Annotated in this window: 53 protein-coding genes (1 of these 53 running past the window's edge); 24 read left to right on the top strand and 29 right to left on the bottom strand. The window is 70.3% G+C overall.

Annotated elements, in window-relative coordinates:
- On the top strand, nt 1-164 hold the final stretch of the coding sequence (locus ACFWM2_RS15835) for a CGNR zinc finger domain-containing protein (protein ID WP_383278955.1). 370 nt of this gene lie to the left of the window's left edge; only the last 164 of its 534 coding nucleotides appear in the window; its start codon lies beyond the left edge, outside the window; the stop codon is at nt 162-164.
- 86 nt (nt 165-250) lie between these two features.
- Here the strand turns inward: ACFWM2_RS15835 and ACFWM2_RS15830 are convergent, their stop codons facing one another.
- Nucleotides 251-1672, bottom strand: coding sequence for a hypothetical protein (locus ACFWM2_RS15830; RefSeq protein ID WP_383278952.1), 1422 nt, complete (start codon nt 1670-1672; stop codon nt 251-253).
- Between the two features lie 207 nt (nt 1673-1879).
- Here ACFWM2_RS15830 and ACFWM2_RS15825 point away from each other — a divergent pair, with 207 nt between their 5' ends.
- Nucleotides 1880-2095, top strand: coding sequence for an integrase (locus ACFWM2_RS15825; RefSeq protein ID WP_383278949.1), 216 nt, complete (start codon nt 1880-1882; stop codon nt 2093-2095).
- Nucleotides 2096-2386: 291 nt separating this feature from the next.
- A complete protein-coding gene (locus ACFWM2_RS15820; protein ID WP_383278946.1) occupies nt 2387-2968 on the top strand; it encodes a Uma2 family endonuclease in 582 nt (193 codons plus the stop codon).
- Between the two features lie 108 nt (nt 2969-3076).
- Here the strand turns inward: ACFWM2_RS15820 and ychF are convergent, their stop codons facing one another.
- On the bottom strand, nt 3077-4165 hold the full coding sequence (ychF, locus tag ACFWM2_RS15815) for a redox-regulated ATPase YchF (protein ID WP_383278943.1): 1089 nt from the start codon (nt 4163-4165) through the stop codon (nt 3077-3079).
- 176 nt (nt 4166-4341) lie between these two features.
- On the opposite strand from ychF, the gene ACFWM2_RS15810 reads away from it, so the two are divergent.
- Nucleotides 4342-5004 (top strand): DUF6542 domain-containing protein, encoded by a 663-nt coding sequence (locus ACFWM2_RS15810; RefSeq protein ID WP_383278940.1) that lies wholly within the window; start codon nt 4342-4344, stop codon nt 5002-5004.
- Nucleotides 5005-5273: 269 nt separating this feature from the next.
- On the opposite strand, the gene ppgK is transcribed toward ACFWM2_RS15810, so the two are convergent.
- Nucleotides 5274-6020 carry a polyphosphate--glucose phosphotransferase gene (ppgK, locus tag ACFWM2_RS15805; protein ID WP_383278937.1) on the bottom strand — a complete coding sequence of 249 codons (747 nt, stop codon included), beginning with the start codon at nt 6018-6020 and terminating at the stop codon, nt 5274-5276.
- Between the two features lie 61 nt (nt 6021-6081).
- Nucleotides 6082-7086: a 4-hydroxy-3-methylbut-2-enyl diphosphate reductase gene (locus tag ACFWM2_RS15800; protein ID WP_383278934.1), complete on the bottom strand. Its 1005-nt coding sequence runs from the start codon at nt 7084-7086 to the stop codon at nt 6082-6084.
- A 97-nt stretch (nt 7087-7183) separates the two neighbouring features.
- Here ACFWM2_RS15800 and ACFWM2_RS15795 point away from each other — a divergent pair, with 97 nt between their 5' ends.
- From ACFWM2_RS15795 to ACFWM2_RS15780, 4 genes are all read left to right on the top strand, one after another.
- Nucleotides 7184-8566: an APC family permease gene (locus ACFWM2_RS15795; protein WP_383278931.1), complete on the top strand. Its 1383-nt coding sequence runs from the start codon at nt 7184-7186 to the stop codon at nt 8564-8566.
- Nucleotides 8567-8684: 118 nt separating this feature from the next.
- Nucleotides 8685-9893 (top strand): exodeoxyribonuclease VII large subunit, encoded by a 1209-nt coding sequence (gene xseA / locus ACFWM2_RS15790; RefSeq protein ID WP_383278928.1) that lies wholly within the window; start codon nt 8685-8687, stop codon nt 9891-9893.
- 9 nt (nt 9894-9902) lie between these two features.
- Complete coding sequence (locus tag ACFWM2_RS15785) at nt 9903-10136, top strand: exodeoxyribonuclease VII small subunit (protein ID WP_383278925.1); 234 nt, start codon at nt 9903-9905, stop codon at nt 10134-10136.
- A 133-nt stretch (nt 10137-10269) separates the two neighbouring features.
- Nucleotides 10270-10860 (top strand): malonic semialdehyde reductase, encoded by a 591-nt coding sequence (locus ACFWM2_RS15780; protein WP_383278922.1) that lies wholly within the window; start codon nt 10270-10272, stop codon nt 10858-10860.
- 141 nt (nt 10861-11001) lie between these two features.
- Here the strand turns inward: ACFWM2_RS15780 and ACFWM2_RS15775 are convergent, their stop codons facing one another.
- Nucleotides 11002-11520, bottom strand: a complete 519-nt coding sequence (locus ACFWM2_RS15775) for a DUF4245 domain-containing protein (RefSeq protein WP_383278919.1) — start codon at nt 11518-11520, stop codon at nt 11002-11004.
- A 126-nt stretch (nt 11521-11646) separates the two neighbouring features.
- Here ACFWM2_RS15775 and glpX point away from each other — a divergent pair, with 126 nt between their 5' ends.
- Entirely contained in the window at nt 11647-12678 is a 1032-nt protein-coding gene (gene glpX, locus ACFWM2_RS15770) for a class II fructose-bisphosphatase (RefSeq protein WP_383278916.1), read from the top strand.
- 123 nt (nt 12679-12801) lie between these two features.
- On the opposite strand, the gene ACFWM2_RS15765 is transcribed toward glpX, so the two are convergent.
- A complete protein-coding gene (locus ACFWM2_RS15765) occupies nt 12802-13179 on the bottom strand; it encodes a WhiB family transcriptional regulator (RefSeq protein WP_383278913.1) in 378 nt (125 codons plus the stop codon).
- A 199-nt stretch (nt 13180-13378) separates the two neighbouring features.
- On the bottom strand, nt 13379-14131 hold the full coding sequence (locus ACFWM2_RS15760) for a DUF1707 domain-containing protein (RefSeq protein WP_383278910.1): 753 nt from the start codon (nt 14129-14131) through the stop codon (nt 13379-13381).
- Between the two features lie 236 nt (nt 14132-14367).
- Between ACFWM2_RS15760 and ACFWM2_RS15755 the strand changes: the two genes are divergently transcribed.
- The 5 genes from ACFWM2_RS15755 (at nt 14368) to ACFWM2_RS15735 (ending at nt 22746) form a co-directional block, all read left to right on the top strand.
- On the top strand, nt 14368-16035 hold the full coding sequence (locus ACFWM2_RS15755) for a fumarate hydratase (RefSeq protein ID WP_383278907.1): 1668 nt from the start codon (nt 14368-14370) through the stop codon (nt 16033-16035).
- A 406-nt stretch (nt 16036-16441) separates the two neighbouring features.
- Entirely contained in the window at nt 16442-17827 is a 1386-nt protein-coding gene (locus ACFWM2_RS15750; RefSeq protein ID WP_383278904.1) for a class II fumarate hydratase, read from the top strand.
- Nucleotides 17828-17900: 73 nt separating this feature from the next.
- Nucleotides 17901-18593 carry a DUF402 domain-containing protein gene (locus ACFWM2_RS15745; RefSeq protein WP_383278901.1) on the top strand — a complete coding sequence of 231 codons (693 nt, stop codon included), beginning with the start codon at nt 17901-17903 and terminating at the stop codon, nt 18591-18593.
- Nucleotides 18594-18948: 355 nt separating this feature from the next.
- Nucleotides 18949-21111, top strand: a complete 2163-nt coding sequence (locus ACFWM2_RS15740; RefSeq protein WP_383278898.1) for a SpoIIE family protein phosphatase — start codon at nt 18949-18951, stop codon at nt 21109-21111.
- Nucleotides 21112-21282: 171 nt separating this feature from the next.
- A complete protein-coding gene (locus ACFWM2_RS15735; protein WP_383278895.1) occupies nt 21283-22746 on the top strand; it encodes a catalase in 1464 nt (487 codons plus the stop codon).
- Nucleotides 22747-22800: 54 nt separating this feature from the next.
- On the opposite strand, the gene ACFWM2_RS15730 is transcribed toward ACFWM2_RS15735, so the two are convergent.
- The gene (locus tag ACFWM2_RS15730) at nt 22801-25101 is read right to left on the bottom strand and encodes a transglycosylase domain-containing protein (protein ID WP_383278892.1); all 2301 of its coding nucleotides are present in this window, start codon (nt 25099-25101) and stop codon (nt 22801-22803) included.
- Nucleotides 25102-25369: 268 nt separating this feature from the next.
- Between ACFWM2_RS15730 and ACFWM2_RS15725 the strand changes: the two genes are divergently transcribed.
- The 5 genes from ACFWM2_RS15725 to ACFWM2_RS15705 all read left to right on the top strand — a co-directional run bounded on the left by ACFWM2_RS15725 (nt 25370) and on the right by ACFWM2_RS15705 (nt 30434).
- Nucleotides 25370-26341: an SPFH domain-containing protein gene (locus tag ACFWM2_RS15725; RefSeq protein WP_383278889.1), complete on the top strand. Its 972-nt coding sequence runs from the start codon at nt 25370-25372 to the stop codon at nt 26339-26341.
- Nucleotides 26338-26598, top strand: coding sequence for a hypothetical protein (locus ACFWM2_RS15720; protein WP_383278886.1), 261 nt, complete (start codon nt 26338-26340; stop codon nt 26596-26598). Before ACFWM2_RS15725 ends, ACFWM2_RS15720 begins: the two co-directional genes overlap by 4 nt.
- Before the next feature lie 241 nt (nt 26599-26839).
- Complete coding sequence (locus ACFWM2_RS15715) at nt 26840-27364, top strand: PadR family transcriptional regulator (protein ID WP_383278883.1); 525 nt, start codon at nt 26840-26842, stop codon at nt 27362-27364.
- Entirely contained in the window at nt 27361-28050 is a 690-nt protein-coding gene (locus ACFWM2_RS15710; protein WP_383278880.1) for an ABC transporter ATP-binding protein, read from the top strand. Before ACFWM2_RS15715 ends, ACFWM2_RS15710 begins: the two co-directional genes overlap by 4 nt.
- A gap of 83 nt (nt 28051-28133) precedes the next feature.
- Complete coding sequence (locus ACFWM2_RS15705; protein WP_383279774.1) at nt 28134-30434, top strand: ABC transporter permease; 2301 nt, start codon at nt 28134-28136, stop codon at nt 30432-30434.
- 37 nt (nt 30435-30471) lie between these two features.
- Here ACFWM2_RS15705 and ACFWM2_RS15700 read toward each other — a convergent pair whose 3' ends face one another.
- Nucleotides 30472-31422, bottom strand: coding sequence for a LysR substrate-binding domain-containing protein (locus tag ACFWM2_RS15700; RefSeq protein WP_383279771.1), 951 nt, complete (start codon nt 31420-31422; stop codon nt 30472-30474).
- Nucleotides 31423-31616: 194 nt separating this feature from the next.
- Between ACFWM2_RS15700 and ACFWM2_RS15695 the strand changes: the two genes are divergently transcribed.
- Nucleotides 31617-32171, top strand: a complete 555-nt coding sequence (locus ACFWM2_RS15695) for a peroxiredoxin (protein WP_383278877.1) — start codon at nt 31617-31619, stop codon at nt 32169-32171.
- Between the two features lie 6 nt (nt 32172-32177).
- Nucleotides 32178-32711 (top strand): alkyl hydroperoxide reductase, encoded by a 534-nt coding sequence (locus tag ACFWM2_RS15690; protein WP_383278874.1) that lies wholly within the window; start codon nt 32178-32180, stop codon nt 32709-32711.
- Between the two features lie 149 nt (nt 32712-32860).
- Here ACFWM2_RS15690 and ACFWM2_RS15685 read toward each other — a convergent pair whose 3' ends face one another.
- The 4 genes from ACFWM2_RS15685 to ACFWM2_RS15670 all read right to left on the bottom strand — a co-directional run bounded on the left by ACFWM2_RS15685 (nt 32861) and on the right by ACFWM2_RS15670 (nt 38082).
- The gene (locus ACFWM2_RS15685) at nt 32861-34261 is read right to left on the bottom strand and encodes an AI-2E family transporter (RefSeq protein ID WP_383278871.1); all 1401 of its coding nucleotides are present in this window, start codon (nt 34259-34261) and stop codon (nt 32861-32863) included.
- A gap of 174 nt (nt 34262-34435) precedes the next feature.
- Nucleotides 34436-35152 carry a lytic transglycosylase domain-containing protein gene (locus ACFWM2_RS15680; protein ID WP_383278869.1) on the bottom strand — a complete coding sequence of 239 codons (717 nt, stop codon included), beginning with the start codon at nt 35150-35152 and terminating at the stop codon, nt 34436-34438.
- A gap of 408 nt (nt 35153-35560) precedes the next feature.
- Nucleotides 35561-36886: a PhoH family protein gene (locus tag ACFWM2_RS15675; RefSeq protein ID WP_383278866.1), complete on the bottom strand. Its 1326-nt coding sequence runs from the start codon at nt 36884-36886 to the stop codon at nt 35561-35563.
- Nucleotides 36887-37308: 422 nt separating this feature from the next.
- Nucleotides 37309-38082, bottom strand: coding sequence for an isoprenyl transferase (locus tag ACFWM2_RS15670; RefSeq protein WP_383278863.1), 774 nt, complete (start codon nt 38080-38082; stop codon nt 37309-37311).
- Between the two features lie 144 nt (nt 38083-38226).
- On the opposite strand from ACFWM2_RS15670, the gene mgrA reads away from it, so the two are divergent.
- Nucleotides 38227-39267, top strand: a complete 1041-nt coding sequence (gene mgrA / locus ACFWM2_RS15665; RefSeq protein ID WP_383278860.1) for an L-glyceraldehyde 3-phosphate reductase — start codon at nt 38227-38229, stop codon at nt 39265-39267.
- A 524-nt stretch (nt 39268-39791) separates the two neighbouring features.
- Nucleotides 39792-40127 carry a DUF192 domain-containing protein gene (locus ACFWM2_RS15660; RefSeq protein ID WP_383278857.1) on the top strand — a complete coding sequence of 112 codons (336 nt, stop codon included), beginning with the start codon at nt 39792-39794 and terminating at the stop codon, nt 40125-40127.
- 213 nt (nt 40128-40340) lie between these two features.
- Here the strand turns inward: ACFWM2_RS15660 and ACFWM2_RS15655 are convergent, their stop codons facing one another.
- From ACFWM2_RS15655 to ACFWM2_RS15580, 16 genes are all read right to left on the bottom strand, one after another.
- Nucleotides 40341-41123, bottom strand: coding sequence for a class I SAM-dependent methyltransferase (locus tag ACFWM2_RS15655; RefSeq protein ID WP_383278854.1), 783 nt, complete (start codon nt 41121-41123; stop codon nt 40341-40343).
- A gap of 177 nt (nt 41124-41300) precedes the next feature.
- Nucleotides 41301-42173 carry an LLM class flavin-dependent oxidoreductase gene (locus ACFWM2_RS15650; RefSeq protein ID WP_383278852.1) on the bottom strand — a complete coding sequence of 291 codons (873 nt, stop codon included), beginning with the start codon at nt 42171-42173 and terminating at the stop codon, nt 41301-41303.
- Nucleotides 42174-42251: 78 nt separating this feature from the next.
- Nucleotides 42252-42821 (bottom strand): dihydrofolate reductase family protein, encoded by a 570-nt coding sequence (locus ACFWM2_RS15645; RefSeq protein ID WP_383278849.1) that lies wholly within the window; start codon nt 42819-42821, stop codon nt 42252-42254.
- A 34-nt stretch (nt 42822-42855) separates the two neighbouring features.
- Complete coding sequence (locus ACFWM2_RS15640; RefSeq protein ID WP_383278846.1) at nt 42856-43551, bottom strand: OmpA family protein; 696 nt, start codon at nt 43549-43551, stop codon at nt 42856-42858.
- Nucleotides 43552-43554: 3 nt separating this feature from the next.
- On the bottom strand, nt 43555-44148 hold the full coding sequence (locus ACFWM2_RS15635; protein WP_383278843.1) for a hypothetical protein: 594 nt from the start codon (nt 44146-44148) through the stop codon (nt 43555-43557).
- Nucleotides 44149-44163: 15 nt separating this feature from the next.
- Nucleotides 44164-44730, bottom strand: a complete 567-nt coding sequence (locus ACFWM2_RS15630; protein WP_383278840.1) for a pilus assembly protein TadG-related protein — start codon at nt 44728-44730, stop codon at nt 44164-44166.
- 35 nt (nt 44731-44765) lie between these two features.
- Nucleotides 44766-44957 carry a hypothetical protein gene (locus tag ACFWM2_RS15625; RefSeq protein WP_383278837.1) on the bottom strand — a complete coding sequence of 64 codons (192 nt, stop codon included), beginning with the start codon at nt 44955-44957 and terminating at the stop codon, nt 44766-44768.
- 102 nt (nt 44958-45059) lie between these two features.
- Nucleotides 45060-45794 (bottom strand): response regulator, encoded by a 735-nt coding sequence (locus tag ACFWM2_RS15620; RefSeq protein WP_383278834.1) that lies wholly within the window; start codon nt 45792-45794, stop codon nt 45060-45062.
- Nucleotides 45787-47217 (bottom strand): sensor histidine kinase, encoded by a 1431-nt coding sequence (locus ACFWM2_RS15615; protein WP_383278831.1) that lies wholly within the window; start codon nt 47215-47217, stop codon nt 45787-45789. The genes ACFWM2_RS15620 and ACFWM2_RS15615 overlap by 8 nt, the downstream gene beginning before the upstream one ends.
- Nucleotides 47217-48107: a DUF5936 domain-containing protein gene (locus tag ACFWM2_RS15610; protein ID WP_383278828.1), complete on the bottom strand. Its 891-nt coding sequence runs from the start codon at nt 48105-48107 to the stop codon at nt 47217-47219. Before ACFWM2_RS15610 ends, ACFWM2_RS15615 begins: the two co-directional genes overlap by 1 nt.
- A gap of 13 nt (nt 48108-48120) precedes the next feature.
- On the bottom strand, nt 48121-49062 hold the full coding sequence (locus ACFWM2_RS15605) for a type II secretion system F family protein (RefSeq protein WP_383278825.1): 942 nt from the start codon (nt 49060-49062) through the stop codon (nt 48121-48123).
- 172 nt (nt 49063-49234) lie between these two features.
- Nucleotides 49235-50575: a CpaF family protein gene (locus ACFWM2_RS15600; RefSeq protein ID WP_383278822.1), complete on the bottom strand. Its 1341-nt coding sequence runs from the start codon at nt 50573-50575 to the stop codon at nt 49235-49237.
- Nucleotides 50576-50593: 18 nt separating this feature from the next.
- Entirely contained in the window at nt 50594-50914 is a 321-nt protein-coding gene (locus tag ACFWM2_RS15595) for a TadE/TadG family type IV pilus assembly protein (RefSeq protein WP_383278819.1), read from the bottom strand.
- 143 nt (nt 50915-51057) lie between these two features.
- Entirely contained in the window at nt 51058-52674 is a 1617-nt protein-coding gene (locus ACFWM2_RS15590; RefSeq protein ID WP_383278816.1) for a CpaE family protein, read from the bottom strand.
- A gap of 90 nt (nt 52675-52764) precedes the next feature.
- Nucleotides 52765-53478, bottom strand: a complete 714-nt coding sequence (cpaB, locus tag ACFWM2_RS15585) for a Flp pilus assembly protein CpaB (RefSeq protein WP_383278813.1) — start codon at nt 53476-53478, stop codon at nt 52765-52767.
- A 182-nt stretch (nt 53479-53660) separates the two neighbouring features.
- Entirely contained in the window at nt 53661-54545 is an 885-nt protein-coding gene (locus tag ACFWM2_RS15580; RefSeq protein WP_383278810.1) for a hypothetical protein, read from the bottom strand.
- A 363-nt stretch (nt 54546-54908) separates the two neighbouring features.
- Here ACFWM2_RS15580 and ACFWM2_RS15575 point away from each other — a divergent pair, with 363 nt between their 5' ends.
- Nucleotides 54909-56618 carry a chitinase gene (locus tag ACFWM2_RS15575; RefSeq protein WP_383279768.1) on the top strand — a complete coding sequence of 570 codons (1710 nt, stop codon included), beginning with the start codon at nt 54909-54911 and terminating at the stop codon, nt 56616-56618.
- Nucleotides 56619-56791: the final 173 nt, after the last annotated feature.

Raw genomic sequence — 56791 nt, 5'->3', positions numbered from 1 at the left:
TCCAACTCCTGACCGAGACACCCGAGTTGGTGAAGGAGTGCGCGGCACCGCGCTGCACCCGGCTCTACGTCGACCGGTCGCACCGCGGCTCGCGCCGCTGGTGCGACATGACCCGCTGCGGCAACCGCGCCAAGGCAGCCCAGTACCGCTCCCGCCACGCCTGACCTGCGGCGATGCCCGTAACCGCCCGCACGAAAGGGGCCGACCCCCCGAGGAGTCGGCCCCTTCTGATCCGTATGCCCTCAGGCCGTCAACGTCGCGCGGCGAGTGTCGGGTTCTTCGGAGGGGTGATCGTCCCGGCGCCCTCGTCGAGCTGCTTCTCGCCGTGCACCGTGAACAGCCGAATGCTCTTGTCGATCGGCGTACTGAAGACCGACAGGTGGGCGTTGAGTGTTCCGGTCACGTCATAGCCCCCGAACACGGCCCACGCGACCACGGCACTGCCGGACCCGCCGGACTCGCCGGAGGTCCCGGTGCCCCGGCCCGTTGCCGAGACCCGCGCGTACGGTGCGACGTCGACCGTGAGGTCAACGGCTCCGTACAGGCCGACGGACGCCTCCGCTCCCAGCGTGGCCTTCACGTTCCCCGCGGCCGTCACCGACGACTTGACTGGAGTGGCCGTCATGTCGGCCTCGTTGACCGGGGTCCACCCCTTGGTCCGGCTGTAGCTGCCGCCGGCCTTGAAGTCGCCCGTCGCGCTCTGCGAGACCTTGACGCTGACCTTTCCGTCGGCATCCACCTGGTAGTACAGGACGTAGCCGAGGTTGACCACGACCGGCACCGGACCGACATAGATCACTACGTCGGTGTGCAGTTCGGCGAACGGCACTCGCGTGCCCTTCTGCGCGGCGGAGGCCTGCCCGTCCAGTTCCCACTGGGAGGTCCAGTCACCGGAGAGGCCGAGATATGCGGAGTCGGGGTTGTCACCGCTGCCGGGGGCGTCACCGTCGTAGGCGAACTCTATTTCCGGAGCAAGTTCGACGTAGCCCTTGATCGACGCCTTGGCGGACGACGAGGCGCCATCGGCGGTCTGCACCGAGTCGCTGACATCCACGCGCAGGCTCCCCAGCGGCACCTTCGCTCCGTCCGGGCCGAAGGTGGCCCCGCTGCCCTTCTTCCCGGAGACCTCGACATCCGCATTGAGTCCCTTGACCTCGATGGCGGAAGGGTCCACCGATGCCGTCTTGTTGACCTCGCCACTGCCGAGCAGTTCGTGGAGCGTGGCCGGCTCGGTGTCGACCTTGGTGCCCTTGTCCGTCGCACCCAGCACCCGGGTGACCTTGACCAGCAGGCCTTCGGGAGCCGAGGGAACCGGCGCACTGGCCACGACATCACCGACGGCCACCGCGCTACGGCTCGACGTACCGTTCGAGATGACGGCCCGCCCATTGGTGTCGTCGTACGAAGTCACCTTCAGCGACGACTTCTTCGCCGGCTCATCCCCGTCGGACGCATGGGCCACCGCCGCCGAGGTGGCCTTGGACGCGGTGACGGCGGTGGAGTTGGCGGCCTTCTTATCGGAGGGGGATGGCGACACCGTCCCCGCCACCGGCTCCACTCCGCCGCCCGCCGCGGCATCCGTCCCGGTCGCTCCCGCCGCCGAGCAGCCGGTGAGGAGCAGGGCCGTGGCCGCCAGGGCCGGTATCAGCGCATTTCTTGTGTTTTTGGGCAAGGTACATCCTCGGAAGAGTGCAGTGGGGGCCTGCCGACGTGCTGCGCACGAGCATTACATGCACACGCGTGTGCATGACAGTACCTTCCTGTTACAGGGAAGATGACCTGGCTCACACCTTCAGCCGGACCGCAGACCCGGCCGGGCGCGCCGAAGTGCTGCCGGCCGAAGCGGCGTTCGCCACCGGCCCCTGCCCCGCCGGGCACCATGGCAGCGTCCCGTGCCACGAATCGCATCTACGGGCACACCAGCACGTCGGTGAAGACCGTCTCCGAGTGCCTCGGTCCCACCAACGCGGCCATGACGCCGAACATTTACACGCACCTGCGGCCCGACTCCGAGGAGCGGACCCGGGCCGCCGTCGACAAGGCGTACGCGGACCAGTCCGCCGATGCCCAGCCACAGGTCTACGAAGCGGCGTAACCGCTCCCCCGCGTGCCGGACTCATCCAGCACGCTGCGGACCCCGCGCGAACAACAAAGGCCGCCCAACCCGCTCCGCCGCGGGTCGCACGGCCTTTCGCCAGGACGCATCAGACGTTGAAGCGGAACGTCCACGACTCCGCTCCCACCTGCGGAAACGTCATTTGGGACGGGCCAAGTCAACACAGAATCAGCACGGGCGGCAGAGGTTCGGACGGGGCGGGGACAGGAGGGTGATCCCGCCGTCGGCGATCTCGTGGCCCGGACCTCCCCGAGTCGCTACGGTTGAGCCATGACCGCACTGCCCGACTGGATGCGCCCGCCCCGCGCGGAAGGCTGGTTCGCAGACGACCTGGACCGTCTCCCGGAAGCGCCGCGCCACACCGAGCTGATCGACGGAGCCCTCGTATTCATGATGTCTCCGCAACGGTGGTGGCACGGCCATCTCGTCACGATGCTCACCGTGGCTCTCATGGAGCAGGCGCCGGCCGACGTAAGAGTCGGGCGGGAGATGACCATCAAGCTCGATCAACGCAATCGGCCCGAGCCGGATCTGCTGGTGACGACGGCTGACTTCGACGGCGACCGCACCTGGTTCGCACCGGATGAAGTACGACTCACCGTCGAGGTGGTCTCCCCCGAATCCGCCCACCGGGACCGCACGGTAAAGCTCCACAAATACGCAGAGGCCGGCATCCCGCACTACTGGCGCATCGAGGACGAGGACGGAGCACCCATCGTCCACGTCTACGAACTTGACGAGCCGACCTCCACCTACGTACCGGTTGGCATCTTCAGGGGCTCACTCCACCGCCCGGTGCCCTTCGAGATCAACCTCGACCTACAGAAGCTCGCTCCGCCCCACCGCGGCTGAGTCAGCACCAAGTCAGCACGGGAATGCGGAAGGGGTGGGGCTCACCAGCGCCCGACCCCTTCTGACCTGCATACTTGACGAATATGACTAGCTCGCAGGGCGAACCCGCTACACGTTGAAGCGGAACTCCACCACGTCCCCGTCCTGCATGACGTAGTCCTTGCCTTCCATGCGGGCCTTGCCCTTGGCGCGGGCCTCGGCGACCGAGCCCGTCTCGACGAGGGCCTCGAAGGAGATGACCTCCGCCTTGATGAAGCCCTTCTGGAAGTCGGTGTGGATGACTCCCGCGGCTTCGGGGGCGGTGGCGCCCTTCTTGATGGTCCAGGCGCGGGATTCCTTCGGGCCTGCCGTCAGGTAGGTCTGGAGGCCGAGGGTGTTGAAGCCGACGCGGGCCAGGGTCGTCATGCCGGGCTCCTCCACGCCGACCGACTCCAGGAGCTCCATCGCCTCCTCCTCGTCGAGCTCGGCGAGGTCCGCCTCCAGCTTGGCGTTGAGGAAGATGGCCTCGGCGGGAGCGACCAGGGCGCGCTGCTCGACCTTGAAGTCCTCGTCCACCAACTCGTCCTCGTCGACGTTGAAGACGTAGAGGAAGGGCTTCGTCGTCAGCAGGTGCAGGTCGTGGAGGAGTTCCTCGTTGTCGGAGCCCTGGACGATGCCCTGCGAGAAGAGGGTGTCGCCCTTCTCCAGGATCTCCTGCGCCGCCTCGACCGCCGCAACCTTCGGGCCGATGTCCTTCTTGATGCGCGACTCCCGCTGGAGGCGCGGCAGGACCTTCTCGATCGTCTGGAGGTCGGCGAGGATCAGCTCGGTGTTGATCGTCTCGATGTCGTCCTTGGGCGAGACCTTGCCGTCCACGTGCACGACGTTCTCGTCCTTGAAGGCACGGATGACCTGGCAGATCGCGTCGGACTCACGGATGTTCGCGAGGAACTTGTTGCCCAGGCCCTCGCCCTCCGAGGCGCCCTTCACGATGCCCGCGATGTCGACGAAGTCGACGGTCGCCGGCAGGACGCGCTGCGAGGAGAAGATCTCGGCCAGTTTCGTGAGGCGCGGGTCGGGGACACCGACGACACCCACGTTCGGCTCGATCGTGGCGAACGGGTAGTTGGCCGCCAGCACGTCGTTCTTGGTCAGGGCGTTGAACAGGGTCGACTTGCCGACATTCGGCAGACCGACGATTCCGATCGTGAGCGACACGTTGCGACTTCCCGTACGTGAGGATGGGCGGCAGGGCCCACGCGGTGAGCGGGCCGATCCACCAGTCTACGGCGTGCGCGCCCTCGCACCGGCGACGTATCGAACGCTTGGCCAAGGTGCGCCCAACGGCGTGTCCCAGAGGCCATTCCACACATAAACCGACCTAAGTTGGTCCAGTGGAGCAACACAGGACGCGCCCCCCTCAGCCCGGATCCCGACGTGGCACGCCCCTTCCCCCGCAGACGGGACGGGGTGGCTCCGGCATGAGCCGACCCGTCCGGGTGCCGGCCGGAGAACGGGGGCCCGCCGCAGGACGCGGTACGGCGCCCGGTCCGCGGGGCGCCGCCGCCCGGGGTGCCTCCGGTCCCCGGCGGCCCGCCCCGCCGTGGGTCGCGGCGGTACGGCGGATGCCCAATCCCCGGCTCACCGGGCTCGGCAGCGGGCTGTTCTGCGGTGCGGTGATGTTCGCGCTCGCCTGTCTCGACCAGCTGCTCCTCGGGGCGTCCCTGGCGGTGTACGGGGTGCTGTTCCTGCCGGTCTGCGCGCTGACCGCGGTCTGGGTGCGGCGCGGCGACCTCGGCACCGCGCCGGTGGTCGCGCCGATCGCCTTCGCCTTCGGGCTGCTGCCGGTCGCCGACGGCGGCGGCGGGCTCGGAGGGCGCGTGATGGGGCTGGTCACGGCGCTCGCCACCCAGGCGGGCTGGCTGTACGGCGGGACGCTGGTCGCGGGCGTCATCGTGACCGTCCGGAAGATCCGGCTCATGACCCGCCGGGCCGCCCAGCGCCGAGCCCAGGCCTCCCGGCCCGCCACCACCGCACCCCGCCGCCGCCCGGCCTGACCCCGAGCCCGGCCCGGCAAGCCCCGGCCCTCGGCCCGGCCCCGGACACCCCGGGCACGATTCGGGCCGGGGGCCAGGCTCCGGGCCCGGGGCTGGGCCACCCAGCCCGGCCAAGGACACCCGGCCCCGGACGCCCGGTCTCGGGCCCGTCCCGCCACAGCGCTGCCGGGGACTCCCCCGGCTCACGACCTCAGCCGGAGCCGTGCCGCTTCCGGCGGACCAGCGGGGCCGGCCCAGCCGGACCCGCCTTCGCCGCCCCGCCCGGAGGGCTACGGCGTCTTGGCCGCCCGCATCGCCGCTCCCACGATCCCCGCGTTGTTCTGCAGTCCGGCCGGGACGATCTCCGCCTTGATGCCCTCGATCAGGGGCAGGAACTTCTGGGACTTGCGGCTGACGCCGCCGCCGACGATGAAGAGGTCGGGCGAGAAGAGCATCTCGACATGGGCGAGGTACTTCTGGACGCGGGACGCCCAGTGCTCCCAGGTGAGGTCGTGGTCTTCCTTGGCCTTGGTGGAGGCGCGCTTCTCGGCGTCGTGGCCGTTCAGTTCGAGGTGGCCCAGCTCCGTGTTCGGGACCAGGGTGCCGTCGACGAAGAGGGCGCTGCCGATGCCCGTGCCGAAGGTGAGCAGGATGACGGTGCCCTGCCGGTCGCGGCCCTGGCCGAACTGCATCTCGGCGACGCCCGCCGCGTCCGCGTCGTTCAGGACCGTCACCGCGTGGCCGCCGAGCCGGTCGCTCAGCAGGGCGCGCGCGTCGGTGTCGATCCACGCCTTGTCGACGTTGGCCGCCGTGCGGACCGTGGAACCGCCGGTGACCACGCCGGGGAAGGTGACGCCCACGGGGCCCGTCCAGCCGAAGTGGTCCACGACCTCCTTCACGCCGTCGGCCACCGCGTCCGGCGTGGCCGGGTGCGGGGTCAGCACCTTGTAACGCTCTTGGGTCAGTTCGCCCTGATCCAGGTCCACCGGGGCACCCTTGATCCCGGATCCGCCGATGTCCACGCCGAAGATCTGCATGGCTCTACGTTAAGTCCTACGACTGACAGTCACTCCCCGGTCCAGGACCCCTGCGGAACCTTCACTTCTCGGAAGTGCGCTCCGCGATCAGTTCCGCCGCCTCCGCGCGCAGGTCGCGGCGCAGCTCCTTGGGCAGCGAGAAGGTGATGGACTCCTCGGCGGCCTTGACGAGCTCGACGTCCTCGAAGCCGCGGGTGGAGAGGTACTCCAGGACCTGCTCGACGAGGACCTCCGGGACGGAGGCACCCGAGGTGACGCCGACCGTGGTCACGCCCTCCAGCCAGGCCGCGTCGATCTCGTCGGCGAAGTCCACGAGGTACGCCTCCCGCGCGCCCGCGAGCTTGGCGACCTCGACGAGCCGTACGGAGTTGGAGGAGTTGCGCGAGCCGACCACGATGACCAGCTCGGCCTCCTCGCCCATCTCCTTCACGGCGAGCTGGCGGTTCTGCGTGGCGTAGCAGATGTCGTCGCTGGGCGGGGAGATGAGCTGCGGGAACTTCTCCTTGAGCGCGTCGACCGTCTCCATCGTCTCGTCGACCGACAGCGTGGTCTGGGAGAGCCAGACGACCCTGGAAGGGTCGCGGACCTCGACCTTGGCGACGTCCTCGGGGCCGTCGACGAGGGTGATGTGATCGGGCGCCTCACCGGACGTGCCGATGACCTCCTCGTGGCCCTCGTGGCCGATGAGGAGGATGTCGAAGTCGTCGTCGGCGAAGCGGACGGCTTCCTTGTGGACCTTGGTGACCAGCGGGCAGGTGGCGTCGATGGTGGCGAGCTTGCCGGCCGCGGCCTCGTCGTGGACGACGGGGGCGACACCGTGCGCCGAGAACATGACGATCGACCCCTCGGGGACCTCCGCAGTCCGCTCGACGAAGATGGCGCCCTTCTTCTCCAGGGTCTGCACCACGTACTTGTTGTGGACGATCTCGTGCCGGACGTAGATGGGGGCCCCGTACTGCTCCAGGGCCTTCTCGACGGCGATCACGGCGCGGTCCACGCCCGCGCAGTAGCCACGAGGGGCGGCGAGCAGGACACGGCGGCCAGACGAAGCAGTCATGGCAACCATCGTAAGGCCGCGCTCGGCGGGTCAAAGATCGCCTCCATGGGGAGACTGGTGAGGAACTGGGAGGGGCGGGGCCAGGCGCGACGCTCGGGAGGCAGGGATGTCGGACACGCGGACCACGGCCGGAGCGGCCGGTGAGGCCGGTGAGGAGCGCGGGCTGCGGCGCAGTCTCGGCTTCCGGGATCTGGTCGTCTACGGGCTGCTGTTCATCGCCCCGATGGCACCGGTCGGCGTCTTCGGGACCCTCGACGCCAAGTCGCACGGCGCGGTGGCGCTGGTCTACCTCGTCGCCACGGTCGCGATGGCGTTCACCGCGTTCAGCTATGCCCAGATGGTCCGCGTGGTCCCGCAGGCGGGCTCGGTGTTCGCCTACGCGCGCGCGGCGCTCGGAAACGAGGCCGGGTTCATCGCCGGGTGGATGGCGATGCTGGACTATCTGCTCATCCCCGCGGTCGCCTACCTGTTCTCCGGGATCGCGATGAACGCGCTGGTCCCGGAGGTCTCCCGGTGGGTGTGGACGGCCCTCGCGGTGGTCGTGACGACCCTTCTGAACCTGTGGGGCGTACGGGCGGCGGCCCGGGTGGGCATGCTGGTGCTCGCGATGGAGATCGTGGTCCTGCTCGTCTTCGCCGTGGCGGCGATCGTCGTCCTCGCGCGCGACGGGGCCGCCCGCGACTGGCTGTCACCGCTGTCCGGGGACGGCTCGCAGGGGGCGTTCGCGCTGTCGGCGGTGATCGGCGCCGTCTCGGTCGCCGTCCTGTCGTATCTGGGCTTCGACGCGATCGCCACCTTCGCGGAGGAGGTCACGGGCGGCTCGCAGAGGGTGGCCCGGGCGGTGCTGTTCTGTCTGGCGCTGGCGGGTGTGCTCTTCGTGGCGCAGGCCTATCTGGTGGCGCTTCTCGAACCGGTGTCGTCGGCCGAGCTCGCCGCCGACCCCGGCAAGCAGGGGTCGGCGTTCTACGACGCCGTGGACGTCTCCGTCGGGTCGTGGCTGCACAATCTCGTGGCCGTGAGCAAGGCGATCGGTGCCGCGTTCGCGGCGCTGGCGGGGCAGGCGGCGGCCGGGCGGCTGCTGTTCGCGATGTCCCGTGACCGGCGGCTGCCCCGGGCGCTGTCGAAGACCGACTCGGGGGTGCCGCGAGCGGCGCTGTTGTGCGCGGCCGTCATCACGCTGGTCGCCGCGGTGTGGGCGGCGCGGCGGGACGACGGCCTCGACCACCTCGTGTCGGTCGTCGACATCGGCGCGCTGACCGCGTTCACGCTGCTGCACGCGAGCGTGGTGGGCTGGTTCGCCGTACGGCGGCAGGACGGCCCGGTGGTGTGGTGGCGGCACATCCTGATCCCGGTCCTCGGTGCCGCGATCACCGTCGCCGTCATCGTCGAGGCTTCGGGTACGGCCCAGGTGGTGGGCGCGATCTGGCTGGTGATCGGGCTGGCGGTGCTGGTGGCCCAGCGGAGGCGGCCCGGCCCGTCCGGCTCGTGAGGACGAGGCCGTCCACAGAGGGGGCGGGCGCGGCGGGTCCCGCGTAGGCCCGCACCCCACGAAGGGAGCCGTCTCGGCCTGGGCGGCATTGTCACAACCGGCCGTTACGCTCGGGCGCATGGCTCTCAACACGTCCGCGGACGCCCCACTGCCCGTCGGCGAGGTGTCGCGGCTCATCGGAGGGTGGATCGACCGGCTCGGCGCGGTGTGGGTCGAGGGGCAGATCACCCAGTTGTCACGGCGTCCGGGCGCGGGGGTCGTCTTCCTGACGCTGCGCGACCCGTCGTACGACATCTCCGTGGGCGTCACCTGCTACCGGCAGGTGTTCGACGCGGTGGCGGACGTGGTGAGCGAGGGCGCGCGCGTGGTCGTCCTCGCGAAGCCCGAGTGGTACGCGCCGCGGGGGCAGCTGTCGCTGCGGGCCACCGAGATCAAGCCGGTGGGCGTGGGTGAACTGCTCGCCCGCCTGGAGCAGTTGAAGAAGTCCCTGGCGAGCGAGGGGCTCTTCGCGGCCGACCGCAAGAAGGCGCTGCCGTTCCTGCCGCAGCTCATCGGGCTGGTCTGCGGGCGCGCCTCGGCCGCCGAGCGGGACGTGCTGGAGAACGCACGGCACCGCTGGCCCGCCGTCCGTTTCGAGGTGCGCAACGTGCCCGTGCAGGGCGTGCACGCGGTGCCGCAGGTCGTCCAGGCCGTGAAGGAGCTGGACGCGCTCGACGAGGTGGACGTGATCATCGTGGCGCGGGGCGGCGGCAGCGTGGAGGACCTGCTGCCCTTCTCGGACGAGCAGCTGGTCCGCGCGGTGGCGTCCTGTCGTACGCCGGTGGTGTCGGCCATCGGACACGAGCCCGACACCCCCCTGCTCGACTACGTGGCGGACCTGCGCGCGTCCACCCCGACCGACGCCGCCAAGAAGGTCGTACCGGACGTCGGCGAGGAGTACGAGCGGGTGCAGTTCCTGCGGGACCGGGCGCGGCGCGCCGTCCAGTCCTTCATCGATCGTGAGGAGCGCGGTCTCGCGCACGCGCTGGCCCGGCCCTCGATAGAGGATCCGCACCGCATGATCGACGAGCGGGTGGACCACGTCGCCTCACTGCTGGACCGGAGCCGGCGCTGCCTCGGCCATCAGCTCGACCGCGCCGACTCCGAGCTGACGCACACCCACGCGCGCGTGGTGGCGCTCTCCCCCGCCGCCACCCTCAAGCGGGGATACGCGGTGCTGCAGAAGTCCGACGGCCACGCGGTCCGCGACCCGGGTGAGGTCACGGCCGACGAGCCGCTGCGGGCGCGGGTCGCCGAGGGCGAATTCACGGTACGAGTCGATGCATAGGGTGGGCGCATGACCAGCAAGGCGGACGAGGCGCTCGGGTACGAGCAGGCGCGGGACGAGCTGATCGAGGTCGTACGGCGCCTGGAGGCGGGCGGCACGACACTCGAGGAGTCCCTGGCGCTCTGGGAGCGGGGCGAGGAGCTGGCGAAGGTGTGCCGGCGCTGGCTGGACGGCGCACGGGCCCGGCTCGACGCGGCGCTCGCCGAGGAGGACACCGCCGAGGACGCGGCGGACGAGGAGTAGCCACCCTCTCGTGGTCTGTGAAGTGGATCACGAGGCCTCGATTTGGTTGAACCTTGAACTTTATCGACGTACGCTCGGACACGCCAGCTGATCCCCAGGGATCCGTCGCACCCCCCCCAAGAAGGTTTTCTCCATGTCTCTCGTTCTTGACCCCACCGCCCAGGACCTGCTGTTCCGCGAGGCCCGCACCGCGAACGCGTTCACCGACGAGCCGGTGACCGAGGAGCAGGTGCAGGCGATCTACGACCTGGTCAAGTACGGCCCCACGTCGATGAACCAGTCGCCGCTGCGGATCACCCTGGTCCGCTCCGCCGAGGCCCGCGAGCGCCTGGTGAGCCTCATGGCCGAGGGCAACCAGCCGAAGACGGCCGCCGCCCCGCTGGTCGCGATCCTCTCCGCGGACAACGAGTTCCACGAGGAGCTCCCCCAGCTCTTCCCGCACTTCCCCGGCGCCAAGGACATCTTCGGCGGCTCGCGCGAGGGCCGGGAGCGCTCGGCCGCGCTGAACGCCACGCTGCAGGCCGCGTACTTCATCATCGGCGTCCGCGCCGCCGGCCTGGCCGCGGGCCCGATGACCGGCTTCGACCTCCCGAGCGTCCAGAAGGAGTTCCTGGACGACGACCACACCCCGCTGATGGTCGTGAACATCGGCAAGCCGGCCGAGGACGCCTGGTTCCCGCGCTCCCCGCGCCTGGAGATCGACCAGGTCGTCACCAGCGTCTGAGCCACGTCAGTACTGGTGCCCGGTGCCGGGCGCCACGCAGAAGGGCCCCCGACCGTGAGCCGGGGGCCCTTCTCATGTCTCGTGCGCGGGGGATGCGGATGGCGCCGGGGGACGGGCACGCGGCCGGGCGCCCCGGAGGCCTCAGGAGGTCTCCAGCGCCTCCGCCATCTTCGTCAGCTGCGTGAACGACCCCGTGCCGGCCACCACCGTCGTGGACCCCTTGTCCTTGAGTACGAGGGCGTCGTACTTGCCGCCTTCGTACCGCTGCCACGTACGATCGCCGATGCGCTGGGTGGCCTTCGTCTCCTTGGCGCCCTGGCTGGCGGAGTCGATGAACGCGGACGGCTTCTGCGCGGACTGCTCGACCCCCACGTACGCGCCGTCCGGGGCGTTGAAGCCGAGGTGCCAGGCGTCGAACTTGTCGCCCCGGAAGCGCACGGACGTCGCCTTCCAGGTGTCGGGCAGGCCCTCGGGTGCGGCCACGGGATAGGTCGCCGCACGGCGGGCCGTACTGAGCTCGACCGTGTAGTCGACGCGCGGGAGATCCGGCGCCTTGTCGTCGTGCGGGACGAAGAGATAGATGAAACCCGCAACGACCCCGATGAAGCCCAGGGACAACACCATGTCCCGGACCGTCTGCTTGCCTTTCGTACCTGCCACGCCCCCTATCGTCGCAGGTGCAGTGCTCTGCTCATCCGTGGGGCCCCCTGCTCATTTTGTCTGCCTGACGATAGAGTCGGGGCACACCCTCATCCGGCCGTCGTCGTATCAGAAAGGTGCGCTCCGATGACCGAGCATCACTTGCCGTCCGAACTCGAGGTCCCCTCCGAGGCCCCCGACCGCAACCTCGCCCTGGAACTGGTCCGGGTCACCGAAGCCGCCGCGATGGCCGCGGGCCGCTGGGTCGGCCGCGGGGACAAGATCGGCGCCGACGGCGCCGCAGTGCGCGCCATGCGGACCCTCGTCTCCACCGTCTCGATGAACGGCGTCGTCGTCATCGGTGAGGGGGAGAAGGACGAGGCGCCCATGCTCTTCAACGGGGAGCACGTCGGCGACGGGACCGGCGCCGAGGTCGACATCGCCGTCGACCCGATCGACGGGACCACGCTCACCGCCAAGGGCATGACCAACGCCATCGCCGTGCTCGCCGCCGCCGACCGGGGCACCATGTTCGACCCGTCCGCGGTCTTCTACATGGACAAGCTGGTCACCGGCCCGGACGCCGCCGACTTCGTCGACATCAACGCGCCCGTGTCGGTGAACATCCGCCGGGTCGCCAAGGCGAAGAAGTCCTCGCCCGAGGACGTCACCGTCGTCATCCTCGACCGGCCGCGCCACGAGGGGATCATCACGGAGATCCGGGAGACCGGCGCCCGTATCAAGCTGATCTCCGACGGTGACGTCGCGGGCTCCATCCTGGCGCTGCGCGAGGGCACCGGCATCGACCTGCTGCTCGGCATCGGCGGCACACCCGAGGGCATCATCTCGGCCTGTGCGGTCAAGTGCCTCGGCGGCACCATCCAGGGCAAGCTGTGGCCCAAGGACGCCGAGGAGCGGCAGCGCGCGATCGACGCGGGCCACGACCTCGACCGCGTCCTGTACACCGACGACCTGGTCTCCGGCGAGAACGTCTTCTTCGTCGCCACCGGCATCACCGACGGCGAGCTGCTGCGCGGGGTGCGCTACCGCGCCGAGACGGCCACGACCGACTCGATCGTCATGCGCTCCAAGTCCGGCACGGTCCGCCAGATCACCTCGGAACACCGGCTGAGCAAGCTGCGTGCGTACAGCGCGATCGACTTCGACCGCGCGAAGTGACCCGGACGGCCGCGTGACGCGGACCGTCGAGCGGGAACGGCATACACGAGAGGGGCGCCCCCCGTGCGGGGAGGGCGCCCCTCTCGTGTGTGCGATGCCCGCGAGCGGGATGCCTGACAGGCCTCAGCCTGCCGCGGCTATCGTCCCGTTGGTGCTGGAGGCCTTCTTCAGTTCGACGTCACGGCGGCGGCGCCGGGCCAGCACGACACGGCGCTCGGCGGCGGTGAGGCCGCCCCACACCCCGTACGGCTCGGGTTGCAGCAGCGCGTGTTCACGGCACTCGACCATGACAGGGCAGCGCGCGCAGACCCGCTTCGCCGCCTCCTCACGGGACAGCCGGGCGGCGGTGGGCTCTTTGGAAGGCGCGAAGAAGAGGCCCGCCTCGTCACGCCGGCAGACGGCCTCCGTATGCCACGGAGCTTCCTGATCCCTGTCCCGCACTGGCGCCCGCTGCGCCGGAACGGCAGCTACCTGCAGGGTCTGATGCGGCGGTTGCAGCACGGTCTACTCCTGACGACGGCTTCGCGAGCGTGCCGGGCGCCGCAGACCTTCCCACAGCGCCCTCCAAGAGACGATGCAGCAAGGCCTACCCGCTGTGCGCGGGCCTATGCACTGCGTTCCGAAGCCCGGGGATTCTCGGCCGCGATCGATCTCGCACAACTGGACCAATTCGCTCCGGGCGCCGGTGAATTCGCAGCCGTCAATGCCCCAGGTGTTTGCGCAGACCGCGGTCGACCCGGTCCGACACATGGTCCGCGACCCGGTCCCTGACCCGGTCGAGAATGTCGGCAACGAGCTTGCCCCGCTTGGGCCGCGCCTCGATGTTGCCGAGGACGGCCATCCCGTCCACATAGATCACGGGGGCGTCCGGATCGGCCGAATCCAGCGTGTCCACCTCGAAGTTGCCGAGGACTCCGCCGCCGCTGCCGCGCAGCGACACGTTCTCCGGGACGCGGACCTCGACGTTGCCGAACACCGAGACGGCCTTGATCACGACCTGTTGGTACTCGAAGACCGCCTCGCTGAGGTCGATCTCGACACTGCCGAAGATCGCGTACACGTGGATACGGCGCCCGGCTCGCCAACGGCCCTTGCGGACGGCGGCACTGAAGACCGCCACCACGTTCTCATCGGCCTCCGCCGGGATCGCGCCCTCGGTGGGGCGGTTCGGCGCCGGGGTGTACGCCGGGGTCGCGCGGCGCTGGTGGGCGGCGGGCAGGTCCCGGACGAAGAGGTCGAGCTCCCCCACCGTCTTGGCGGTCAGCACCCCCTCGACCCGCTCCGAGTGCTCGTCGGGGGTGAGGCGGCCCTCGGCGAGGGCGTCGCGCAGGATGTCCGCGATGCGGTCGCGGTCGGCGTCGGAGCAGCGCAGCTCCGCCGGCGCGACGGGGCGGCCGTCGGTCGGTGTGACGAGCCGGCTGTCGGTCGGGGCGGCGCTCTTGTGAAGGTCCACGGCAGCAGCGTACCCAAACGCGATAGATCGCGACTACCCCTTCTCGACACCTGTGGAAAACCGGCCGCCGACCGGACCCGAAGTGCGTTCGGCTCTCGAACTGAGCCTTACCTCACAAGCCCGCCGCGGCCACCAGGTTCTACGCTGGTGGACGCCGCCGATGGAGACCCGGCCTCCGGCGCGCCCCGGAGGCGAACCGAGCCTCCCAAAGAGACCTTCAGTGAGGAATGGGCGAGATGCCTGAGTTCGCGTACACCGATCTGCTCCCCCAGGGAGAGGACACCACCCCGTACCGGCTGGTGACCTCCGAGGGTGTCTCCACCTTCGAGGCCGACGGGCGCACGTTCCTCAAGGTCGAGCCGGAGGCGCTGCGCAAGCTCGCCGAAGAGGCGATCCACGACATCCAGCACTACCTGCGGCCCGCCCACCTCGCTCAGCTGCGCCGCATCATCGACGACCCCGAGGCGTCGGGCAACGACAAGTTCGTCGCGCTCGACCTGCTGAAGAACGCGAACATCGCCGCCGCGGGCGTCCTGCCCATGTGCCAGGACACCGGCACCGCGATCGTCATGGGCAAACGCGGACAGAACGTACTGACCGAGGGCGGCGACGAGGCCGCGCTGAGCCGCGGCATCTACGACGCGTACCTGAACCTCAACCTGCGCTACTCGCAGATGGCTCCGCTCACCATGTGGGAGGAGAAGAACACCGGCTCGAACCTGCCCGCGCAGATCGAGCTGTACGCGGCCGACGGCGGCGCCTACAAGTTCCTCTTCATGGCCAAGGGCGGCGGCTCCGCCAACAAGTCGTTCCTCTACCAGGAGACGAAGGCGGTCCTCAACGAGGCCTCCATGATGAAGTTCCTGGAGGAGAAGATCCGCTCGCTGGGTACGGCCGCCTGCCCGCCGTACCACCTGGCGATCGTGGTCGGCGGCACGTCCGCCGAGTACGCCCTGAAGACCGCGAAGTACGCCTCCGCGCACTACCTGGACGAGATCCCGGCCGAGGGTTCCGAGCTCGGGCACGGCTTCCGGGACAAGGAGCTGGAGCAGAAGGTCTTCGAGCTGACCCAGCAGATCGGCATCGGGGCGCAGTTCGGCGGCAAGTACTTCTGCCACGACGTGCGCGTGGTGCGGCTGCCGCGGCACGGGGCGTCCTGCCCGGTCGCCATCGCCGTGTCCTGCTCCGCCGACCGGCAGGCGGTCGCGAAGATCACCACCGAGGGCGTCTTCCTGGAACAGCTGGAGACGGACCCGGCGCGCTTCCTTCCGGAGACGACGGACGATCATCTGGAGTCCGACGGGGATGCCGTCCGCATCGACCTCAACCAGCCGATGGACGACATCCTCGCCGAGCTGACGAAGTACCCCGTGAAGACCCGTCTCTCGCTGTCCGGCCCGCTCGTCGTGGCGCGCGACATCGCGCACGCCAAGATCAAGGAGCGGCTCGACGCGGGTGAGGAGATGCCGCAGTACCTCAAGGACCACCCGGTGTACTACGCCGGGCCGGCGAAGACGCCCGAGGGCTACGCGTCCGGTTCCTTCGGCCCGACGACGGCCGGGCGCATGGACTCCTACGTCGAGCAGTTCCAGGCCGCCGGCGGCTCCAAGGTGATGCTGGCCAAGGGCAACCGCAGCAAGCAGGTCACCGACGCCTGCGGCACGCACGGCGGTTTCTACCTCGGCTCCATCGGCGGGCCCGCCGCGCGCCTCGCGCAGGACTGCATCAAGAAGGTCGAGGTCGTCGAGTACGAGGAGCTCGGCATGGAGGCGGTCTGGAAGATCGAGGTCGAGGACTTCCCGGCGTTCGTCGTCGTCGACGACAAGGGCAACGACTTTTTCCAGGACCCCGCGCCCGCGCCGACGTTCACGTCGATTCCGGTGCGGGGACCGGGGCTGGCGTAACGCTTTTCGGGCGGGGGCGCCTTGACCGGGGCCGGCGTAGCGCGCCCGTCGCGGGCGGGGGCCTGTGCCGGCGTAGCGCCGCCCGTCCTGGGCGGGGGCCTGTGCCGGCGTGGCTCTCGTCCCGTGCGTGCCTGGGCCGGCACGGCTTCCGCATTCGCCTGCGGCGGGCTGATTTCGCCCCCCTCCGCCCCTACCCGTCCCGCACCTGGGGCTCCGCCCCGGACCCCGCTCCTCAATCGCCGGAGGGGCTGATTCTCAGCCCCCGCCGATTGAGGACGAGCGGGCTGGATTTTCAGCCCGTCCGGCGATTGAGGACGAGCGCGTCAGCGCGATGCGAGGGTCTGGGGGCGGCACCCGATCGGGTGCGGTGGGGAACATCCCCCGCCGCTCCCACGCTGTACGGGTCATGACCGACTACCGCACCGAGCACGACTCCATGGGAGAAATCCGCGTCCCGGCGCACGCCAAGTGGCGGGCGCAGACGCAGCGGGCCGTGGAGAACTTCCCGATCTCCGGCCAGCATCTGGAGCGCGCGCACATCGAGGCCCTCGCCCGGATCAAAGCGGCAGCCGCCAAGGTGAACGCCGAGTTGGGGGTGCTCGACAAGGACGTGGCCCAGGCCATCCAGGACGCGGCGGCGGAGGTGGCCGACGGGCGCTGGGACGAGCACTTTCCGGTCGACGTCTTCCAGACCGGCTCCGGCACCTCGTCCAACATGAACACGAACGAGGTCATCGCCACGCTCGCGACCGAGCGGCTGGGCCGGGACGTGCACCCCAACGACCACGTCAACGCCTCCCAGTCCTCCAACGACGTCTTCCCGTCCTCGATCCACATCGCGGCCACCGCCGCCGTCACCCGTGACCTGATCCCCGCCCTGGAGCATCTGTCGGCGTCGCTGGGCCGCAAGTCCGAGGAGTTCGCCGACGTCGTGAAGTCGGGCCGGACGCATCTGATGGACGCGACGCCGGTGACCCTGGGGCAGGAGTTCGGCGGGTACGCGGCGCAGGTGCGGTACGGGGTCGAGCGGCTCAACGCGTCGCTGCCGCGGCTCGCCGAGCTGCCGCTCGGAGGCACCGCCGTGGGGACCGGCATCAACACGCCGGCCGGATTCGCGGCCGCCGTGATCGAGGAGGTCGCCCGGACGACGGGACTGCCGCTGACCGAGGCCCGCGACCACTTCGAGGCGCAGAGCGCGCGGGACGGGATCGTCGAGACCAGCGGGCAGCTGCGCACCATCGCCGTCGGGCTGACGAAGATCGCCAACGACCTGCGGTGGATGGCCTCCGGGCCGCGGACGGGACTGGCCGAGATCAATCTGCCCGACCTCCAGCCGGGGTCCTCGATCATGCCCGGGAAGGTGAATCCGGTCATCCCCGAGGCCGTACTGATGGTCGCGGCTCAGGTGACGGGCAACGACGCGACCGTGGCCACCGCCGGCGCGGCCGGGAACTTCGAGCTCAACGTGATGCTCCCGGTCATCGCCAAGAACGTGCTGGAGTCCGTGCGCCTGCTCGCCAACGTCTCGCGGCTGCTCGCCGACCGGACCGTGGACGGCATCACCGCCAACCGCGAACGGGCCCGCGAGTACGCCGAGTCGTCGCCGTCCGTCGTCACCCCGCTGAACAAGTACATCGGGTACGAGGAGGCCGCCAAGGTCGCCAAGAAGGCCTTGGCGGAGCAGAAGACCATCCGCCAAGTCGTCCTGGAATCCGGGTACGTGGAACGCGGTGACCTCACCCGGGAGCAGCTGGACGAGGCTCTGGATGTCCTGCGGATGACGCATCCGTAACGTCATGTGTCTCCTGGCGCGAACCGTGACGCGCACCGCAGCGTCGTATGCCTGTGGCACCTAATATCTGTTCATGACGGACGACGGAGCGGTGAGACGAGTGGAAGCGGGCGGATCAACGGCGCACTGGGCCCCCGGGAGCCGCATCCTGTGGAGGTACCGGGAGAACGCCGGCGAGCGCTTCCACATCTGCCGCCCGGTGACCGTCGTACAGGACGACGACGAGCTGCTCGCGGTGTGGATGGCGCCCGGTACGGAGTGCGTGCGGCCGGTGCTCGCCGACGGCACGCCGGTGCATTCCGAGCCGCTGGAGTCGCGCTACACCAAGCCGCGCACGGTGCGGCGCGACCGCTGGTTCGGCACCGGGGTACTGAAGTTGGCGCGGCCGGGCGACGCCTGGTCGGTGTGGCTGTTCTGGGAGCCGGGCTGGCGGTTCAAGAACTGGTACGTGAACCTGGAGGAGCCGCTGGTGCGTTGGGCCGGCGGTGTCGACTCCCGGGATCACTTTCTGGACATCGCCGTGCATCCGGACCGGAGTTGGCGCTGGCTCGACGAGGACGAGTTCGCGCAGGCCCAGCGGGTCGGACTCATGGATGCCCAACTGGCCGAGCAGGTGCGGGAATCGGGGCGCTCCGCGGTGGAGGTGATCGGCGCCTGGGGGCCGCCGTTCTCCGACGGCTGGCCGCACTGGCGCCCGGACCCGGCCTGGGGCGTACCCTCTCTGCCGGACGACTGGGACCGTACGCCCGCGCACGTGTCCACATGAGACCCTTGATGCGCCCCCGTGGTACAAACGTAGGATCGTCCTCCGCAAGGGCGCGCAGCAGCAACTCCCGCAGCATGCGCTGGGCTTGACCATACGTCACCGAGGGGCGGCAGGACGTGAGCGAGGGGTACGAGGGCTACACCGGTACGGCCTGCGGACGGCCGGGCGGACTGTCCGCACCGGCGGCCGCGGTAGCACCGTGGGCGGTGTCCATGCCGCACGCAAGGACCGCCCGGCGGGCGGCGCCGGGCCGGCCCGCTCCTGTTGGCTCGGAGATTCCGTTCCTGGGGCACGTATTCCGGGTATCGGCATCTCTGCGGGACGAACTGCGCGTACGGCGTGCAGCCCCGGACGGATGGATTCGACACGCGTGACGGAGCACCCGACCTCGCACGAGCGCCAGCGGCCCAGCGCCGGCCGGCCACCTGCCCCCGCGGACCCCCGCGGGGCGCTCCTGCGTGCCCCGGAACCCCTGCAGACCCCGGGGAACGCACCCTTATCCGCCCAGGCCCGCACGGGCGACGCACCCGCGGGCCCGAGTACGGCCTCGCCGTGCCCCAGGAGCTCGTCCGGCGGCCAGGGCACCGGCACGCCTCCCTCCGGAGCGGCCACCCCGTCCTCCGCGGGCCCGGGCACACCCGCGTCCGCCGGCGCGGAGCACTCCCAGCCGTCCGCCGCCGAGTCCGATCCGCACCGTCCGCGCCCGCCGGAGAGCATCCCGGTCCAGCCGACGGCCGAGCAGGACCGGCCCGGTGTCGCCGGCGGCAAGGACCGGCGCGGCGGGGGCCAGGGGCTGCCGCCGGCCGGCCCGATGCCCATGCGGCGGGACGGGGACCGGCTGCGTTTCGTGGGTGCGGCGACCCGTCGGATCGCCCGCGGTATCGACCTCGACGAGATCGTGATGGGTCTGTGCCGGGCGACCGTGCCGACCTTCTCCGACGCGATCCTCGTCTATCTGCGTGATCCCCTGCCGGTCGGCGACGAGCGGCCCACCGGGCCCGTGGTGCTGCGGCTGCGGCGCACCGACCGGATCCCCGAGGAACGGGACTCCGAGGGTGGCTTCATCGCCGCGCTCCAGCCCGAGACCACCGACCTGTCGTCGGTGACCGCCGAGCTGTGCGAGGTGCGCCCCGGTGGCGCCCTGGCCGAGGTGCTGCGCGGTGTACGGCCCGTCTTCGCGGACGCGCCCGCCGCCCGGGCCGCGCTGCCCGAGCTGCTCGGCGACGCACCGATCGTGCCGGGTGGCCAGCGGGCGATCCTGGCCCCGCTGCGCGGCCGCCGCCGGGTGATCGGCGCGGCGCTCTTCCTGCGCCGGCCCGACCGGATGGCCTTCGAGGCCGACGATCTCCTGGTCGCGGCCCAGCTGGCCACGCACAGCGCGCTCGGCATCGACAAGGCGGTGCTGTACGGCCGCGAGGCATACATCGCCGACGAGCTCCAGCGCACGATGCTGCCCGAGACGCTGCCGCGGCCCACGGGCGTGCGGCTGGCGTCCCGCTATCTGCCGGCCGCCGAGACGGCCCGGGTGGGCGGCGACTGGTACGACGCGATCCCGCTGCCGGGCAGCCGGGTGGCCCTGGTGGTGGGCGACGTCATGGGTCACTCCATGACGTCGGCGGCCATCATGGGCCAGCTGCGCACCACCGCGCAGACCCTCGCGGGCCTCGATCTGCCGCCGCAGGAGGTGCTGCACCACCTCGACGAGCAGGCCCAGCGCCTGGGCACCGACCGCATGGCGACCTGCCTGTACGCCGTCTACGACCCGGTCGCGCACCGGATCACCATCGCCAACGCGGGCCATCCGCCGCCGGTGCTGCTGCACCTGGGCGGCCGGGCGGAGGTGCTGCGGGTGCCACCGGGCGCCCCCATCGGCGTGGGCGGGGTGGATTTCGAGGCGGTCGAGCTGGACGCGCCAGCGGGCGCCACGCTGCTGCTGTACACGGACGGGCTGGTGGAGTCCCGGCTGCGGGACGTGTGGACCGGGATAGAGCAGCTGCGGGAGCGCCTCGCCGCGACCGCGCAGCTGACCGGGCCTGACCATCCGCCGCCCCTCGAGGCGCTCTGCGACGAGGTGCTCGACATGCTGGGCCCCGGCGACCGGGACGACGACATCGCGCTGCTCGCCGCCCGCTTCGACGGGATCGCCCCGAGCGACGTGGCGTACTGGCTGCTGGAGCCGGAGGACTCGGCTCCCGGCCGGGCCCGGCGGCTCGCCCGGCGGGCGCTGTCCCGCTGGGGCCTGGAGGACATGAGCGACTCGATGGAGCTGCTCGTCAGCGAGGTCGTGACCAACGCCGTGCGCTATGCGTCGCGGCCGGTCACCCTGCGTCTGCTGCGCACGGACGTCCTGCGCTGCGAGGTGGGCGACGACGTGCCGCAGCTGCCGCGGCTGCGGCAGGCGCGCGCCACGGACGAGGGCGGACGCGGGCTGTACCTGGTGAACAAACTGGCCAGGCGGTGGGGAGCGACCCGGCTGAGCACCGGAAAGGTCGTCTGGTTCGAGCTGAACCGGAGCTGAGGGGGCACCCGGCTACCGGGGCCCGCCACGGGCCCCACGGCCCGGGCCCCTCGCTCAGAACCGCACCGAACTTGGACCCCGTCCAAATGTTGCCGACATCCCGTCGGCGGAGTTGACTGCGGAAGTGAGCGAAGCGACCTACCTACCCCCTTCTCAGACGGGAGGACGCTCGTGACGCAGGAATCCCAGAAGGCTCCGTACACCACGAACAACGTCGGCATTCCGGTGGAAAGCGACGAACACTCGCTGACCGTCGGGCCCGACGGCCCGATCCTGCTCCAGGACCACTACCTCATCGAGAAGATGGCCCAGTTCAACCGGGAGCGGGTCCCCGAGCGCGTGGTGCACGCCAAGGGCAGTGGCGCATACGGATTCTTCGAAGTCACCAACGACGTCAGCCAGTTCACCAAGGCCGATCTCTTCCAGCCCGGCAAGCGCACCGAGATGCTGGCCCGCTTCTCGACCGTCGCGGGCGAGATGGGCTCCCCGGACACCTGGCGCGACCCCCGCGGCTTCGCGCTCAAGTTCTATACCGAGCACGGCAATTACGACCTGGTGGGCAACAACACCCCGGTCTTCTTCGTCCGTGACACGATCAAGTTCCAGGACTTCATCCGCTCGCAGAAGCGCCACCCCGTCACCGGGCTGCGCAGCAACGACATGCAGTGGGACTTCTGGACGCTCTCGCCCGAGTCGGCACACCAGGTGACCTGGCTGATGGGCGACCGCGGAGTCCCGAAGACGTACCGCCACATGAACGGCTACAGCTCCCACACCTACATGTGGATCAACGGCGCCGGTGAGCGGTTCTGGGTGAAGTACCACTTCAAGACCGACCAGGGCATCGAGTTCCTCACCCAGGCGGAGGCCGACGAGCTCGCCGGGTCGGACGCCGACAAGCACCGCCGGGACCTCTTCGAGTCGATCGATTCGGGCAACGCGCCGAGCTGGAGCCTCAAGGTCCAGATCATGCCCTTCGAGGATGCGGCGGACTACCGCTTCAACCCGTTCGACCTGACGAAGGTCTGGCCGCACGGGGACTACCCACTGATCGACGTCGGCCGGATGACCCTCAACAAGAACCCCGAGGACCACTTCATCCACATCGAGCAGGCCGCCTTCGAGCCGTCCAACCTGGTGCCGGGCATCGGTCCCTCGCCGGACAAGATGCTGCTGGGCCGGCTGTTCTCGTACCCGGACACCCACCGGTACCGGATCGGCCCGAACTACGCCCAGCTGCCGCCCAACCGGCCGCACTCCCCGGTGAACTCGTACGCCAAGGACGGCCCGATGCGGTTCGTGCCGTCGAACGCGGCGCGGCCCTACGCGCCCAACTCCTACGGCGGCCCCGCGGCCGACTACGGGCAGTTCGGCGACCCGGCGAGCTGGGAGACCGCCGGTGAGCTGGTCCGTGAGGCGACCAAGCCGCACCGCGAGGACGACGACTGGGGCCAGGCGGGCACGATGGTCCGTCAGGTGCTCGACGACGCGGCCCGCGACCGTCTCGTGTCGAACGTCAGCGGCCATCTGAAGGCCGATGTCTCCCGCCCGGTCCTGGAGCGCGCGGTGCAGTACTGGCGCAACATCGACAAGGAAGTCGGCGACCGGATCGCCAGCAACGTCAACGGAGGCTGAGTACGCGGCGAGGAGGGCGCCCGGTGGAGTACCGGGCGCCCTCCTCGTGTGCGCTTACTGACTGTTGGGGTTCAGCGGGTTCTGCGGGAGCCGGTCGGACGGACTCGTCGTCGGGGTGGCCGGCGGGCTCGACGTGGGCGGCTTGGTCGACGGCGAGTTCGTCGGCGGCGGGCTGCTGCTGGTCGGCGGCTTGGAGGTGGGGTCCTTGGTCGACGGGCTCGACGACGGCGTGTCGCTCGGCGACTGCGTGATCGTCGGCGTGTCCGTCGGCGTAACCGCCGCGCCCTGGGTGGTGTCCAGGTCGAACTTGCTGACCTTGCCCATGGCGTCGAAGGTGAACGCCGCCCAGATCTGGGCCGGGAAGCCACCGCCGTTGACCCGGCCGCCCCCGGCCGCGCCCTTCAGGGACACCTGCTTGCCCTGCTTGACCACCTTGCCGGCGGAGTCCTTGCGGTCCTTGGGGACCTCACCGAACAGTCCGACCGAGGTGACCAGGTTCGGCGTGTAGCCGGTGAACCAGGCCGACTTGTTGTTGTCGGACGTACCCGTCTTGCCCGCGACCTGCTGCCCCTTGCGGTTGGGGGCCTGCGCCACCGAGACGCGGGCGGTGCCGTCGTCGACCACGCCCGTGAGCACCGAGGTGACCGTGTCGGCCGCCTGCGGGCTGATGACCCGGTCGCCGACCGGGTTGGGGAACTCGACCTGGGTGTCCTTGTGCTCGGCCGAGTTCACTACGGCCGGGGTGACCTTCTTGCCGTGGTTGTCGAGGGTCGCGTAGACGCCGGCCATCTCCAGCGGGCTCGCGCCCATGGTGCCCAGCGTCTGCGCGGGCACCGCCTGCAGCCCCTTGGTCTGCATGCCGAGGTCGCCGGCGACCTTCAGCACCTCGTCCATGCCGACGTCGACGCCCATCTGCGCGAAGACGGAGTTGATGGACTTGTTCATCGCGGTCTGGACGTTCACGTTGCCGTAGTTCTGGTCGTCCTCGTTCGGCGGCGCGAACCCGACCTTGTTGCCGTTGTCCAGGACGGGACGCCTGCTCGTACCGTCATAGACCGTGCTCGCCGTGATCGGCTTGCCGGTCTGCGTCTCGGCGTTCTGGTCCAGGGCCGCCGCGAAGATCAGCGGCTTGAAGGTGGACGCGGGCTGGTAGTCGCGACGGGTGGCGTTGTTGAAGTAGTGCTTGAAGTAGTCCGTGCCGCCGTACATCGCCAGGACCTTGCCGGTCTTGGGATCCACGGACGCGGCACCGGCCTGGACATCGCCGTCGACCTGGCGCTTCTTCGGGTCGAGCTTGCTGGTCAGCTTCTCCTTGACGGACTGCTCCAGCTGCTCCTGCTTCTTCTTGTCGATGTTGAGCTTGATGGTCCAGCCACCCGCCGTGACCATGGCCTTGGCGGTGTCCAGATCGTCGGCGGCACCCTGGTCGACGAGCCGCGCGGCCAGCGCGTTGTCGGCGGCCTCCACCAGATAGCCGGTCTGGCCCTCCATACCGGGCGCACCCTTGGGGTCCTTGGGTGTCGGGAACTTCATGCCCTCGCGCTTGCCGGCGTCCAGCCACTTCTGCTCGACCATGTTGTCAAGGGTGTAGTTCCAGCGGGCCGTCACCAGCTTCCGGCCGGTCGGCGTGGCCGCCGCCCAGTCGTACTGGCTCGGGGCCTGGAGCAGCGAGGCGAGATACGCGCCCTGCCTGACATTGAGCTCGCTCGCGTCGATCCCGTAGTACGCCTGCGCCGCGGCCTGGATGCCGTACGCGTTGCGGCCGTAGTAGCTGGTGTTGATGTAGCCCGCGAGGATGTCGTCCTTCGACTGCTGGCGGTCCACCTTCAGCGAGATGACCAGTTCCTTCAGCTTGCGCGTGACGGTCTGGTCCTGGGTCAGGTAGTAGTTCTTGACGTACTGCTGGGTGATCGTCGAGCCACCCTGCTTGCCCTTGCCGGACAGGGTGTTGATCAGGCCGCGGGCCGTGCCCTTGAGGTCGACGCCGGAGTCGTTGTAGAAGGACTTGTTCTCGGCAGCGACGAAGGTCTGCTGTACGTCCTTGGGCACCTTGGCCAGGTCCACGACCTCACGGTTGACCTTGCCCGTACGGGCCAGGGTCTTGCCGTCGCTGTACTGGTAGATGTTGCTCTGCAGCTGCGCGGCGGCGTTGCCCTTGGGGACGTCGACCACCAGGTACAGCACGACGAAGGCGCCCATACCGAGGAGGCAGGCGCCCAGGAACGTGCCGAGGATCGTCTTCAGATTGACGAACCGGCGTATGCCAGTGCGGCGCGGCTTGGCTCCCGACGAGCGCTTGGGCGCCGCGCGACGGCCACCGCGCTGCCGCGCTCGTCTCTCTTCCGCTCGTCCCATGGATCCGATCCGTCCTCGTGCGTCTCATAGGTTCGTCGCTCAGGTCAGCTCAGCAAACTAACACCGCGCGATATGACAAAGGGCCGCCGATCCGGGCTTTTCCGGACGTGAGAATCAGCACGCGCCGCGCACCGGCCCCAACGGAACCGACGACCGAGGGGCGCGGAAGGTTGCCGTATGCGCTAAAGTGATATCACTTAGATAGACAGGTGCTAGCGGCTGTCATGAGTCGACGTCGCGCGCACCGAGACAGAACGGGGGACCCTTCATGTCCACGGACGACACTGCACACGACACCGCACGCGACACCTCGCAACGCTCCGAGCCCGCCGATGTGCCCGAGATGCCCGCTCCGCGCGTGCGGGAGTTCGCCGCCCGCAGCATCGGCGGCGGGCTCGCCCTGCTGCTCGGACTGCTCGGGCTGGCGGTCGGGGTCGGCCTGATCGTGACCGCGACGACGTCCGTCCACGCGACGGGCGGCCAGGCCGCGCTGATCGTCAGCGGCATCGTGCTCGGCATCGCCGCCTTCGTCGCGATGTGCGGCCTGAACACGGTGGCGCCGGGTGAGGCCCGGGTCGTCCAGCTCTTCGGGCGGTACCGCGGGACGATCCGGCAGGACGGGCTGCGCTGGGTGAACCCGCTGACGTCGAGGGCCAAGATCTCGACGCGGGTACGCAACCACGAGACCGCCGTCCTCAAGGTCAACGATGCCTACGGCAACCCGATCGAGCTCGCCGCGGTCGTGGTGTGGAAGGTCCAGGACACCGCGCAGGCCAGCTTCGAGGTGGACAACTTCCTGAAGTTCGTCGCCACCCAGACCGAGGCGGCCGTACGGCACATCGCCATCGAGTACCCGTACGACGCCCACGACGAGGCCGGTCTGTCGCTGCGCGGCAACGCCGAGGAGGTCACCGAGAAGCTCGCCGTCGAGCTGCACGCGCGCGTGAAGGCCGCCGGGGTGCAGATCATCGAGTCGCGCTTCACGCATCTCGCCTACGCACCCGAGATCGCCTCCGCCATGCTCCAGCGTCAGCAGGCCGGCGCGGTCGTGGCGGCGCGCAGGCAGATCGTGGACGGGGCGGTCGGGATGGTCGAGGCGGCGATCGCCCGGATCAGCGAGCGGGACATCGTCGAGCTGGACACCGAGCGGAAGGCGGCGATGGTGTCGAATCTGATGGTGGTGCTCTGCGGGGACCGCGCGGCGCAGCCGGTCCTGAACACCGGGTCGCTCTACCAGTGACGGCTCCTTCGGACGGGACCCCCGCGGAGGGCGTGCCCAAGCGGCGACCGCAGCAGCAGCGGAAGCAGGTGCTGCTGCGGCTGGACCCGCTCGTCCATGACGCGCTGGCCCGCTGGGCCGGGGACGAGTTGCGGTCCACCAACGCGCAGATCGAGTTCCTGCTGCGGCGAGCGCTGGGCGACGCGGGTCGCCTTCCCGGCGAGGCCGGGCCGATTCCCCGGCGGGGGCGCCCGCCGGGGTCCGGACCGGAGGGGTAGCACCGCTCCTGGGGGCTCCGCCCCCAGACCCCCTTGTCGCGCTGACGCGCTCATCCTCAATCGCCGGACGGGCTGAGAATCAGCCCCTCCGGCGTTTGAGAGCGCGGTCTGGGGCGGAGCCCCAGGTACCCGGTGACAGAACCGTGACAATCGGGTCTGACCTGCGGAGCAGTACGCGCCGCTGCGCTCTATGCGCGGTGCGTATACATGCGGTGTATACGCCGTGTGTAGAGTGCTCCGCATGTCCATCGGTCACACCCTCCTAGGGCTCCTGGAGTCCGGGCCCCGCCACGGCTACGACCTGAAGCGGGCCTTCGACGAGAAGTTCGGTCACGACCGGCCGCTGCACTACGGCCAGGTCTACTCGACGATGTCGCGCCTGCTGAAGAACGGCCTCGTGGAGGTCGACGGCATAGAGGCCGGCGGCGGCCCGGAACGCAAGCGGTACGCGATCACCGAGGCGGGCATCACCGATGTCCAGCGGTGGCTGGCGACCCCCGAGCCGCCCGAGCCGTACCTCCAGTCGACCCTCTACACCAAGGTCGTACTGGCGCTGCTGACGCACCGCGACGCGGCGGAGATCCTCGACACCCAGCGCTCGGAACACCTGCGCATGATGCGCATCCTGACCGACCGCAAGCGCAAGGGCGATCTGGCCGACCAGCTGATCTGCGACCACGCCCTCTTCCATCTGGAGGCCGACCTGCGGTGGCTCGAACTCACCGCGGCCCGCCTCGACAAGCTCGCCGAGGCGGTAACCCGATGACTCCTCCACCTGGCTCCCTGCTCGCCGCGACGGAGCTTCGCAAGACCTACGGTCCGACCACCGCGCTGGACGGCGCCGAGTTCTCCATCCACCCGGGCGAGGTCGTCGCCGTGATGGGTCCCTCCGGCTCCGGCAAGTCCACGCTGCTGCACTGCCTCGCCGGCATCGTGCCGCCCGACTCGGGCTCGATCACGTACAACGGCCGGGAGATGGCCGGCATGAGCGACGCCCAGCGCAGTGCGCTGCGGCGCAGCGAGTTCGGGTTCGTGTTCCAGTTCGGGCAGCTCGTCCCGGAGCTGACCTGCGTCGAGAACGTCGCGCTGCCGCTGCGGCTGAACGGCGCGGGCCGCAAGGAGGCCGAACGGGCCGCCCTGTCCTGGATGGAGCGCCTGGAGGTCGACGACCTGAGGGGCAAGCGGCCCGGCGAGGTCTCCGGCGGTCAGGGCCAGCGCGTGGCCGTGGCCCGCTCGCTGGTGACCAACCCGCGGGTGCTGTTCGCGGACGAGCCGACCGGCGCGCTGGACTCGCTGAACGGCGAGCGCGTGATGGAACTGCTCACGGAGGCGGCCCGCTCGACCAACGCGGCCGTCGTGCTGGTCACGCACGAGGCGCGGGTCGCCGCGTACTCCGACCGCGAGATCGTCGTACGCGACGGCAAGTCCCGTGACATGGAGCGGATCGTATGAGTGCCGGCCCGTCGTCCACCGGCGGCCTGCCCGAGGCGCCGCGTCTCTCCCCCACCGGACCCAGGTGGATCCGCGACCTGGCCATGGGCGCCAAGTTCGCGGTCACCGGCGGCCGGGAGAGCTGGGTCCGTGTCCTGCTCACGGCCGTCGGGGTCGGGCTCGGGGTGGCGCTGCTGCTGCTCACCACCGCCATACCGAGTGCGCTGGCGTCCCGGCACGACCGTGAGAGCGCCCGCAATGACATGACGTTCAGCCCGGCGGTCAAGAAGAAGTCGGACCGCACCCTGCTCATCGGCAGCGCGGACACCACCTTCCGCGCCCTGGACGTGCGCGGGCGGCTGCTCCAGCCCGAGGGCGCGCGGGCGCCGCTGCCGCCCGGCGTGACGAAGTTCCCCGCGGTCGGCGAGATGGCCGTGTCACCCGACCTCGCCCGGCTGCTGAAGTCCGACGAGGGCAAGCTGCTGCGTGAGCGACTGCCGTACCGGATCACCGGGACGGTCGGCGACGCGGGACTGATCGGCCCGCACGAGCTGGCCTACTACGCCGGCAGCAAGGACCTGAGCGCGACCAGCAGGACGACCGGCCGGATCGAGCGGATCGACTCGTTCGGGTCCAAGAACCAGTCCGAGGCGATGGACCCGGTCCTGCTCCTGCTCGTCCTGATCGTCTTCGTGGTGCTGCTGATGCCGGTCGGTGTCTTCATCGCCGCGGCCGTACGGTTCGGCGGCGAGCGGCGCGACCGCAGGCTCGCGGCGCTGCGGCTGGTCGGCGCGGACGGGCGGATGACCCGCCGGATCGCGGCCGGTGAGGCCCTCGCGGGCGCACTGGTCGGACTGGTCCTCGGCGCCGGATTCTTCCTGATCGGTCGTCAACTCGCGGGCCTGATCACGCTGTTCGAGGTCAGTGTGTTCCCGAGCGACCTCAATCCCACGCCCGCGCTGGCCGCACTGATCGCGGTCGCCGTCCCGGCCGCCGCCGTCGCGGTGACGCTGTTCGCGCTGCGCGGCGTGGTCATCGAGCCGCTCGGCGTCGTGCGCACGGCCAAGCCCCCGCGGCGCCGGCTGTGGTGGCGGCTGCTGCTGCCGGTGGGCGGGCTGGCGATGCTCTTCCCGATGATCGGTCAGGGGCGGGACAACGGTGACTTCAACCAGTACCTGGTGAGCGGCGGTGTCATCCTGCTGCTGGTCGGCGTCACGGCACTGCTGCCCTGGGTGGTCGAGTCGGTCGTGGCCCGGCTGAACTCCGGCGGAGTCGCCTGGCAACTGGCCGTCCGCAGGCTCCAGTTGAGCAGCGGTACGGCAGCACGGATGGTCAACGGCATCGCGGTGGCGGTGGCCGGCGCGATCGCCCTGCAGATGCTGTTCGCCGGTGTCGAGGGCGACTACACCAAGGACTCGGGGAAGGACCTCTCGCGGGCGCAGATGCAGGTCACCGTGCCGAGCGACGTCCCTCTCGGCGACGCGGCCCGGCAGTTCACGCAGACCAAGGGCGTACGGCACGCGACGTCCCTGTCGTGGGGCTCGCTGGGCGAGAAGCGCAAGGACCCCGACCTCTCGACGGACGTGACCGTCGGCGACTGCGCCTCGCTGCGCGAGGTGGCAACGCTGCCCACCTGCCACGACGGCGACGTCTTCGCCGTACGGCACTCCGAGTACGACGGGAACACCGCGGCGCTGAGCAGGGCCGGGCGGACACTCTGGTTCGACCCGTCCTACGACGGCTCCTTCAAGGGCCGGGAAGTCGTCTGGACGGTTCCGCAGGACGTCAGGAAGGCCGAGTCGCGCGAGGACCCGACGGGCTACAAGCGCGGCGGCATCCTGATCACCCCGGGTGCGCTGCCCGCGAAGGCGGCGCCGACCGTCACCGGTCAGATCTTCCTCAGCCTCGACCAGTCGGTGCCGGACGTCCGTGACCACGTACGCAACACCGCGGCGAAGCTCGACCCGATGGCGGATCCGATGACCTGGATGGCGAGCGAGCAGTCCCGGCGCTTCGACTCCATCCGCACCGGCCTGTTCGTCGGCGCGGCCTGTGTCCTCGTGCTGATCGGCGCGAGCCTGCTGGTCTCCCAGTTGGAGCAGTTGCGCGAGCGCAAGAAGCTGCTGTCGGCCCTGGTCGCCTTCGGCACCCGACGCCGTACCCTGAGCCTCTCGGTGCTGTGGCAGACGGCGATCCCGATCGCGCTCGGTCTGCTGCTGGCCTCCGCTGTGGGCCTGGCGCTGGGCACGGTCCTGCTGAAGATGACGGCCACCTCAGTGACCGTGGACTGGGCGAGCGTCCTGACGATGGCCGGCATCGGCGCGGGAGTCGTCCTCCTGGTCACACTGCTGAGTCTGCCGCCGCTGCTGCGGCTGATGCGGCCGGACGGGCTGCGCACGGAGTAGCACCGACGGGCCGAGGGGTCGAGGAAGGCGGTGCGGGTCAGAGCACCCGCACCGGCAGGGGCCGCAGCGCTTCCCGGAGCGCTGCGGCCAGTTCCTCGTATTCGGCACCTCGCGCGGCGCCCGTCCGCATGGCCAGTGCGATCCGCCGCGTCGGCGCCGGGTCCGCGAAGTAGCCCGTGAGGAGCTGGTTGCTGCGGGTCGTCTCGACCTTGACGGCGGTACGCGGCAGCAGGGTCACGCCGAGACCGCCCGCGACGAGCTGGACGAGGGTGGAGAGCCCGGCGGCGGTGGTGGTGACGGGGGCGTCCGCGCGACCAGCCTCCCGGCAGATGTCCAGCGCCTGGTCCCGCAGACAGTGCCCTTCGTCGAGCAGCAGCAGATTGAGCTCACGCAGTGCGTCGCGCGGGATGCCCTCCCGCCCGCCGAGCCAGTGGTCCAGCGGGGTCACCAGCACGAAGTCCTCGTCGAACAGCGGGAGTTCGGCGACGCCGGGCACACCGAGCGGCACGGCGAGCAGCAGCAGATCGAGCCGCCCGACCGCGAGCCCCTCCAGCAGACTCGCCGTCTGCTCCTCATGGACCTGGAGGTCCAGGTCGGGGTAGCGGTCGTGGACCAGCTTGAGGACCGTCGGCAGCAGATACGGCGCCACCGTGGGAATCACCCCGAGCCGCAACACCCCGGTGAACGGCGCCCGGACCGCCGCCGCCTCCTCCAACAGCGCCCCGACCTCGGCGAGTACCGCCTTCGCCCGTACGGCGAGACGCTCGCCGGCGGGCGAGAGCAGCACCTTGCGGGTCGTCCGCTCCAGCAGGGTGACGCCGAGCGCCTCCTCCAGCGCGGACACCGCACCCGACAAAGCGGGTTGGCTCATGCCGATCGCGGCCGCGGCGTCCCGGAAGTGCAGATGCTCGGCCACGGCGGCGAACGCGCGCAGCTGGGCGAGGCTGGGCTGCCGGCGCCCGTTCACCCTGGGGCCCGCCTTGCCCATGGGGTGGGAGTTCGCCTTGCCCATGGGGCTCGCCATGGCCGTACCTCTTACTCATAGTCACTGATAGCCGTGTCCGATCAACACGACCGAGTGTAGCTATTTCCGCAATCAATGCAGCCTGTGCCAACATCGACTTCGTCCAACCCATGGGAGACCTCCCCAAAAGGGACGTTTCCTCGCTGCAAGGAGAGCGCGTGCTCACTGTCGGTGACAAGTTCCCCGAGTTCGACCTGACCGCCTGCGTCTCGCTGGAGAAGGGCGAGGAGTTCCAGCAGATCAACCACAAGACCTACGAGGGTCAGTGGAAGGTCATTTTCGCGTGGCCCAAGGACTTCACCTTCGTGTGCCCGACCGAGATCGCCGCCTTCGGCAAGCTGAACGACGAGTTCGCCGACCGTGACGCCCAGGTGCTCGGCTTCTCCGGCGACTCCGAGTTCGTGCACCACGCCTGGCGCAAGGACCACGACGACCTGCGTGACCTGCCCTTCCCGATGATGGCCGACTCGAAGCGCGAGCTCATGCAGGACCTCGGCATCGAGGGCGAGGACGGCTTCGCCAAGCGCGCCGTGTTCATCGTCGACCAGAACAACGAGATCCAGTTCTCCATGGTGACCGCCGGCTCCGTCGGCCGTAACCCCAAGGAGGTCCTGCGGGTCCTGGACGCCCTGCAGACGGACGAGCTCTGCCCGTGCAACTGGACCAAGGGCGAGACGACCCTCGACCCGGTGGCGCTCCTGGCGGGTGAGTGACCCTCCATGGCCCTCGATGAACTGAAGTCCGCCGTACCGGACTACGCCAAGGACCTGCGCCTGAACCTGGGTTCGGTGATCGGCAACTCCGAGCTGCCGGCCCAGCAGCTGTGGGGCACGGTGCTCGCCTGCGCGATCGCGTCCCGTTCCCCTCGCGTGCTGCGGGAGCTGGCGCCGGAGGCCAAGGCCCAGCTGTCGCCCGAGGCGTACACGGCCGCCAAGTCGGCCGCCGCCGTCATGGCGATGAACAACGTCTTCTACCGCACCCGGCACCTTCTCTCCGACCCGGAGTACGGGACGCTGCGCGCCGGTCTGCGGATGAACGTCATCGGCAACCCCGGTGTCGAGAAGGTCGACTTCGAGCTGTGGTCGCTCGCGGTGTCCGCCATCAACGGGTGCGGTCAGTGCCTCGACTCCCACGAGCAGGTGCTCCGCAAGGCCGGGGTCGACCGCGAGACGATTCAGGAAGCGTTCAAGATCGCTGCGGTGATCCAGGCGGTCGGTACGACGCTCGACGCCGAGGCCGTCTTCGCCGAGTAGGTCCTCCCTCGGCCGCGAGGCCCCGTCCACCTGCTTGGTGGGCGGGGCCTCAGCTGTTCTCGCCCCCGCCGCCCCTACCCTTCCCGTACCTGGGGCTTCCGCCCCAGACCCCGCTCCTCAAACGCCGGAGAGGCTGAATCTTCGCCGGCTCACGCCGTCGGGGGTGGCGACGGCTGGACCGGGGCCACATCCGTCGCGGTGGCGCCGTGGGGCGGCGGCGACTGCCGGAGCGCGGCCTCGCGGGCGTACGAGCGGAGGTACCCGACCACGGTGTTGGTGACGGCGACCAACGGCACGGCGACCACCGCTCCGCCGATCCCGGCGACCATCCCACCCGCAGCGACGGACAGCACGACGGCCAGCGGATGCACCCGCACCGCCCGCCCCAGGATGAACGGCTGCAGAATGTGCCCCTCGATCTGCTGCACGGCAAGGACGACGGCCAGCACCATCACGGCAGTGAACACGCCCTGCGTGACGAGCGCGACGACCACCGCGAGGGCGCCGGACACCACGGCGCCGACGAGCGGGATGAAGGCGAACAGGAAGATGAAGACGGCGAGCGGGACGGCCATGGGGACGTCCAGGAAGTAGATGCCGAGGCCGATGAAGATGGCGTCGATCAGGGCGACGATCACCGTGCCGCGGACGTACGCGGTCAGTGTGCGCCAGGCCCGCGGGCCGGCGCCGGCGACACCCGGCCGCGCCGCGGAGGGGACGAGCTTCAGCGTCCACTCCCAGATCCGCTTGCCGTCGTAGAGCAGGAACAGCGTCGAGAACATCGTCAGCAGAATCCCGGTCAGCGCCTCGACGATGACCGTGACGCCCTCGAGCCCGGCCGAGGTGATCTGGTCGGTGTTGGCGCCGACCGCCTCACGCAGGTTCTTGGCGATCTCGTTGATCTGCTTGTCGGTGACATGGAACGGGCTGTTGAGGAGCCACTTGCGCAACTCGTCGATGCCGTCCTGGACCTGGCTGGAGAGATTGTCGATGTTCTCCATGACCTGCCAGACCACGAACCAGCCGACCAGGCCCATGATCACAAAGCCGAGGATCGCGGTGAGCGCGGTGGCGATACCGCGCGGCAGACCGATCTTCATCAGCCGGGCCACCGTGGGCTGCAGCAGCGCGGTGATGAGCAGAGCGGCCACAAAGGCGAGCACCACCAGCTGTACGGCGCTGATGACCCGCATCAACACCCAGACGGTGCCCGCGAGTACGAGCAGCCGCCAGCCGGCCTCGGCCGCGACACGTACTCCCCACGGCACGGCCGCGGAGGGGTCGGGGCGGGCGGCCACGGCGGGGGCGTAGAGGGGAGGTGCGGGGACGTGGTCGGGCGTGGGCGTCCCGGTGTCCCCGGGGGCGTCCGCCGACGGGTCGGCAGCAGGGGTCCCGCCCGCGTCTGCGCGCGCCCGGTCCTCGGACGCCCCGGTGCCGTCCGAGTCCTCGCGTGTCTCCCTTTCGACCTCGGCGCGGCGTTTGTCCAACCGGTCGCCCAGTTCGGTCAGTCCGGCGCCGACCCGGCCGAGCCACTGTGGCACTCGTGACATCATCCGTCCCTTTTCCCCGTCGCTCCCCACCACTCCCCCCTGGAAGTCGTCCCGTCAGACCGTACATGCCCGGGGCATCCATTGCCCGGTCGCGTGTACCTCATGAACGAAGCCCCTCACCAAAGGACGGTGAAGGGCTTCGCGAGGTTGAGCTGCCGCCGGGCGGCCGTCGGCTCAGTACCAGTTGTTGGCCTGCCAGAACGACCAGGCCTCACACGGGCTGCCGTACCGGCTGTCCATGTAGTTGAGGCCCCACTTGATCTGGGTGGCGGGGTTCGTCTGCCAGTCGGAACCGACGGACGACATCTTGGAGCCGGGCAGGGCCTGGAAGAGACCGTAGGCACCGGAGGACGCGTTGACCGCCCGGTAGTTCCAGCTGGACTCGTGGTCCACGATGTTGCTGAAGCACTGGAACTGCGCGCTCGGCACCATCTGGCGCGCCATCGCCTGAATCTGCGCGGTGGAGTACGAGCTCTGGACGGAGAAGGTGGAGGCGTCACGCGTGCTGGAGCGGCTGGCCTTGGCCTCCGCCTCCTTGCGCGCCTTGGCGTCCTTCTCGGCCTTCTCCGCAGCCTTCTGCTTGGCGATCGCGTTCTCGGCGGCCTGCTTGCGGGCCGACTCCTCCGCGTCCTTCTTGGCGCTCGCGTCCGCGGCGATCGCCTGGGCGTCGGCCTGCTGGGTCAGGGACGCGGTCTGCACCTGGGCCTGCTGGCCCGCGGGTATGTCCGCGAGGAGCGTCACGTCGCTGGCCGTCGCCTCGGCGTCGCTCGGGGACTGCGCGGTGCTGCCCGAGGCAACACCGGTAACGGCGCCGACAGCGGTGACCGCGGTGGCCGAAGCCACTGCGAATCCCCGGACCGAAATCCGGCTCACACGGTTTCCTTCCAGCATCGCCCGCTGTAGGTGACCCTCGCGGACGCAATCGTGCCCCTTGGCACTGGCCTCCCAACTGCGGGGTCACGGGAGGCACGGGCCCGATGGGCAACTCCCGCGAGGGGAGCGCCGCGTGGTGCTCGGGCGGCATACGACGGCTCTATGGAGTTCTGGGGTTCCTGTGGTGCCGTACCGCTGGGGGTACAAGTGTGTCGTATGCGGGGCCTGACAGGAGTGAGACTCTGCCGCAACCCGACGCCGCAAGGCAATTCCGAGTTGCGTGTGAAAGCTCACACCTCGTTTGCCTCAGGAGTTTTCCGGAAACGAGCGCGCAGCGAGGCGCCGCCCGGCTAGGCTCTTGGCCTTTTCCGGGCGGCGCCAACTTCCTGGTGTTCGCCGCGAGTTGAGCGGCCGAGGGCAGAAGCCCTAGATGTGTCCGTCCTCCAGCATTTCGGTCACAAGCGCGGCAATCTGGGACCTCTCGGACCGGTTCAGGGTCACGTGCGCGAAGAGCGGATGGCCCTTCAACTTCTCGACCACGGCGACGACACCGTCGTACCGGCCGACTCGCAGATTGTCCCTTTGTGCCACATCGTGGGTCAGAACGACCCGCGAATTGGCTCCGATACGCGACAGAACGGTCAGCAGCACATTCCGTTCCAGTGACTGTGCCTCGTCGACGATCACGAAGGCGTCATGGAGGGAGCGGCCGCGGATGTGCGTGAGCGGCAGGACCTCCAGCATGCCGCGAGCGGTGACCTCTTCGATGACGTCGCGGCTGGTGACCGCGGAGAGCGTGTCGAAGACCGCCTGCGCCCAGGGGCTCATCTTCTCGGACTCGGATCCGGGCAGATAGCCGAGCTCCTGTCCGCCGACCGCGTACAGCGGCCGGAAGACCATCACCTTCTGGTGCTGGCGCCGCTCCAGGACGGCCTCCAGGCCCGCGCAGAGCGCGAGCGCGGACTTGCCGGTGCCGGCCCGGCCGCCCATCGACACGATCCCGATGTCCGGGTCGAGCAGCAGGTCGAGCGCGATGCGCTGCTCGGCGCTGCGGCCCTTGATGCCGAAGGCCTCGCGATCGCCGCGGACGAGCCGGACGTTGCCCTCGGACGTGACCCGCCCCAGCGCCTTGCCGCGCTCGGACTGGATCGTCAGGCCCGTGTGCACCGGAAGGTCGGCCGCCTCGGGGACATACGCGTGGCCGACGTCGAAGAGGACGTCCACCTGCTCGCCCGACAGGGTCAGTTCGGACATTCCGGTCCAGCCGGAGGAGCCCGTGATGGCCAGCTCCGCGCGGTACTCCTCGGCGAGGAGCCCGACGGACGAGGCCTTGATCCTGAGCGGAAGGTCCTTCGACACGACCGTGACGTCGAATCCCTCGGCCTGCAGATTGCGGGCGACCGCGAGGATGCGGGAGTCGTTGTCCCCCAGGCGGTAGCCACTGGGCAGCACGCTGGGGTCCGAGTGGTTGAGCTCGACGCGAACGGTCCCGCCGAGGTCCCCGATCGGAATCGGGGCATCGAGGCGGCCGAACCGCACCCGGAACTCGTCGAGCAGGCGCAGGGCCTGCCGGGCGAAGTAGCCGAGCTCCGGATGATGCCGCTTGGCCTCCAGCTCCGTGACCACGACGATCGGCAGCACTACTTCGTGCTCGTCGAAGCGGTTCAGGGCGTTGGGGTCGGCCAGCAGGACGCTGGTGTCGAGAACATAGGTGCGCCGGTCTGGCATACGGCGCTTTGTGCTGGTCACCACGGAAGGACGTACCCCCTCGGATGAGGTCGGGGAGCGACGAAGGAGATCTGGACCGGTCTCGGGCCCCACTGCACGGGCCGGCGACCGGCCCTCCGCTTCGTCCGTGCTGACCGCACGATCGCGCTGGTGCAAAGGGCCTCCCGGGCGGACGGCCCCGTGCCGTCCGCTGAGATCCGACACCCGTGGTTCGGGTGTCGACCTGGTTGGTTTATGCCCTCGAACATGCGCTGCCATGCCACGGCATATGACGGCGCACGGATGAACTCCTTGTTACTTCCGCCCCAGACCGCCCGACGACCGGCCCGGACCAGGTCACTTCCGCCTCACGGCCGCGCAGGCGAGTGAGCCGAAGGGGCGCCCCGGCGGCGAACCGAGCCCAGAAACGGGCGCGTGCGCCGGGGCGAACCGAGCCTCGAAAACCCTCAGCCGCCGTAACGCCGGTGTCGCGCCGCGTAGTCACGCATCGCGCGCAGGAAGTCGACCTTGCGGAAGGCCGGCCAGAAAACCTCGCAGAAGTAGTACTCCGAATGGGCCGTCTGCCACAGCATGAATCCGGAGAGCCGCTGTTCGCCGCTGGTCCTGATCACCAGGTCGGGGTCGGGCTGGGCACCGGTGTAGAGGTGCTTGCCGATGAGGTCGATGTCGACGCACTCGGCGAGGTCCTCGATCGCGGTGCCCTTGTCGGCGGCGTCGAGGAGCATCGAGCGCACGGCGTCGGCGATCTCCTGGCGGCCGCCGTAACCGATGGCGACGTTGACGACTATTCCGTCGACGTGCGCGGTGGACTCCTCGGCCTCCTTCAGGACGGTCTGCATCTGCGAGGGCAGGATGTCCGGCGTGCCGACGTGGTGCACCCGCCAGCGACCGTCGGCGGCGAGGGTGCGGACGACACCCTCGATGATGCCGAGGAGCGGGACGAGCTCGTCCTGGGGACGGTCGAAGTTGTCCGTCGAGAGCAGCCAGAGGGTGACGACCTCGACATCGGTCTCGGAGCACCAGCCGAGGAATTCCTCGATCTTGTCGGCCCCGGCCCGGTGGCCCTGGGCCGCGGTGCTGCCGGCCGCCTTCGCCCAGCGCCGGTTGCCGTCCATGATGACGCCGATGTGCTTGGGCACCTGGTCGTGGTCGAGGTGGCCTTCCACCCTGCGTGTGTAGAACCTGACCAGGAGACGGCGCAGGTTGTCGCGCAGGTTCACGTGTTGTCAGCCCCTCCGTGCGGATCAGACAGGTGCGCCGCAGCGCAATCCCTGTCCATATGGCGGTCCCCGGGGGCGAAGCCTACCCCCGTACAACTGCGGCTCCGGCATGGGGTGTCAGTGCGCTGAAGTAGTTTCGTATCCATGAACGACTCCCCCCTTTATCGCGCGTCAATCGAGCGATACGACTCGATGGAGTACCGCCGTACCGGTCGCAGCGGTCTCAAGCTCCCCGCCGTCTCCCTCGGCCTGTGGCACAACTTCGGCGACGACCGCTCGCTCGACTCCCAGCGGGCGATCCTGCGCCGCGCCTTCGATCTCGGCGTCACCCACTTCGACCTGGCGAACAACTACGGGCCGCCGCCCGGCTCGGCCGAGCTCAACTTCGGCAAGCTGCTGAAGGAGGACTTCGCGCCCTACCGGGACGAGCTGGTCCTCTCGACCAAGGCCGGCTACCTGATGCACCCCGGGCCGTACGGCGAGTGGGGCTCCCGCAAGTACCTGCTGTCGTCGCTGGACGCGTCGCTGCGCCGGATGGGCGTGGACCACGTCGACATCTTCTACTCGCACCGCTTCGATCCGGACACTCCGCTGGAGGAGACGATGGGCGCGCTGGCGTCCGCCGTCCAGCAGGGCAAGGCGCTGTATGTCGGGGTCTCCTCCTACACCGCCGAGCAGACACGCGAGGCGGTCCGGATCCTCACCGGTATGGGCGTACGCCCGCTCATTCACCAGCCGTCGTACTCGATGATCAACCGCTGGACCGAGGACGACGCGCTGCTCGACACGCTCGACGAAGCGGGCATGGGCTGCATCTCCTTCGCGCCGCTCGCGCAGGGTCTGCTGACGGGCAAGTACCTCAAGGGTGTCCCCGAGGGCTCGCGCGCCTCGCAGGGCAAGTCCCTGGACCCGGGCCTGGCGTCCGACGCCGACGTCGTACGGCGCCTGAACGGGCTGAACGACATCGCAGGCCGCCGCGGCCAGTCCCTCGCGCAGCTGGCGCTGACCTGGGTGCTGCGTGACGAGCGGATGACGTCCGCGCTGATCGGCGCGTCCAGCGTGCGCCAGCTGGAGGAGAACCTCGCGGCGCTGACCGCGCCGAAGCTCACGGACGAGGAGCTGAAGGAGATCGACACGCTCGCGGTGTCGACGCCGGGCACGAACATCTGGGCCGGGCGGAGCTGAGTCCCGGCGCGTGGGCCGGGCCGGGGGTGTGGGGGCGCCTGCCGGGCCGGCCTGCGTACGGGGGCATGCGGGGCCGGCCGCGTACGGGGGCCGTGCGGGCCGGGGGGCGTGCGGGCCGGGCTTGATGGACGTACCGGGGTGCGCCCGGCGGGGTGGCCGATCGCCCGGGTGCGGGGCGGGCCGCCCGGATGAGGGCAGAAAAAACGGGCCGGTCCGTGGGGGGGAGACGGACCGGCCCGAGGGGGGGTTTCCACCATAACCCTTCGTAAGTGATGCTGCGTGCATCGGCGTGCCACAACTACTCTCCGAAACCGCCCGACGACGCGGCGATGGGCGCGGAAGCTCTGATTCAGGTCCTGATCATGGCCGAATCACAGCTGATTCCAAGGGAATCCGGGCGAATCCAGAGAGAACCAGGGGGTTTGCGCGCACTTATGGGGTGTGAGGCATCCGGGGTCCCGCGTCCTCCGCGTGGGTGACGTGTGTCGGAACGTCGGCTTGACGCCGTCGCTAACTTCGCAGTCATGGCCACGTTCACCACCCCCGAGACATCCGCACCGGTTCCGCTGGAGCTCGCCGAGTCGGCGCGGGCGCGTCGGCAGGGGCTGCTCGGGCGGGACGGGATCGCGGGGGCGCTGCTGCTGAGCCCGGCGAGCGCGGTGCACACCCTGGGGATGCGTTTCGCGATCGATGTCGCCTATCTGGACCGGACATTGCGGGTCGTAGCCGTGCGCACGATGCGGCCGGGCCGGGTGGGGCTGCCGCGGCCGTGGGCCCGGCACGTCCTGGAGGCGGAGGCCGGGACGCTGGAGCGGTGGGGGGTGCGGCGCGGGGTGCGGGTGGTCGTCCGGGACCCCTGAGCTGCGGTCGCAAGAAGTGGAGGCAGCACCGCGCAGCCCCCTCCACTGCGCGGTGCCACACGCGCAGCTTTGCTCACGCGAATTACCCTTGGTCTGAACTTACGTGAGCCGGGGAGGTCGACGCGAGCCGCCCTCGATAACGATGTGGAAACCGTGTGGAGATGTCCGGGATACGGATTCACGTCTCAAGGAGCGAGCGCTCGGTGCCCCGGGTCACCGCGAGGACCACAGCTCCGGCTTTCGTGCCTCGATGAGGTAGCGGGCGCTGTGCGCCACGAACGGGCCGCCCTTCTCGATCCGGTCGTGCAGGGTCACCAGCCGGTCCCGGTACGCCTCGACCGTGAAGCCGGGGACCATCCAGACCACCTTGCGCAGGAAGTGGACGACGGCTCCGATGTCGTGGAACTCCATGCGCAGCCGGGCCGTCCGCAGGTCGACGACATCGAGACCGGCGGCCCCTGCGGCGGCGCGGGCGTGCTCGGGGTGCCGCCGGTTCCTGGTCTCCGCCGGCTGCGCTCCGAGGAAGTGCTCGACGACCTCGAAGACACTCGCGGGGCCGACCTGTTGGGAGAAGTACGTGCCGCCGGGGCGCAGGACGCGTGCGATCTCGTCCCAGTGCGTCGCGACCGGGTGCCGGCTGGTGACCAGGTCGAAGGCCGCGTCCGCGAACGGCAGGGGCGCGTCCTCCGGGGAGTTGACGACCACGGCACCGAGCGGGTGGAGCAGCGCGGTGGCCCTGGCGACGTTCGGCGGCCAGCCCTCGGTCGCGACGGTGAGGCGGGGCAACTCGGGCGCGGAGGCGAGGACTTCGCCGCCGCCTGTCTGCAGGTCGAGCGCGGCGGACGCGCCTGCCAGCCGCTCCCCCATCGCCCGCGCGTACCCCCACGGCGGGCGCTCCTCGGTGGCGCGTCCCTCGAACCAGGAGAAGTCCCAGCCCTCGACGGGCGCGGTCTCCGCCTCGGCGACAAGATCCTCGAAGGTACGGCTCGTGGTCATGACGTCGATCCTGCCAACGGGAGGGCGCGCTCGCGACGGCATTTCCCGCGAGCTCGGCGGACCTACGCCGGCCGTGCTGTCGGTGACGGCACGGCCGGCGGGCCATGCGGACATCCTGCGCGAGCTGACCGGCGGAGGAACGGGCGACCACCGGCCCGGTCGACCCCGCCTCCCCGGCTACGGCACGAGGGGCCGTACTTCGGTCGCCACGAAGCGGAGGAAGCCCCCGGGGTCGGGTTCGTCGGCCGTGGGCTGGAGGATCACGGTGTCGGCGCCGGCGTCCGCGAGGCGCTGGACGGCCTTGGCGACGGCGCCCGCGTCACCGGCGACGCCCTGCTCCTGCGCCGGGTCCTCGCCGTTGGCGACGATCTCGGCCCGCAGCCGGGCGCCCGCGTCCGGGCCGGTCGCCGTGTGCAGATAGACGACGACCTGGTGCGGGTCGGTGCGGCCCGCGGACTCCCGGCCCTCGTCGATGAGGCGGCGGGCCCGTCGTACACCTTCGGGACCCGTGGCGGCGGTCAGCACCGTGCCGTCGGCCGCCTCGCCGGAGAGCCGCAGCGAGCGGGGTCCGGTGGCGCCGGCCAGTACGGTCACGCCGGGCGCGGGCGGCCAGTCGAGGGCGACTCCGTCCAGCTTGACGTACCGCCCCTGCGTCGTGACCCGCTCCCCGCCGAGCAGCCCGCGCAGAGCGAGCAGGTACTCGCGCAGCAGTGTCACGGGCGACTCGGCGCGCGCCCCGACCTGTTCCATCCAGTCCTGCACACCGTGTCCGACGGCGACGACGGCGCGCCCCGGGAAGAGGCGGTGCAGGGTGGCGGCCTCCATCGCCGTGACCGCGACATTGCGCAGAGGGACCGGCAGCAACCCCACCCCGACGCGCAGCCGTTCGGTCCAGGCGAGGGCGGCCGCGGCGGCGGAGACGCCCCCTTCCAGGAAGCAGTCCTCCCACAGCCACAGCTCCTCCAGACCGGCGTCGTCCGCGAGCCGGGCCAGGTCGCGCAGGCGCTCGGGGGGCAGTTGGGGACGGAAGACAGCACCGAGTCCAGTCATGGGCTCTTCCTACCCACCGCCGACGCGTCGGACAACCGCATTACGCGTCGACGGGGCGGGGTCGGCACGCCGGCCCCGCTATTTCCGCTCGGCTCGCTCGTAGCGCAGGAGTACGACGCCGTTGCCGAAGGTCCGGGTCTCGGTGAGCCGGAGAAAGGTGAGGGCATCCGTGTCAGGGAACAGGGGTTTGCCGCGGCCGATGAGTACCGGGTGGACGTACACCCGGAATTCGTCGACCAGGTCGTGCCGCAGGAACGTGGCGACGAGGTCGGCGCCGCTGAGGCCCAGGTCTCCGCCCGGCTGCGCTTTGAGGGCCAGGACCTCCTCGGGGACGACGTCCCGCACGACCTCGGTGTTCCAGTCGGCCCGCTCCAGCGTCCGGGAGTACACGATCTTCGGAATGTCCCGCCAGATCCCGGCGAACTCCACCATCACGGGGTCGGCCGCCGGATCCTCGTCGGCCGTCGGCCAGAACTCGGCCATCAGCTGGTGCGTCACCCGCCCGCTCAGGAGGCCGCCGAGCTGCCTGACGTAATCGTTGAAGTGACGGTGGAGTTCCTCGTCGACCTGGTGCCAGCCGATGTCACGGCCCGGTCCCTCGATATACCCGTCGAGGGACACCGACGTCATCAGAACGATCTTCCGCACCGCAGCCATCCTTCACCGCGGCCGCGCATTGAACTCAGCCGCTGTTCTGACCCGAGCCGGTGGACTCGCCCGAGCCGGTGGACTTGTCCGAACCCGAGGACCCGCTCCTCGGGAACGACACCTCCACCCGGCGGTTCTTGCGCCGGCCCTGTTCCGAGGTGTTGTCGGCGATCGGATAGTCCTCGCTGTAACCGCGGACCTCGAAGGTGACGTCGCCGCCCAGGTTAGCGGCGAGCTGGTCGTGGACCGCCTCGGCGCGCTTCTTGGAGAGGGTCAGTCCGTGCGCGTAGGAGCCGAGGTTGTCGGTGAAGCCGAAGACCCGGACGCTCGTGGCGTTCTGCGCCTCGACCTCCTCGGCGATCGCCTGGATACGGGAGCGGGCCTCCGGGTTCAGCTTCGAGCTGTCCTTCGGGAACAGCACCTCCGCCTGGAGCGCGAACGTCACGTTCTCGTTCGTGTCCACCCGGCGCTCCTCGCCGCCCAGGTCCTCCACGACCGACTTGATGTCCAGCACCTTGGCGGGCGCGAGGGTGGCGCCGTCCGCCAGCTTCAGCCCCGGACTGGTCGCGTCCACCTCCGGTGGCGGTGACGTGGTGACACTGCCCGGTGGCGCACTCGGGTCCTCGTCGTCCGCGTACGCCGGACCGGGCAGACCGAGCGTGACCAGCACGGCGAACGCGGTGAGCGTGGTCGCGGTGCTGCGGCGTGGGAGGGAGCGTGGGAGGGCCATGGGTCACTCGCCCTCGGAGATCTCGACGGAGGCGGGGGGCATGGAGCCGACTTGGAAGTTGACTTTGGTGGTGGCGGGGGGTGGGGCGGGGAATTGGGCGAACCAGTCGGTGGTCTCGCCCGGCTGCAGACCTCCCGTGAACCTGGTGCACAGGCACCGGCCCTCGGTGTCACGGAGGATCAGGTACTTCTTCTTGCCCGTCGGGTCGATCAGGCTCGCGCCGGCGATCGACCCACCGTTCCCCGCCAGTTCACGCTCGTCGCCCCGCCAGTCGGCGGCGACCCACGACTTGGCACCGCCATTCGTCACCGTGCCCTCGACGGTCACGAACCCTCCATCGTCCCGGGTGGCAGAGGTGACCTTGAGAGTGAGGTTGCCCCCCTTGACCTCCGCGAGAGCCTCCTGTGACGACGGCGAGGCGGACTCGCTGCCCTTGTTGCCACCGCCTCCGTTGTCCTTCGCCGGCGAAGAAGACGCGCTGGAGCCCGACTTGTTGTCATCTCCGCCGCCGCAGCCGGCCACCGTGAGGAGCAGCCCAGTCGCGATCGCCACCGCGCTCAGCGCCCTGCGGCCCTTCGGGGTGTGCCGGATATCCATCGGTACGGCTTCCTCTCACTCGGCCAGATGCACAGAGAACAGCACAGACGCGTCGGGAAGGTCGCCCGGTTGAAAATCTCCGGGATCGATGTTCACGATCTCGTCGCCGCAGTCCAGTTCCAGGGGCTTCTCGGGGTCCGCGTCCGGGTCGAACTCACAGCGCGGCTGGATGACAGCGGTGGCGTGCGCCTTTGCCCGCATGTCCTCCGTGCCGGGGATGATCGAGTCGCCGACCGTGTAGTTCGTCTCGATGGCGACTTCATAGCCCGGAAAACCGTTGTTCGTGGTGGGCACGACGCTGGCGACGGTCGAATCGTTCTCGGCGGCGAGTTGCTGGGCCGCAGCTGTCGCGCCCGCGCCGGCAGGCGGCAGATCGCCCAGCCAGTCGAGCCAGTTGTCGTCTTCCCCGATCGCGGCCACCAGGCCGTCCATCAGCTCGTCACGCGCGTCCTGCGCTGCCGCCAACGCCGCAGCGTCCGCCGCGGATTGAGCTCCATTGCGGGCGGACGCTGCCTGGGCGAACGCGAAGCAGGCGAAAGCGGCGAAGAGCAGGATCCCGGTCAACCAGATGTAGATGGGCAAGGTCTGCCCTCGGTCGCCGAGACGTCGGCGGGCTGTCAGCCTCCGATGACGCTGGTCACCGCGTCGAGGATCGCGCCGGAGATCAACCCGTCCAACCCCAGCCCATCGATCAACGTAAAAATCCCCGCAATAATGATCATCAACCCCGCATACTCCACAAACCCGGCCCCCGCGTCCCCCCGCATCCGGGAGACCACGGTCCGCTTCCACCTGTCGAACCTGTTCATCGTCACTGCCCTCCCGCGCGACGCGATTACCGACTCGAGCACCGTACGTGAGAACCCGCGCACTCCGGGTGGGCCCAGGGGCCCAACTTCTCGCGGGCGGAGTCATCGGCTCCACCCCCCGCGCGCGGTCCCCAGCCAGTGGGCGATCGCTTCGCTGCGCGAAGAACTGTGCAGCTTTGCGAAGATGCGGTTGATGTGGTTCTTCACGGTCTTCTCGCTGATGAAGCAGGCGGCGGCGATCTGCCGGTTGTTCATGCCGGACGCGATGAGATCCATGACCTCCACCTCCCGTGAACTCAGGCCGAAGTCGAGCCGGTTGGGCCCGCGCCGTGGCCGCCCGTCCGCGGACCGGGGCCGAGCCTCCGACGACTGTGCCACAACCGATTGCAGATGCGAAGAGATTTCGTTCGGTTCGTACGAAACACCGAGTGAATCCGCCACAGCGGTGACGCGCCCGTACCGCAAGTCCCGTACGGCGGTGATCAGTTCGGCGGCCGTGAACTCGCCGTGGACGAGGTAGCCGGCCGCGCCCCGGCGCAACGCCTCTGCCACGACCTCGGGTTCACGGCTGTACGTCAGCATCATCACCGGTGCGAGATGGGTGAGCCGGGGCAGTGCGGTGAGGCCGTCGGTGCCGGGCATCCGGACGTCGAGCAGGACGACGTCCGGGGCGCAGCGGCTCGCGAAGGTCACCGCCTCCTCGCCGTCCGCCGCCTGCGCGACGACCTCGATGTCCGGGTGGGCGCCGAGCAAGGCGGTGAGCCCCGCCCGTACGACGGGGTTGTCGTCGGCCACGAGCACACGCAGGGGCGGGCCGGAAAGTGCCTGGTCAGGCATGGGCGGCCTCCTCTTGGGGGATGGGGGGTGCCGGCGCGGCGAGCGGCACGGTCAGGGTGATCTCCGTGCCGCCCCGCGGGGGGCGGGCCAGCTGGAGGCGCCCGCCGAGGGACGCGGCCCGCTCCACCATGCCCAGCAGGCCGAAGTGGCCTGATTCCGCCAGGTCGTCGAGCACGGCGGTGGCGGGCAGGCCCACACCGTCGTCCCGGACCGTCAGGCGCAGGAACTCGGCGCGGGCGTCGAGCTCCACCCGGACCCGGGTCGCCGCCGCGTGGCGGTGGGCGTTCTCCAGCGCCTCCGAGACGATCGCCAGGAGATGGCGGGCCGTCTCGCACGGGAGCGGCGGGACGGTTCCCGTGCTGCGCAGCTCCGCCGGGAGTGCCGTACGGGCCGTGAAATCACCGACGCGCGTGGCGAGTTCGGCGGGCAGGTGCGGTCGTGCCGTGGTCAGGTCCGTCCGGCGCCGCAGGTCCGAGAGGAGCTCCCGGGACTCCGTCGCCGCGCGGCGGGCCGCGCCCGCCACCACCGTCGCCTGGCGCTTGAGGGCGTCGGGGTCGCGGGAGTCGGAAGACGCGGCCAGTGCCTCCGCCGCGAGGGCGAGCCCGTGCAGCGTCTTGGCCACCGAGTCGTGCATCTCGCGGGCGAGACGGGCGCGTTCGGACTCCACGGCCTCCGCGACGGCGAGCCGCGCGTGTGCCTCGGACAGGGCCTGGCTGGCGGTGCCGAAGCGGAACATCAGATTGCGCAGGGTGACGCCGATGATGCCGGCGCCGACGCAGAAGCCGGCGATGAGAAGGGTGCTGGCGCCGGTGCCCGGGCGGTGTTCCCAGGCCCGGAACACCGTGAGCAGGACGACGAGTTGGAGGCCGGTGAAGACGCCCGAGCCGCGCCATCCATAGAGCAGGCCCGCCAGGAGCGGGGTGCAGACCGTGGCGTAGGCGAGGGGGGAGGCCGGGGAGGCGGTGAGGAGCAGGACCGCGCCGAAGGTCAGGTCCACGGCCATCAGGCTCGGGTGGGCCAGGAGGCGGGGGCCGAAGCGGTCCCAGTCCCTGAGCATGGCGTACGAACCCATGATGCCGAGCACGGCAGCGGCGAGGACCGCGTAGCGGGGTGCGCCGTCCGTGGTGTTGGTCATCGCGAACGGGGCGCCGACCGCGATGGCCGCCAGCCGTACGGCGAAGGCCTGCCGGCACAGGGCCTGGAGGGCGTTCAGCTGGAGACGGACGCTTCCGGGTGCCGGGGCGTCGTCCGCGAGATAGCCGGCGTCCTCCGTGGGCCAGCCCGCACCCGCGTCGTCCGGCCGGTACCCGGCGTCCTGGTTGGCGTCGGGCCGCTCACCTGCACCGGCAGGGTGCCACCCGCGCCGAAGCGGGTGCCGTCCCTCGCGGCACCCCTGCCACCGGATGTGCGGACGGCGGTTCATCAGCGGCCCAGGATCGAGCCGAAGTTGGTGCCCGAGCCCAGGAACATGCCCGTCGCGATCAGGATCATCGTGGCCGGGAGCATGAAGACGAGGGTCACCATCGTGGCCTTGGGGATGGTCTTCGCGGCCCGGCGGCGGGCGTTCTGGGCATCGGTCCTGCGCATGTCCGTGGCGAGCTGGATCAGGGTCTCCGCGATCGGGGAGCCGAGCTCCTCGCCCTGCTGGAGGGCGGAGACGAACTGGGCGACGGACTCGGAGGAGTTGCGCCGGCGGAGCTCGTCGAAGGCCTGGCGGCGGCTGACGCCCACGTCCATCTGGCGGAGCGTGATGCGCAGTTCGTCCGCCCACGGGCCCTCGTACTTCTCGGCGACGCGGTCGAGGGCCTGGCGGAAGCCGAGGCCCGCCGAGACGACGACGGCGAGCACGTCGAGGAAGTCGGGCAGGGTGCGGTCGATGACGTCCTTGCGCTCGCGGATGGCCTGCCAGATCAGGGCGTCGGCGGCCAGCAGACCGAACGCCAGGGTCGCGGCGGCGAAGAAGAGCCGGCCGTTGGTGAGGAAGACGAGACCGAGCACGACGCCGAAGATGCCGTAGACGGCCCGGCGGGCCGCGTAGCGGTTGAGGGTGAGGCCGCCGGGGTTGCCCGCCATGTCGATGCGGCGGCGCTTGGCGTCGACGCGGCGGGGGCCCATCAGCCGCAGCACGAGGGGCGCGAAGCGCATGCCGAGCCGGTCCACGGCCGAGTCCGCCTTGGAGACCCGGGTCGCGCCGACCTCCAGGGCGAGCACCAGGTCGCTGGGGAGTTTGGCGTCGGCGCGGATCATACGGATGCCGAGCAGGACGCCCGCGACGGCGGCACCCATCAGAACGGCGAGCAGCAAGGCCGGCATGGCGGTTTCCCCCTCACACTTCGATCTTGCCGAGGCGGCGGATGACGAAGAAGCCGACCGTGTAGAGGCCGAGCGAGATCAGTACGAGGGCCTGGCCGAGCGGCGAGCCCGTCACCCGGGCCAGGGCGCCCTCGTTCGACGAGTTGATCAGCAGCAGCGAGCCCAGGCCGAGCAGCGGGACGGTGAAGGCCGTCGCGTTCACCTCGGAGAGCATGGTGCGGACCTCGCGCCGGGTCTCCTTGCGGTCCTCCAGGGTCTGGGTGAGGTTGCGCAGGGAGCTGACCACCGAGCCGCCCGCCTTGTTGGCGAGGACGAGCGTGGTGACGAGGACGACGAGTTCGCGGGACGGGAGCCGTTCGGCGAGCTCGTCGAGCGCGTCGTCGACGGACCGGCCCAGCGTCAAGTGGTCGGCCACGCGGGCCAGTTCCTCACCGGCCGGTGCCTCCAGCTCCTCGGCGGCCATCGCCAGCGCGGTGCGCAGGGCGAGTCCGGCGGCGGTGGCGTTGGCCAGCAGCCGTGCCACGTCGGGGAGCTGGTTGATGAAGGCCTCGATGCGTTTCTGGCGCTGCCAGTTGAGGAAGATCGCCGCGCTCCAGACGCCCACCAGCGCGGCGATCGGACCGAAGAAGGGGGCCAGGGTCGCGGCGGCGATCAGCCACAGCGCGACGACTACGGCGGCGACGTAGGTGAAGAACTCCCCCGCCGTCAGGTCGAGTCCGGTGGCCGACAGGCGCAGATGGATGGTGCGACCGAGCCGGGTGCGGCGCAGCCGGCGGTCGACGCCCATGAACCGGCGCGCGCGACCGGCCGCCGTACGGACGGGTCCGCCGCCGGAGAGACGGTCTACGAGGGCCTGGCGGTGGGCGCGGCCCGAGGCGTACGCGTGCACGCCCGCGACGGCGAGCGTGCCGCACAGGACGGTGGCGCCGAGGGCCAGCAGAGCCGGGTTGTTCATGCCTGCATCCCTTCCGGAGTGCGGGACGCCGCCCGATCGCCCGCCGCGTGTGCCGCGCGTGACGTCATCCGATCGCCCGCCTCGCTTGCCGCCATCCGATCGCGTGCCGTGTATGCCGCGTGTGCCTCGCGTGACGTCATCGGATCGCCCACCTCACGTGCCTCGTGCGACGTCATCCGATCGCCTGCCTCGTGTTGAGTACGTCGATGGCCTCGGTGACTCCGAAGGCGGCCGGCAGCGGCTCGCCGGCGACGTACAGCTTCTCGGCGATCGGGCGCGGCAGCGGAAGGTGCTCGAAGTGGCCGTGCACGACACGGTCGGGCCCGGTGGGGCGGGGCACGAAGCGGGAGACGGTGACGATGCGGAACTGCTCGCGGCCGTGCGACATCAGCAGGGCGATCTCGGCGACCTTGCGGGAGCCGTCGGCGTGCCGGGTGAGCTGGACGACGACCTCGACCGCCGAGTTGATCTGGTCCTTGAGGGCCTCGAAGGGGATCTGGACCTCGGACATCGAGCCGAGGGTCTGCAGGCGCATCAGCGCGTCCTCGGCCGAGTTGGCGTGGACGGTCGCGAGCGAGCCGTCGTGACCGGTCGACATCGCCTGGAGCATGTCGAGGGTCTCGCCGCCGCGGACCTCACCGACGATGATGCGGTCGGGGCGCATGCGCAGCGAGTTGCGGACCAGGTCGCGGATGGTGATCTGGCCCTTGCCCTCGACGTTCGGGGGCCGGGACTCGAGGCGGATGACGTGCTCCTGCTGGAGCTGGAGTTCGGCCGAGTCCTCGATGGTGATGATGCGCTCACGGGCCGGGATGAGTCCGGAGAGGGCGTTGAGCAGGGTCGTCTTGCCGGTGCCCGTCCCGCCGCTGACGATGACGTTGAAGCGGGCGCGCACGAAGGCCGCGAGGAGCATCAGCATCTGCTCGTCGAGGGAGCCGAGGCCGATGAGTTCGGGGAGGGTGTACGCGCGGGGGAAGCGGCGGATCGTCAGGGTCGGGCCGGTCAGCGCGAGCGGCGGGATGATCACGTTGACGCGCTCGCCGGTCGGGAGGCGGGCGTCGACCATCGGATTCGACTCGTCGACACGCCTGTTGACGGTCGAGACGATGCGCTCGATGGTCTGCATGAGCTGCTCGTTCGAGGCGAAACGCAGGGGCAGTTGTTCTACGCGCCCCGCCCGCTCGACGAAGATCGAGTCCGGGCCGTTGACCATGATCTCGGTGATCGAGGCGTCGGCGAGGAGCGGTTCGAGGACGCCGAGGCCGAGGGCCTCGTCGACGACGCGCCGGATCAGCTGGGAGCGTTCGGCGGAGGAGAGGACCGGGCCCTCGCGGCTGATGATGTGGCCGAGGACCCGTTCCAGCCGGGCGCGCCGTTCGGTCGCCGCCAGGCTCGACATCTCGGCGAGGTCGATCTCCTCCAGGAGCTTGGCGCGGTAGACGGCGACGAGATGTCCGTCCTCGCGGGCGGGTCCCCCCTCGTCCGGGGCGGCCATACGGGAGCGCAGGCTCATCTCTTCAGCTCCTCTCGGTCAGTCGTCCTGGTCGTTGGGCATGGTGGCGTGACGTTCCGCGGTCCAGCCGCCCATGAAGGGGATGACCGAGGGGATCTGGACCCGGACGGTGGCGGTGGTGGTATCCCCCGCCCCCTGGGGCGCGTCCACCTGCGGGTCCAGCCAGCCACTCACCGAGGCCGCCCCCGCCGCTTCCCCCGGCCCGCCCTGCGAGGCGACCCGCGCCGCCGCCCGGGCCCCGGACCCCGCCTGGTTGATGCCGTATCCGACGAGGCCGAGCTGGATGGCCGCCATCCCGATGAGGAGCAGGATGGGCAGGAACCCGGCGAACTCCAGCATGGAGACACCTCGGTCGCCCCAGCACCGGGTCCGCCGCGCGGGTGCGGTGACCGGTTCGGCACCGGCATCAACACCAGCACCAGCACCAGCACCAGCAGAGTCCGCCGTCACGGTGGCCCGGCCTCGCAGCACGGAGAGCGGTGTCATTCCACGTCCCCCTCCACCGCCGCACCCGCCTCGCCGTCGACCTGCCAGTTCACGTCGAACCCGGGGAAGAACAGGGGGACTTCGGCCCGCACCCGGGCCTTCCACACCGAGCCCTCAAGCGTGCAGGCGATGTCCGCGTCCTGCCACGCGTCCGGCAGGTGCTCCTGCCCCGCCGCCTGGCAGGCACCCGGGGCGTCGCCCTGCACCGCGTACGCCGCCGTCGCCGCCCGCGCCGCCTCGTCCGCCGCGTTCCCGGCGAGCGACCACGTGTAGCCGTACAGCACGCACTGCCACAGGATCGTCATCACGACGAGCAGCAGCGGGAACATCCCGGCGAATTCGAGGGTCACCGCTCCCCGGTCGCCGCCCTTGCGGCGGAGGGCGAGGGCGCCCCGTTCCGGTGATGGCTTGCGGCGCCTGCCGCCGCCGCCCTCCGGGGCCGGGACGACCAGGTCCAGTTCGCCGGCCAGGGCCCACAGGGCCTGCTTGACCGTCGAACGGGCGTCCAGGTCCTGGAGCCGGCCCGCGTCGACCACCGACTGGAGCTCCTTGAAGGCGGCGGGTACGGCGGAGCGGGCGACCTTCGTGCCGGTGACGCGTTCGACGAGGGAGGGCTGGATCTCCGCACCGCGGGAGTGGCGGTTGACGACCGTCGTCGTCTCCTCCGCCTTGCGGATCTGGAGCCGGTCCCACATGCGGACCATGCGTTTGGCCGCGCGTACGGCGATCACGTCGGGGGTGACGAGGAGCAGGGCCTGGTCGGCCATCTCGACGGCCGCCGCGGTCGCGGAGTTCATCTGGGAGCCGCAGTCCACGACCACCACGTCGTGGCGGGAGCGCAGGGCCGCGACGACCTGGCGGGCGACCCGGTCGGTGACCTCCTCGCCGCGCTCGCCCTCGCCGGGCGCGAGCAGCAGCCCGATGCCGCTGTCGTGGATGTAGACGGCGTCCTGGAGCACGCGCGGGTTGATGTCGGCGATGCCGGCCAGGTCGACGACCGACCTGCGGAACTGCACGTCCAGGTACGACGCCACGTCCCCGGACTGGAGGTCCAGGTCGAGCAGGGCGACCGTACGCCCGGACGCCCGCGCGGCCAGGGCGAGTTGGACGGCGGTGACGGTCGCGCCGACGCCGCCCTTGGCGCCGGTGACCGTGACGACGGTGCCGCCGGGACCCGTGTACAGCTCGGGCGTACCGCTGCCGAGATGGCGGCGCATGCCGAGCGACCAGGCGGCCGCCGCCTGGACGCGCTCGGCCAGGGTGTCGTAGCCCAGGGGCAGCCCGACGATGCCGCGGGCGCCGGAGTCCATCGCGGCGGTGAGCACACCGCTTCCGGTGTCGGCGGTGATGAGGACGACGCCGACCGCCGGGAAGCGCAGCACCACGTCGCGGACCAGGTCCAGGGCCGGGACCGGGCCGATCCGCTCGTGCACCAGGACGACCTCGGGCAGCTCGTCCAGGGACTCCGCGGCGAGCCGGGCGAGGGTGTCGAGGAGGGCCGTCGAGTCGGCGACGGGCGGGGCGGGTTCGGTGTCGGCGAGCTGGCTCAGCAGCGTGGTGAGCGCGCGGGCCGAGTCGATGTCGCCGACGGCGGGGAGGATGCGGATGGTCATCGACGACACCTCTGACGGCTTGGGCGGCTCGTACGGCGGGGCCGGCTCCTGCGACGGGTACCGGCGGGCGCGGTCGTCATGCGCGGCCTCCTACTTGTCCTCGTCGAGGGTGTACGTACGGTCGCCGGGGGCGACGGTGGTGGCGGAGCCGCCCGCGACCAGGGCGAGGCGGACGTGTGTCGCGAACGACTCGGCGTACGCGACCCGCTGGGCGTCGGCGGTGTCGAGCGCGAAGGTGATCGGGACCGCCTCCGTCGCCGTACGCCGGCGGTCGGCGCTGGACTGGCCCGGTTCGAGCGCGGTGAGCTTGCCGACGTCGATGACGCGGGCGTGCGCGACGATGACCTTGGACTGGTCCTTGGCCTTGTCGTTCGCCGCTTCGAAGGTGGCGTAGATGTTGACCCGGGCGCCCGGGTCGATCTTTCCGGCCACGCCGGTGGCCGCGTCGATCATGATCGCGATCTCCTGCTGGCCCGCCTCCAGCGCGGGCCGGTCCACGATCATGTCGGCCTGGAGCAGCGAGCCCTTCTCCAGCTTGGTGACCGCGATCTTGCCGCGGATCTCGGAGAGATGGGTGACGGCCGTGGACGACAGCCAGCGCTCGGGCATCGAGACCTTCTCGAACTGGTCGGCCGAGAGCTCCTTGTAGCGCGCGATGTCGCCCTTGACGCGGTACGCCGTCACCTCGGGCCCGACCTTCGAGTCCACGTCATGGATCACCGAGAGCACTCCGGCGAAGGCGCCCACGGCACACAGGGCCGAGAGGACCAGCAGGATGACGCCGCGGCGCTGGCGTGAGTTCACTACATCTCACCTCGTAGGGGCGTACCGGGTGCTTGAACGGGCCTGCTGTTTCTGCCGGGGGGCCGGGGGGCGTCTCCCGGGGGATGCAGCATGGCGCGGACAACCTCGATCGGGGGCGGGGACAGCGGGGTCGAACGGTCGTGCCTGGGGCTGTTTTTGGGGTGCATGGGCACTTGCGTGGCTTATGTGACGCCTCGGGGCAGGGCGTGTACCGAAGAGGCTGCCCGTACCGCGGGGGCCGGAAGCTCCGACGGCGGGGACAGCGGCGCGGCACAGAACCCGCAGCGGTCACCGATGAGTTCGAGGCCGCACCAGTGGCACTCCTCCCGCCGGACGGACGACACGAGCTGGTAGAGCACCGAGACGTCGTACAGACCCGCGGCGAACTCGGCGAGCCGGGCCGTCCCCCACCAGCGCGCCGACTCCTCGGGCAGCGGTACGGTCGCCACGCCCTGGACCCGCCAGGCGGGCGCGAGCGTCGTGGTGACCCAGTCGGAGGGCGGCTGGTCGGCGGCGACGAGCAGTCGGGTGCCGAACTCGGGGCCCGTGAGCTCCCCCTGGCCGACCCGGACGAGCTGCGGCCGCGGGTTGGCCAGTACGCCGAACTGCGCGCCGGGCACCCACGACTTGGCGTGGGACTTCAGGGAGACCGGGACCCGGTCGAGCCTGGCGACCGAGCCGAGCAGGGCGCCGGCGTAGATGTAGTGGGCGAGCAGCCGCGCGGCGGAGGCGAGGACACCGGGGCTGACGTCGCAGGCGGACAGCTGGCGCAACTGCTGGGCCAGCAGGGCGAGTCCGAGGGGCGGCAGGTCGATGCCGAGCAGTGCGATGCGGTCGCTCTCCAGCACCGAGCGGACGGTGTGCAGGCGCCGGGCGGCCTCGCCGTCGGCGGAGGCCGCGGACGCGGGGTAGAGCGAGATCACGTATCCGTGCTGCTCGATGAGCGCGTGCATCCCGGTGAGGGAGCTTTCGAGGGTCGCCAGGGGCTGGACGACCGCGGGCGGGGTCTGCCGGTCGTGCGGCGGGAGCACCAGGTCGGGACTGGTGACGGCTATCGCGGTCGGCACGCTGGACACCACCCCGTTCACTGGTGCGGGGTGGTCAACCGCCGCCTCAGATCGACCCTGTTTCGCCATGGACCGTCACAGATGGCCACAGATCGTCACTGTGGCGCCCTTCTGCCTCTGCACCATATCCACGGCATGCCCCGCTCAACACCGACTTCTCGAGATCAACTCACGGAAGGTGCGGGCATGATCAACGGAGAGTGAGCCGCATATGCCACAACTCCCGGGCAGGGCAAGGAGATTGGGGCCTCGAAGGAACCTCCAGAGGTCTTGACAACCGAATTGGTCTGGACCACCTTGTACTTCCAGCGGTGGCCACCGTTCCGCAACCTCCCCGCCCTCTCCCCCTCACCGGAGGCAGCAGTGGACCGCGTATCAGGCATATCCAGGCACAGACGCACATGGTCGGGAGTGCTCGCCGCCGTGTTGGGGGCGGCCACCCTCACCCTCACGGGACTCGCCACCGAGGCCCAGGCCGCGGACGTCAACAACGCCAAGAACGCCGGCTACGAGTCGGGCCTCGGCAACTGGACCTGTTCGGCGAGCAGCGGTACGACCGTCTCCTCGCCGGTGCACGGCGGCTCGGCGGCGCTGAAGGCCACGCCCGCAGGGCAGGACAACGCCAAGTGCAGCCAGACGGTGGCGGTCAAGCCCAACTCGACGTACACGCTGAGCGCCTGGGTGCAGGGCGGGTACGCCTATCTCGGCGCGAGCGGCACCGGCACCACGGACGTGTCGACGTGGACCCCGGACTCCTCCTCCTGGAAGCAGCTGACGACCAGCTTCACCACGGGCGCGTCGACGACCTCGGTGACGGTGTACACGCACGGCTGGTACGGACAGGCCGCCTACTACGCGGACGACCTGTCGGTGTTCGGGCCCGACGGCGGCGGTGGCACCGACCCCGTCCCGACGATCCCGGCGGCGCCGGGCGGCCTGGCGGTCGCCTCCACGACGTCCACGTCGGTGTCCCTGAACTGGAACACGGTGTCGGGCGCGACGGGTTACAACGTCTACCGCAGCGGTACGAAGGTGACGGCGGTGACCGGCACCTCGGCGACCGTGACCGGGCTGACCGCCGCCACCTCGTACCCCTTCCAGGTCACGGCGACGAACGCGGCCGGTGAGTCGCCGAAGTCCGCGACGGTCAACGGCACGACGGCCGCCACGGGCGGCGGCGGTGGCGGCACCCTGCCCGCGCACGCCGTCACGGGCTACTGGCAGAACTTCAACAACGGCGCGACGGTCCAGAAGATCTCCGGCGTGCAGTCCCAGTACGACATCATCGCCGTGGCCTTCGCCGACGCCACCGGCACGCCCGGCGCGGTGACCTTCAACCTCGACTCGGCCGGGCTCGGCGGCTACACCGTCGACCAGTTCAAGGCGGACATCAAGGCGAAGCAGGCCGCGGGCAAGAAGGTCATCATCTCCATCGGCGGCCAGAACGGCACGGTGTCGATCACGGACTCCGCATCCGCGACGAACTTCGCCAACTCCGTCTACTCCCTCATGCAGACGTACGGCTTCGACGGCGTCGACATCGACCTGGAGAACGGCCTCAACGCGACGTACATGAGTCAGGCGCTGCGGTCCCTGTCGGGCAAGGCGGGCTCGTCGCTCATCATCACGATGGCCCCGCAGACGATCGACATGCAGTCGACCTCGAACGCCTACTTCCAGACGGCCCTGAACATCAAGGACATCCTCACGGTCGTCAACATGCAGTACTACAACAGCGGTTCGATGCTGGGCTGCGACGGCAAGGTGTACAGCCAGGGCTCGGTCGACTTCCTCACGGCCCTCGCCTGCATCCAGCTGGAAGGCGGCCTCACCCCGTCCCAGGTGGGCCTCGGCCTCCCCGCCTCCACCAGCGGCGCGGGCAGCGGTTACGTCTCCCCCACGATCGTGAACAACGCCCTCGACTGCCTGGCCAAGGGCACCAACTGCGGCTCCTTCAAGCCCTCCAGGACCTATCCGGCCCTCCGCGGCGCCATGACCTGGTCCACCAACTGGGACGCGTCGGCGGGCAACGCGTGGTCCAACTCGGTGGGGCCGCACGTGCACGGGCTCTGACGAGCAGGTAGGTCACCTCAGGACGACGGCGTCGGGGGGGGGCGCAGGGGGGGGGGGAGACGGACGTGAATGCTCATGCCTGGGGACCTCCGGGGGGAAGCACCCCTCGAGGGGCCCGGGGCTCCGTTGACTGTGCGGCTCCGCCGCGTGGGCGCGACCAGCCCCCACTGGCC

Origin of the sequence: Streptomyces sp. NPDC058371, assembly GCF_042723265.1 — a bacterium.
In the GTDB taxonomy this organism is placed as follows: domain Bacteria; phylum Actinomycetota; class Actinomycetes; order Streptomycetales; family Streptomycetaceae; genus Streptomyces.
The sequence above is the reverse complement of the archived record's forward strand: the minus strand, read 5'-3'. Positions and strand labels throughout refer to the sequence as shown.

Excerpts from the sequence above, each read along its gene's own strand:
- ACFWM2_RS15825 (WP_383278949.1), top strand. The coding sequence starts at position 1,880 with ATGGCAGCGTCCCGTGCCACGAATCGCATCTACGGGCACACCAGCACG.
- ACFWM2_RS15820 (WP_383278946.1), top strand. The coding sequence starts at position 2,387 with ATGACCGCACTGCCCGACTGGATGCGCCCGCCCCGCGCGGAAGGCTGG.
- ppgK (WP_383278937.1), bottom strand. The coding sequence starts at position 6,020 with ATGCAGATCTTCGGCGTGGACATCGGCGGATCCGGGATCAAGGGTGCC.
- ACFWM2_RS15800 (WP_383278934.1), bottom strand. The coding sequence starts at position 7,086 with ATGGTTGCCATGACTGCTTCGTCTGGCCGCCGTGTCCTGCTCGCCGCC.
- ACFWM2_RS15795 (WP_383278931.1), top strand. The coding sequence starts at position 7,184 with ATGTCGGACACGCGGACCACGGCCGGAGCGGCCGGTGAGGCCGGTGAG.
- xseA (WP_383278928.1), top strand. The coding sequence starts at position 8,685 with ATGGCTCTCAACACGTCCGCGGACGCCCCACTGCCCGTCGGCGAGGTG.
- ACFWM2_RS15785 (WP_383278925.1), top strand. The coding sequence starts at position 9,903 with ATGACCAGCAAGGCGGACGAGGCGCTCGGGTACGAGCAGGCGCGGGAC.
- ACFWM2_RS15780 (WP_383278922.1), top strand. The coding sequence starts at position 10,270 with ATGTCTCTCGTTCTTGACCCCACCGCCCAGGACCTGCTGTTCCGCGAG.
- glpX (WP_383278916.1), top strand. The coding sequence starts at position 11,647 with ATGACCGAGCATCACTTGCCGTCCGAACTCGAGGTCCCCTCCGAGGCC.
- ACFWM2_RS15755 (WP_383278907.1), top strand. The coding sequence starts at position 14,368 with ATGCCTGAGTTCGCGTACACCGATCTGCTCCCCCAGGGAGAGGACACC.
- ACFWM2_RS15750 (WP_383278904.1), top strand. The coding sequence starts at position 16,442 with ATGACCGACTACCGCACCGAGCACGACTCCATGGGAGAAATCCGCGTC.
- ACFWM2_RS15745 (WP_383278901.1), top strand. The coding sequence starts at position 17,901 with ATGACGGACGACGGAGCGGTGAGACGAGTGGAAGCGGGCGGATCAACG.
- ACFWM2_RS15740 (WP_383278898.1), top strand. The coding sequence starts at position 18,949 with ATGGATTCGACACGCGTGACGGAGCACCCGACCTCGCACGAGCGCCAG.
- ACFWM2_RS15730 (WP_383278892.1), bottom strand. The coding sequence starts at position 25,101 with ATGGGACGAGCGGAAGAGAGACGAGCGCGGCAGCGCGGTGGCCGTCGC.
- ACFWM2_RS15725 (WP_383278889.1), top strand. The coding sequence starts at position 25,370 with ATGTCCACGGACGACACTGCACACGACACCGCACGCGACACCTCGCAA.
- ACFWM2_RS15715 (WP_383278883.1), top strand. The coding sequence starts at position 26,840 with ATGTCCATCGGTCACACCCTCCTAGGGCTCCTGGAGTCCGGGCCCCGC.
- ACFWM2_RS15710 (WP_383278880.1), top strand. The coding sequence starts at position 27,361 with ATGACTCCTCCACCTGGCTCCCTGCTCGCCGCGACGGAGCTTCGCAAG.
- ACFWM2_RS15705 (WP_383279774.1), top strand. The coding sequence starts at position 28,134 with ATGGGCGCCAAGTTCGCGGTCACCGGCGGCCGGGAGAGCTGGGTCCGT.
- ACFWM2_RS15700 (WP_383279771.1), bottom strand. The coding sequence starts at position 31,422 with ATGGGCAAGGCGGGCCCCAGGGTGAACGGGCGCCGGCAGCCCAGCCTC.
- ACFWM2_RS15690 (WP_383278874.1), top strand. The coding sequence starts at position 32,178 with ATGGCCCTCGATGAACTGAAGTCCGCCGTACCGGACTACGCCAAGGAC.
- ACFWM2_RS15685 (WP_383278871.1), bottom strand. The coding sequence starts at position 34,261 with ATGTCACGAGTGCCACAGTGGCTCGGCCGGGTCGGCGCCGGACTGACC.
- ACFWM2_RS15680 (WP_383278869.1), bottom strand. The coding sequence starts at position 35,152 with ATGCTGGAAGGAAACCGTGTGAGCCGGATTTCGGTCCGGGGATTCGCA.
- mgrA (WP_383278860.1), top strand. The coding sequence starts at position 38,227 with ATGAACGACTCCCCCCTTTATCGCGCGTCAATCGAGCGATACGACTCG.
- ACFWM2_RS15660 (WP_383278857.1), top strand. The coding sequence starts at position 39,792 with ATGGCCACGTTCACCACCCCCGAGACATCCGCACCGGTTCCGCTGGAG.
- ACFWM2_RS15655 (WP_383278854.1), bottom strand. The coding sequence starts at position 41,123 with ATGACCACGAGCCGTACCTTCGAGGATCTTGTCGCCGAGGCGGAGACC.
- ACFWM2_RS15650 (WP_383278852.1), bottom strand. The coding sequence starts at position 42,173 with ATGACTGGACTCGGTGCTGTCTTCCGTCCCCAACTGCCCCCCGAGCGC.
- ACFWM2_RS15640 (WP_383278846.1), bottom strand. The coding sequence starts at position 43,551 with ATGGCCCTCCCACGCTCCCTCCCACGCCGCAGCACCGCGACCACGCTC.
- ACFWM2_RS15635 (WP_383278843.1), bottom strand. The coding sequence starts at position 44,148 with ATGGATATCCGGCACACCCCGAAGGGCCGCAGGGCGCTGAGCGCGGTG.
- ACFWM2_RS15625 (WP_383278837.1), bottom strand. The coding sequence starts at position 44,957 with ATGAACAGGTTCGACAGGTGGAAGCGGACCGTGGTCTCCCGGATGCGG.
- ACFWM2_RS15620 (WP_383278834.1), bottom strand. The coding sequence starts at position 45,794 with ATGCCTGACCAGGCACTTTCCGGCCCGCCCCTGCGTGTGCTCGTGGCC.
- ACFWM2_RS15615 (WP_383278831.1), bottom strand. The coding sequence starts at position 47,217 with ATGAACCGCCGTCCGCACATCCGGTGGCAGGGGTGCCGCGAGGGACGG.
- ACFWM2_RS15610 (WP_383278828.1), bottom strand. The coding sequence starts at position 48,107 with ATGCCGGCCTTGCTGCTCGCCGTTCTGATGGGTGCCGCCGTCGCGGGC.
- ACFWM2_RS15605 (WP_383278825.1), bottom strand. The coding sequence starts at position 49,062 with ATGAACAACCCGGCTCTGCTGGCCCTCGGCGCCACCGTCCTGTGCGGC.
- ACFWM2_RS15600 (WP_383278822.1), bottom strand. The coding sequence starts at position 50,575 with ATGAGCCTGCGCTCCCGTATGGCCGCCCCGGACGAGGGGGGACCCGCC.
- ACFWM2_RS15595 (WP_383278819.1), bottom strand. The coding sequence starts at position 50,914 with ATGCTGGAGTTCGCCGGGTTCCTGCCCATCCTGCTCCTCATCGGGATG.
- ACFWM2_RS15590 (WP_383278816.1), bottom strand. The coding sequence starts at position 52,674 with ATGACCATCCGCATCCTCCCCGCCGTCGGCGACATCGACTCGGCCCGC.